Below are 54730 nucleotides of genomic sequence, written 5' to 3'. Positions count from 1 at the left end.
GACAAGGTCAACGAATGAGCGACGGTGAAGGCGGTGACGATCTTGACGACCGGAACGAGCTTGCGCGCCCACAAGACGATTGCAACCAGAAATGCGATGTGATCGTAGCCGAGGAAGATGTGCTCGATGCCTGTCACGAGATAGCGCTGCGCGGTCGAGACCAGCGACGGCGGCGCCGTGGAGAGCGTGACCGTCGTCGTGGCCGAGTCGAGCAAGGCCTGCGTCTCGGACCTGCCCTGCGCGATCAGCACCACCTGCCGCGCGGTCCTGTCTTTCTCCGTCAGCACGGTGGAGCGATAGATGATATCGCCGGCAGCGTCGGCACAGACAAAGCTGTTGCGATAGACGATGCCGTCACCGTCCGCCAGGATCGCTGCATTTCCGGCGGAGCATGCCCTGGCACCTCCTGTAACAGCCAGATGCTTGACCATATAGGCGAGGATCGCGGGCGTGGCCGCTTCGACGGCGGCGGGATCGACCGCGTCCCGTCTCGCATCATAAAGCTTCGTGCCGATCAGGCGATCGACATCACTGCCCTTCAATCCGAGCTCGGTGCTCACCGTGCGATCGGGGCTCAGCGCGACCCGTGCCGTGACCAGGTTGACCTCATGTGCCCCTGCCGGAAGAGCAATGCCGAGCAGCACCGAGAGACCGGCCAGAAGCAGCCGCCTCATGATCCCACTCCATCGCGCTCACGCCAGCACATCCGCCACGACCGCCTTCAGAACATCCCGCACATCGGTGGGCTTCAGCCGGACCTGCAGGCCGCGCTGGCCGCCGTTGAGATAGACGAGATCATGCGCGATCGCGCTCTGCTCGATCACGGTGCCGACCTGCTTGCGCTGCCCGAACGGGCTGATGCCGCCGACCTTGTAGCCGGTGACGCGCTCGGCCTCGGGCGGCTTCATCATCTGCGCCGACTTGCCGCTCGCCGCCGCCGCCAGCTTCTTCATCGAGACCTCCTGGTCGGACGGCACGACCACGCAGACCGGCCTGCCGTCGACAAGCGCCATCAGCGTCTTCAGGACGCGCGCCGGATTCTCGCCGAGCGCGGCCGCCGCCTGGAGCCCGATGCTCTCGGCGTCGGGATCATAGTCGTAGGTGTGCACGGTGAAGGCAACACCGGCGGCCGTGAGTGCGCGGGTGGCGGGGGTGACTTTGGACATGGACGGTATTTACCACCGTCATTGCGAGGAGCGAAGCGACGAAGCAACGACTGTGTGGGACAACCTGGCACCACACAATAACTGTCATCGCCCGGCCTTGACCGGGCGATCCAGTATTCCGCGACGTCTGCGATTGAACCGAAAGGCCGCGGTGTACTGGATTCCCCGCCTTCGCGGGGAATGACACTCGTTTTGTGGCAAGCCTCGTGTGCGATGACGAGGCGCCCTACTCCGCGGCGTCCCGCATCTCGGCGCGCTCGGCCCGCGCTGCGCAGAACTTGAACTCCGGGATCTTGCCGAACGGGTCCAGCGCCGGGTTGGTGAGCAGGTTCGCAGCCGCCTCGGCGTAGCAGAACGGCATGAACACCATGTTCTCCGGCACGTCGCGGTCGGAGCGGACCTTGACCTCGACGGCGCCGCGGCGGGTCTCCAGGCGAATGAAATCGCCGGGCACCAGCCTCTTCTTGCGCATGTCCTTTGGCGACATGAACGCGACCGCCTCCGGCTCGATCTGGTCGAGCACCTGGGCGCGGCGCGTCATCGAGCCGGTGTGCCAGTGCTCCAGCACGCGGCCGGTCGAGAGCACCATCGGATATTCATCGTCGGGAATCTCGTCCGGCGGGATGACCTTGGCCGGCACGATCTTGCCGCGGCCGCTCGCGGTCGGGAAGCCCGTGGTGAAGATGATCTCGTTGCCGGGCTTGTTCGGATCGTCGACCGGATAGGTCACCGCGCCTTCGCGCACCAGCCGCTCCCAGGTGATATTCTTCAGCGACGGCATCAGCTCTGCCATCTCGGTGAAGACGTCGCCGGGACCGGCATAATTCCACGGCAGGCCCATGCGCTTGCCGATCTCCTGGATGATCCAGAGGTCCTGGCGCGCATCGCCGGGCGGCTTGATCACCTGGCGTGCCAGCTGCACGCGGCGGTCGGTGTTGGTGAAGGAGCCGTCCTTCTCGGCGAAGGCGGAGGCCGGCAGGATCACGTCGGCATGGAACGCGGTCTCGGTGACGAAGAGATCCTGCACCACGAGATGATCGAGCATCGCGAGCGCATGGCGCGCGTGCTGGAGATCAGGGTCGGACATCGCCGGGTTCTCGCCTTCGATATACATGCCCTTGATCTCGCCGGCGTGGATCGCGTTCATGATCTCGACCACGGTCAGGCCGCGGACGGGATCGAGATCCTGCTGCCAGAGCTTTTCGAAGCTGCCGCGCAGATCGTCGCGGCCGACCGGCTGGTAGTCCGGCAGGAACATCGGGATCAGGCCGGCATCGGAAGCGCCCTGCACGTTGTTCTGGCCGCGTAGCGGATGCAGGCCGGTGCCGGGCCGGCCGACCTGGCCGGTGATCAGCGCGAGCGCAATCAGGCAGCGTGCATTGTCGGTGCCATGGACGTGCTGGCTGATGCCCATACCCCAGAAGATGATCGACGATTTCGCGCGCGCATAGGTGCGCGCCACCTCGCGCAAGGTCTGGGCCGGGACGCCGCAGATCGGCTCCATCTTCTCCGGCGTGAATTCCTTGATCTTCTCCTTCAGCTCGTCGAAGCCTTCGGTGTAGCCGGCGATGTACTGGTCGTCGGTCAGGCCCTCGGTGATGATCGTGTTGATCATCGCGTTCAGCATGGCGACGTCGGAGCCCGGCTTGAACTGCAGATGCTTGGTCGCGTGACGCGACAGCGTCTGCCGGCGCGGATCCATCACGAACAGCTTCGCGCCGTTCTGCTTGACCGCGTTCTTGATGAAGGTCGCGGCGACCGGATGGTTCACGGTCGGGTTGGCACCGATCACGATGATGACCTCGGCGTCCATCGCGGCCGAGAACGGTGCCGAAACCGCGCCCGAGCTGAGGCCCTCGAACAGCGCCGCCACCGACGAGGCGTGACACAGACGGGTGCAGTGATCGACGTTGTTGGAGCCGAAGCCGGTGCGCACGAGCTTCTGGAACAGATAGGCCTCTTCGTTCGAGCCCTTGGCCGAGCCGAAGCCGGCCAGCGCCTTCACGCCCTTCTCGTCGCGGATCTTGACGAGACCCTTGGCGGCGATGTCGAGCGCCTCCTCCCAGCTCGCCTCGCGGAAATGCGTGAACGGATTGGCCGGGTCGACCTGATCGTTGGCGTCCTTCTTCGCGTTCGGCAGCCGCACCAGCGGCTTCGTCAGGCGGTGCGGATGGTGGATGTAGTCGAAGCCGAAGCGGCCCTTCACACAAAGACGATTATGGTTGGCGGGGCCGTCGCGACCTTCCGCATAGATCACCTTCTCGTCCTTGACTTCGTAAGTGACCTGGCAGCCGACGCCGCAGAACGGGCAGAGCGAATCGACCTTCTTGTCGGCATAGGTGACGCGCGTCTGGTTTTCGTCGAGCATCACGGCCGGCATCAACGCGCCGGTCGGACAGGCCTGCACGCATTCGCCGCAGGCGACGCAGGTGGACTCGCCCATGGGATCGTCGAAGTCGAACACGATCTTGGCGCCGGCATTGCGGTAGGCCATGCCGATGACGTCGTTGACCTGGACCTCGCGGCAGGCGCGCACGCACAGGCCGCACTGGATGCAGGCGTCGAGATTGACGCGCATCGCCGGATGGCTGGCATCGGTGGCCCAGCGCTCGGCGGCGGGAAAGCGGCTCTCGGTGACGCCAGTGATCTCGGCCCAGTGCCAGAACTTCGAATCCGGATCGTGGCTGGTCTCGCGCGCCGGCTGGTCGGCGACGAGCAGCTCCATTACCATCTTCTGCGCAGCTGTCGCGCGGGCGCTCTCGGTCTTCACCTTCATGCCGACCGACGGCGTGCGCTTGCAGGATGCGGCGAGCACGCGCTCGCCCTCGATCTCGACCATGCAGGCGCGGCAATTGCCGTCGGGGCGATAGTCCGGCGCCGGCGAGTAACAGAGATGCGGAATGTCGCGGCCCTGGCGCTTTGCGACCTGCCAGATCGTCTCGCCGGGCTTGGCCTCGACCTGCTTGCCGTCGAGCTCGAACGTAATCTTGGTCATTCGGCCGCTTCCTTGAACTCGTCAGGGAAATATTTGATCACGGAAGACAGCGGATTCGATGCCGCCTGTCCGAGCCCGCAGATCGAGGCATCGCGCATCGCCTGGCTCAATTCTTCCAGCAAGGCACGGTTCCAGACCGGCCTTTGCATCAGCAGCGCCGCCTTCTGGGTACCGACGCGGCACGGCGTGCACTGGCCGCAACTCTCGTCCTCGAAGAACTTCATGAGGTTCAGTGCGGCTGCCCGCACGCTGTCCTTGTGCGACAGGATCACGATCGCAGCCGAGCCGATGAAGCAGCCGTATTTCTCCAGCGTGCCGAAATCGAGCGGAATGTCGTCCATCGATGCCGGCAGAATGCCGCCGGACGCGCCGCCCGGCAGGTACGCGTAGAACTGATGGCCGTCAGCCATGCCGCCGCAATATTCCTCGATCAGCTCGCGCACCGTGATGCCCGCGGGCGCGAGCTTCATGCCGGGATTCTTGACGCGTCCCGAGACCGAGAAGCTGCGCAGGCCGTGACGCTCGTGGCGGCCATGATCCTTCCACCAATCGGCACCCTTCTCGACGATGTCGCGCACCCACCACAGCGTCTCGATATTGTTGATCAGCGTCGGCAGGCCGAACAGGCCAACCTGGAACGGGTAAGGCGGCTTGTGCCGGGGCAGGCCGCGCTTGCCCTCGATGCTCTCCAGCAGCGAGGATTCCTCGCCGCAGATGTAAGCGCCGGCGCCACGCCGCAGATGCAGCGTCGGGCCGCCCGGCGGCAGCTTTGCGATCTCGCGCTGGAGAATCTCGCGCGAGGCCGGATATTCGTCGCGCAGATAGATGTAGACGTCGCTCGCCTGCACCACATGCGCGCCGATCAGCATGCCCTCGATGAAGCGATGCGGATCGGTTTCGAGGTAATAGCGGTCCTTGAACGTGCCGGGCTCGCCCTCGTCGCCATTGATCGCCATCAGCCGCGGTCCGGGCTCGCCGAGCACGGCGCGCCATTTGCGCCCGGTGGGGAAGCCGGCGCCGCCAAGGCCGCGCAGCGAAGCGTCGTCGAGCGCCTTCAGGAGGTCGTCCTTCGACAATTCGCCGGAGCGCAGGCGACCCAGCAGCTTGTAGCCGCCACCGGTGAGGTAGGCATCGTACTCGGTATATTTGGGCAGATGCGCGTGCGTGTCGCCGGCCTTGGCCGCCGCCATGACGTTGGCGATTGTCGCGTGGTCGACGAAATTGTGCCCGACCTCGGCCGCCGGCGCTGTATCGCAGCGGCCGACGCAGGGCGCGCGCACGACCCGGATGCCGGGACCTGACGCGCTCTGCAGATCCTGGAGCAGCTTCTCGCCGCCAAGCATCGCGCAGGTGAGCGAATCGCAGACGCGGATCGTCAGCGGGGGAATGTCGGGCTCGCCTTCCTTCACCACGTCGAAATGCGCGTAGAAGGTCGCGGTCTCGAACACCTCGGCGAAGGCGAGCTTCATCTCGTCGGCGAGCGCGGCCAGATGCGCCGCCGAGATCTGGTGATACTTGTCCTGGATCAGGTGCAGATATTCGATCAACAGATCGCGCCGCCGCGGCCTGTCGCCAAGCAACAGCTCGATCTCGTGCGCGGCCGTGGGATCGACCTGCCGCCCCTTGGGGGTCGCCTTGGCGCGTCGGCGTCCCTCACCGGGATGCTCGAAGGAGCGGACCTTGTGCACGTCCTCGTGGCTCATCAATTCGTCTCGATCTCGTCCTTATCAGGACTCCACTTCTATCCTCTGGCATGCCAGATGCCAAGAAAATTATCATGCTCGCGGAAGTGGTTACGCCGCACGGCTCTACGGAGCCAGCCAGGCCCTGCGTTCTTGAGCAAGGCCGAGCCAAGCCCGAATTGACCGGAAGATCAATAAAGGCGTCTCATGCTGCGATTGCGAAATCCTATCGACGTCGCCTGGGGCGCGGAGGGATCGCAAAGGCCGCTGCGGTGAACATTGCCATTCTTACGGAGCGTCGCTCTTTTCGACCAGGAACACGATGCGCGCCTCGTTGCGCTCGGTGATCTCGACCTTGTCGCCGGTCTCGCGGATCAGATTGGGAATATCGATCACAGAGAGCGGATCGGTGCAGTGAACTTCGAGCTGGTCCCCTGCCTTGAGCGGCTTGAGCGCCTTGCGCGTCTTGAGGGCCGGCAGCGGGCATTTCAACCCGGTGAGATCGAGTGTCGTCCTGGTCATGGCCGCACCATGGCGAGGCGCCGTGGCTGCGTCAACGTCAGGAGGCATCAGATCAGGCTGGCATAGGGCAGGAAGCCCACGTCCTGCCCCGGCTCGACATTCGTGACGTCCTCGCCAAGTTCGACGAGGCCCTCGGTCTCGACCAGCGAGGACAAGAGCCCGGCCCCCTCGCGCGGGAACTTGATCGCCTCGAGCCCGCCGTCCTGCGCGCGCCGCAGCGAGACGCGCACATATTCACGCCGGCCGGCCTTCTTCTTGTAGGTGAACGCCGCGCGCAGCGGGATCGGCAAGAGCGGCTCCGGCAAGGCGCCCGACAGCGCCAACACCGTCGGTCGCACCACGTGGACGAATGTCACGAAGCTCGCGACGGGATTGCCGGGCAGTCCGATCAGCGGCGTGCCATCGATGATACCCATCGCCACGGGACGACCGGGCTTGATCGCCATCCGCCACAGCACGAGCGAGCCGATGCTCTCCACCGCCGCCTTGACGTGATCCTCCTCGCCGGTCGAGACGCCGCCGGTGGTGAGGATCAGGTCATGGTCGCCTGCAACCTGCTTCAGGCCGCGCGCAAGCGACGCTCGCTCGTCGCGCAGAATGCCGAGATCGCTGACCTCGCAGCCGAGCCGCCGCAGCATCGCCATCAGCATGAAGCGGTTGGAATCGAACAATTGCGAAGCGGCGCGCGGAGCGCCCGGCGATGCCAGCTCGTCGCCGGTCGAGAACACCGCGACACGGATGCGCCTGACGACGTCGAGCCCAGTCAGGCCGAACGCGGCGGCAAGCGCGACATGCTGCGGCCGCAAGCGCTGGCCGGCGCGAAGCGCGACCTGACCTTGCGCAATGTCCTCGCCTGCGGGCCGGACATTGGCCCCACGCTTCAGACCTGGCGGCAGCACGATCCTGCCTGAAGCATCAACGCGGACGTCCTCCTGCATGAAGACGGTCTCCGCATCCGGCGGCATCGGCGCGCCGGTGAAGATGCGCGCGGTATGGCCGGGCTTGATCGGCGCTTGCGCAAGGCCGCCGGCCTGAATGCGGCCGTCGAGCGGGAAGGCCTGCTCTGCGCTTGCCGGAAGGTCGGCATTGCGCACGGCGTAACCGTCGACGGCGGAGTTGGTGAACGGCGGCAGCGGCAAAGGCGCGGCCACATCGCGCGCGAGCACGCGCCCGTCGGCATCGGCCAGCGCCACCGTCTCGAGATCGACGATCGCGTTGACGCGCGTCGTGATGAGGCCGACGGCTTCGTCGACCGACATCATCGGGCCGCCAAAGGCAAAGCAATCGTCCGACAGTTGCGCCATGTGTGCCTCGTCAGCGTATCGCGGCGCTTCTTGCCAAAGCTTCCTCGACCGGCATCGCCGCCCGTAGCATCAATGCCGCGACAGAGGCGATATCGTCGAGATGGACAGTCGGCAGCCTCGTGTCAATCGCGACGTCTGTCGCGATCCCGACAATCCCGGGATCGTCCGGAAACAGCAGCGGCTTGCCGTTGGCGGCACGATGCACCTCGATCTTGCGATGCGGCTCGCGCTTGAAGCCCTCGACGACGACGAGATCGACCGCGGAGAGCTTGTCGAGCAGCTCCGGCAGCCGCGGCTCCGCCGCCCCGCGCAGCTCGTGCATCAGCGCCCAACGTTTGGATGAAGCGACCAGAACCTCGGCCGCGCCGGCCTCGCGATGGCGCCAGGAATCCTTGCCGGGCACGTCGACGTCGAACTGGTGATGCGCATGCTTGATCACGGAGACGCGCAGGCCCTGCGCGTTGAAATGCGGGATCAGCCGAGTCAACAGCGTTGTCTTGCCCGCGCCGCTCCAGCCTGCCAGGCCGATGACTTTCATTCCAGCTCTCTTTTCCAGCAACCAGCGGTCGCCGATGGAACCACCATCCCCTCCCCGTCATTGCGAGCGCAGCGAAGCAATCCAGACTGCCGCTGCGGAAAGATTCTGGATTGCTTCGCCCCGCTCGCAATGACAAGCCGAGGCATTTCGCTCTCTCCCCGCCATGCTTATATCGGCTTGACCCGAATGTCATGCTAACCTCGCCGCCATGATGAAGATCGACAAAGTCCCGGTGCCCCTGATCGTCCCCAATCCGGACGACCCGCGCCTGACTCAGAGCGTGACCGGCACCGACCAGACCGGCGCCAGGGTCGAGATCAAGGTGCCGATGGAGCGGCCGCTGACGCTCTATTTGAACGCCCAGGAGATCGTCACCATGATGACGATCGGCGACTATCCGGAATATCTGGCGCTCGGCTATCTGCTGAACCAGAACATGCTGAAATATAACGACGTGGTCACGGAGGTCGAGTACGACGACGACCTCCAGGTGGTCGTCGTGCGCACCTCACACCACACCAATTTCGAGGCCAAGCTGAAAAAGCGCACGCAGACCTCCGGCTGCGCGCAGGGCACCGCCTTCGGCGACCTGCTAGAGGCGGTCGAGAGCGTCGCGCTGCCGAAGGCGGAGCTGCGCACCTCCTGGCTCTACCAGATGACGCAGACCATCAACACCATGCCCTCGCTTTATCTGGAGGCCGGCGCGATCCACGGCTGTGTGCTGTGCAAGGAGGGCACCCCGCTCTGCTACACCGAGGACGTCGGCCGCCACAACGCCGTCGACAAGATCGCGGGCTGGATGTACCGCCACGGCGTCGATGCGTCCGACAAGATCCTCTACACCACGGGGCGCCTCACCTCGGAGATGGTGATCAAGACGGTGCGGATGGGCATTCCGATCCTGGTGTCGCGCTCCGGCTTCACCGCCTGGGGTGTCGATCTCGCACGGCAGGTCGGCCTGACGCTGGTCGGGCGCACCCGCGGAAAGCGCTTCATCTCGCTCGCAGGCGAAGAGCGTATCGTCTACGACCAGAACCTCGCTTATGTCGAAGAGGAATCGGCCAAGCACAAGCGCAAGGGTGAAGGCGGTGACGACTGACATCTCCGCGGCGCGTGTTCCGCCGACTCTCGGCGTGCTGCTCGCCGGTGGGCTCGCGCGGCGCATGGGCGGCGGCGACAAGCCGATGCGCACCATCGGCGGCCGCACCATTCTGGAACGCGTAATCGCGCGCCTGTCGCCCCAGTGCCGCGGGCTGATTCTCAATGCCAACGGCGATCCCGCCCGCTTTGCCGCGTTCGGCTTGCAGGTCGTCGCCGACGACGTGCCCGGCTTCCCCGGTCCCCTCGCCGGCATCCTCGCGGCGCTCGACTGGACCGCGGCGAACCGACCGGAGATTGAATGGGTGCTCAGCGCCGCCGGCGACTGCCCGTTCCTGCCGCGCGACCTCGTCGCGCAGCTGCATGAGGCGCGCGCGCGTGAGAATGCGCAGCTTGCGGTCGCAGCCTCAGGCGAGCAGTCGCATCCGGTGATCGGCCTGTGGCGCGTCGCCTTGCGCGAGGAGCTGCGCCACGCGCTCGTGGACGAAGACCTCCGCAAGATCGACCGCTGGACCGCGCGCTATCCGCTCGCAACGGTGACCTGGCCGACCGAGCCGCTCGATCCGTTCTTCAATGCCAACACGGTCGAGGACATTGCCGAGGCCGAGCGGCTGGCGGCGCTGGATGAGGCATCCTAGCGACTCTATGATTTCGGAAACTCGTTGAGGAGCTGCGTCCAGATGATCGCGAAGGCTATCAGGCCGCAAATGCCGACGGCAGTGGTGAAGCGCGGCAAGCGGCCGATCGCAACCAGCACCCAGGCCGGCAGGAAGAACGCCCCGAAGACCATGCCCAGCGGAAACACCGCGAGCCATTGAAAGCCGCTGCCGTCTCCGGGCGGGACATTCGCGATGTAATGGAAGGTGTAGAGCCAGAACAGCGTGCCGGCTGCCGCGACGAGTGCAGCAAGCTTGCGGAAATTGAGGGGCGTCGAGGCGGTCATGACCTGGCTCATGTTCCTTGGTCGCTGCGGCGCCCCTCCAAGTTCATGACGTCTTGAACCGGACCGGGAACGGGAGCGACCACAGGTCTGGACATTCCCCGGACGAAGCCATGGCCGCCCCCCTCTTGAACACCATCTTCGAATTCGTCGACTTCGTCTTCGACCTCTCCGAGACGATCGATCGCACGAGGCAGCTGAGCAAGCCTGACATCGTCGAGGTGCCGCCGGATCCAAAGCCGCTGCCGCCCGTCGCGCGGCGCGCGCTTGCCGAGGCCGAGGATCGTGAGCGCAAGCGAGAGCAGGCCGCTCAGGCCGCCAGCGGTACCGATCAGGCATCATAGCCGTACGCCTGGCTCGAACGCCGCGTCGTGGCCCCTCGTCTATGCGGGCCGAAAGCCCGCTCGCGCGAGCGACGCGCGTACCTCGTTCGAGCCGAGTGCGTCGAGAAAAGCCTGCACTGCCGGCCGTTGCTTTCGCGCACTCACCAGCGCGAAGTCATAGTGCTCTTCGGCGAGCGGAATGAAATCGAGGCCGGCCGCATGGGCGACCGGCGCGATGGTCATGCCCCAGTCCGCGCGGTACTGCGCGACGGCGGCGGCGACCGCGTTGTGCGAACGGGGCTGGTTCCAATAGCCTTCCGGACGCACGCCGCCGAGCAGGCGATCGATCAGGATGCGCGTGCCGGCGCCCTGGTTGCGGTTGACCATGATGCAGGCGGGGTCGGCGAGCGCTGCGGCAACGGCGTCCTTTGCGCTCAGGCCCTCGAAACGTTCGTCGCCCTTGCGGAAGACAATGCCCTGCATCCGCCGCCAGCCGGCGACGAGTTCGAGTCCTTCGACGAGATAGGGCGTGTTGTAGGTTTCGCTCTTGTCGTCGAACAGATGGATCGGCGCGAGATCGCATTCGCCACGCTTGGCTGCTGCAAGCCCGCCGAGGCTGCCGACCGCGATCGAGCGCACAGCGAGACCGGCATGCGCGAGCTGTGCGGTGACGAGATCGAGGCCGGTGCAATGGCTGCCGACGATGACGAGATCGGGTACGCGCACATGCGGCGTGAACAGCGTGACCTCTGTTTCGGTGCCGGCCGGCATCTGGTCGGCAAGTGCGTCGATGCGCAGAAAGCCGTCCGCCTGAGCAAAGGACGTGATCGCACCAGACCCCTTGCCGGAGGGATAGGCGATGAGGCCCTCCCTGCCCTCGACCAGCGAAACCATGACGAATTCGGTGCGGCCGAGCTCGGAGGCGATGCGCACCGGCACGGTCGCGTTCACCTTGGCATCGGAGCGCGGCGGCAGTCCGGCCATCCGGCGCAGCACCGGCACGATCATGTCGTGGAAGGTGAACATCGCCGAGGTCGGAAAGCCCGGCAGGATCACGACGGGCTTGCCGTCGCACACCGCAAGACACAACGGCTTGCCGGGCTTGAGCGCAACGCCATGGGCGATGATGCCGGGCGCGCCGAGCCGGCCGATGATGCGATGAGACAGATCGCCCGCGCCTTTCGACGTGCCGCCCGACAGCACCAGCATGTCGGCATCCGCAAGCGTGTTGCGCATGGCGGCTTCGAGCCTGGCTTCGTCGTCCGGAACGGCGCCGAGGAAGACGGCCTCGCCACCATTTTCGTCGATCGCGGCGGCGACGATGGCGCCGTTGGTATCGTAGATCTCGGCGGGCCCGAGCACCTCGCCGGGCTGAACCAGCTCATCGCCGGTGGAGATCACGGCAACCCGCGGCCTGCGCACGACACTGACCTCGGCGATGCCGCAAGCCGCCAGCATGCCGATCTCGCGCGAGCCGATGATGGTGCCGGCGCGCAGCAGCGCCTCGCCGCGCGCGATGTCGGAGCCGGCATACGAGACGAATTGCCCTGGCGAGACGGCGCGACGGACATCGATGGCATCCGGGCCGGCCGGCTGGGTGTGCTCGACCATGACCACGGCATCGGCGCCGCGCGGCAACGGACCGCCGGTGGCGATCGCCGTTGCGGTTCCGGCCGCCACCTGCAGCGTCGGCGCGGTCCCGCAATGAACGGTCTCGCCATTCAGCTTAAGGCGCATGGGCGCGCCCTCGCCGGCCGCCGCAAGGTCGGCGGAGCGCACGGCAAAGCCGTCGACATTGGAGCGGTCGAACGGCGGCACGTCGACCGGCGCCGTGATATCTCCGGCGAGGGCAGCGCCCAGCGCGGCTGCGAGCTTGCGCGTTTCGGTGCGAAGCGCGCGCGGGAACAAGGCCGCCTCGAAGCGCGCCAAGGCCTCCTCGCGCGAGAGGATCTTGAGGAACTGCTCCTGCTCGTGTGGGCTGCGGTCAGGTGATTTCGGGATCATCGTCATGCCAGAACCCTTATCACGCCCGCATCAGATACGCATCGATCGACGTACCTGCCGCAAATCCCTCGTCGCTGGCGGAAATGAGCAGCCATGCGTCCGCACGGGCGATGGCCCGAAGCGGCCATTCGCCGACGGCAAGCGGCATCCAGGCACGATGTTCCTCAGCCAGCAAAGCGACCTCCGAGATGCCGACGCTGGAGGCGATTTTTCGCGCGAGCGGCAGCGACACTTTTCGACGCGGCTGACGTGCCGACAAACGCTCCGCGAGCGGCAGCGCGAGTGCAAGCCAAGCTGCAAGCGCTTGATCGGGCGAGCCGGGCAAGACGATGACGGGAACCCGTCCCACTCGTCCGAGCGCCGCGGTGCGTCCCGGCTGGAGCGCAAGGCCGTGCGCCAGCACCTCGCCGCGCCGGGCCAGAGCGGTGATGGCGGCGTCCTGGCGGCCGACGCCGCTACCGCCGATGATCAGCAGAACATCGCAGGAGGACGCATCGAGCGCATCGGCAATCGACGCTTCATCGCGTGCATGCGCCCGATGCGTTTCCACATCCAATCCCGCTGTGCGCGCGATCGCGGCAATCGTCTGCGCCGTGACCGTTCCGCCCGGCACATTGACGATGCGCAGCCGCGGCCGCCTTACGGCGATTTTTTCCACGCCCGCCACACGCGCCAGCAACAGGTCCGCCGCGGCGATGGGATGGCCTGCGGCCCCCACGGCCATGCGCGCGGCAATGTCGCTGCCTGCACGCCTGACGCCCTGCCCCGGCGCGCCCTCTGCGAGCACCTGGGCAAGCGGCCCCGACGTCTCCACGGCGTCGGCATCGAGCACGCAGTCGCATCCCGCCGGCATCGCTTCACCTGCCTCGACCCACGCAGGAGCCATTGCCAGCGGCACAGGCGAGTAAGCGGACGCCCCGACGAGATCGTTGGCGGATAGCGCCCAACCGTCCGCGGCCGCAACGTCGCGCGAAGGATAGGCGGCCAGCAGCGGCGCGCCCGCCGCGATGCAGCCGATTGCGTCCGCCAGCGGCACCTCGACCGGCGCGACGGGATCAACGTCCCGCAGCAGCGCGGCGAGCGCGGTGTCGAGCGGCGTGAGCGAGGGCGGCAGGCGCTGGGTCATGCGCCATGAGGACCATGCATCGCACGGTTTGGCAACCGCCGGCGGTGCCGGCCTCAGCCGCCCGACCTGTCCGAATTGGGGAAGAACAATTGCTGCCCGTCGACCCTGTAGCCGGCAATCGCCGTCTGTCCCTCCGGCGAGGTCAGCCAATCGACGAAGGCCTGCGCGAGGTCCTTCTTCACGTTCGGGAACTTCGCAGGGTTCACCAGCATCACGCCATATTGGTTGAGCAGCCGCCGGTCGCCTTCGACGACGATGTCGAGATCGCCGCGATCCCTGAACGCGATCCAGCTGCCGCGATCCGCCAGCAAATAGGCATTGGCGGCGCGCGCGGCCTCGAGCGATGCGGCCATGCCGGGCCCGGCCTCGCGATACCAGGCGCCCTTGGCGCCGCCAATGTCGATGCCGGCGACGATCCAAAGCGCGAGCTCGGCGGCGTGAATGCCCGACCGATCGCCACGCGTCACGAACGGCGCGCCCTTGGCTTCGATCGCCTTCAGCGCCGTCGCAATGTCCCTGCCCTTCACGCCCGCGGGATCGCTCTTGGGCCCGATCAGCACATAGTCGTTGTACATCACGTCGTAGCGCTTCACGCCGAAGCCGTCAGCGACGAACTTCTCCTCCTGAGGCCGCGCGTGCATCAGCACGAGGTCGACCTCACCCCGCCGCGCCCCTTCGAGCACTTCGTCGGCGCGCCGCGCGATCACGGTGACGTCGATGCCGGTCTTGTCGCGGAAGATCGGCAGAAGATAGTCGAGCAGCCCGGACTCCTGCGTCGCCGTCGTCGAAGCGAGGACGATGCTGCGGTCCTCCGCGGCCGAGGCCGCAACGCCCGCGGCAAGGCCGCAGAGAAGCGCAAGTGCAACGGACAAGCGGCCCATGATCGGGTTCCCTCAGGTTATGACGGGATCATGATGATGATCGATTGCGCCGCACTCGTGACGCGTTTTTGCGCTGCCGGCCGGGAAATTTCGGCAACTTCGTCGAGGCGCACCGCGCGACCGATCTCTTTAGGATCGTTCACCAAAGCAGAAATCGCACATGCGGATGTGTTGCAAAGCAGCGAGATGATCGGGCATGGTCGCCGCGACAAAAATCTGAAATGCAGAATTCCACCTGCGTCGGACGTCAAAAAGAAGCAAGAATTTGCATAGGAATGCAGGATGGAATTCCTGACCACCAGCGAAGCCGCCGACTACCTTCGGCTCGGCGAACGCAAGCTTTACGAACTCGTCACCACCGGTGCGATCCCCTGCAGCAAGGTGACGGGGAAATGGCTGTTCCCACGGCACGAGCTCGACCTCTGGGTCCTGTCGGGCCTTGCGCGTCCGGCCGGCATGTTGATCGCCGAGCCACCGCCGGTCGTCGGCGGCAGCCACGACGAACTGCTCGATTGGAGCCTGCGCGAGTCCGGCTCCGGGCTTGGATCGATGAGCGAGGGCAGCGCGCGCGGGCTCGAGCGCTTGCAGCGCAACGAGGTGATGGCCGCGGCGGTGCACTTCCACGCCCTCGACGCCGCCGACAATCTCGCCAGCGATGCCAGTGTGGAAGCGCTGCGGACAACGCCGGACCTGCATGATGCGGTGCTGATCGCGTTCGTGCGCCGCGAGGAAGGTCTCCTGCTGCCACACGGCAATCCCAAGCAAATGCACAGCCTGACCGACGTGCTCGCAGCCGGGGCCCGGATGGCGATGCGGCAACAGGGCACGGGTGCGCAGATGCTGCTCGACGTGCTGCTCAAGCGCGCGGGCGCCTCGATGCGGGACTTGCGCCGGATCGAGACGCCGGCGCTGACCGGCCCGGATCTTGCCGAGCTGGTTCGCGCCGGCCAGGCCGATTGCGGCATCGCGACGCGCGCGGCGGCGCGCTCGGCCGGTCTCGATTTCGTGCCGCTGGTCTGGGAGAATTTCGACCTTGCGATGCGGCAGCGCAGCTATTTCCGCCCCGCCATGCAGGCCTTGCTCCGCTTCCTGAACGAGCGGCGGCTGCGCCAGCGCGCGGAAGAGCTGACCGGCTACGATCCTTCCCCCGCAGGACTGATCCGCTTCGCAGCCTGACATTGACGCCTGCCCCCCAATAGTTGCAAAAGAAACCAATTCGGCCGGGCCATACCCGGGACGAGCAACACCGGCCAACGCGCCGGATCAGGGGAGGACGAGCGTGAACCCAATCAGATTTGGCGTGCCGGTCGCGGCCGCCTTGCTGGCGGCCCTGCTGTCCGGCACGGCGTCGGCGCAGCTTTCCGACGACGTCGTCAAGATCGGCGTGCTGACCGACATGAACGGCCCGGCCTCGGCGCCGACCGGCCAGGGCTCGGTGACCGCGGCGCAGATGGCGATCGACGATTTCGGCGGCACCGTGCTCGGCAAGCCGATCAGCGTCGTGATCGGCGACCACCAGCTCAAGGCCGACATCGGCGCTTCGCTGGCGCGGCGCTGGTTCGACGTCGAGCAGGTCGACCTAATCGTCGACGTGCCGGTCTCGGCGGTCGGGCTCGCGGTGCAGACCATCGCCAACGAGAAGAAGCGGCTGTTCATCACCCATTCCACCGGCACCGCCGATTTCCATGGCAAGTTCTGCTCGCCTTACGCCATCCAATGGGTGTTCGACACCCGCGCGCTCGCGGTCGGCACCGCCGATGCAGTGGTCAAGCGCGGCGGCGACAGCTGGTTCTTCATCACCGACGATTACGCCTTCGGCCATTCGCTGGAGCGCGATGCGTCCGCCGTCGTCACCGCCAATGGCGGCAAGGTGCTGGGCTCGGTGCGGCCGCCGCTGGCGACGCCCGATCTCTCCTCCTTCGTGCTGCAGGCGCAAGCCTCCAAGGCCAAGATCATCGGCATTGCCGCCGGTCCCCCCAACAACATGAACGAGATCAAGACCGGCGCCGAATTCGGCGTGTTCAAGGGCGGCCAGCAGATGGCGGCGCTGCTGGCGCTGATCACCGATATCCACGGCCTCGGCCTGCAGGCGGCGCAAGGCCTCTTGCTGACCACCTCGTTCTACTGGGACATGGACGACAAGACGCGCGAATGGTCCAAGCGCTATTTCGCCAAGATGAACCGGATGCCGACGATGTGGCAGGCCGGCGTCTATTCCAGCGTGACGCACTATCTCAACGCCATCAAGGAGACCGGCAGCGACGATCCGCTGAAGGTGGCGGCCAAGATGCGCGAGAAGCCGATCGAGGATTTCTTCGCCCGCAACGGCAAGCTTCGCGAGGACAATCTGATGGTGCACGACCTCTGGCTGGTGCAGGTGAAGACGCCGGAGGAGAGCAAATATCCGTGGGACTATTACAAGATCCTCACGACGATTTCCGGCGACAAGGCGTTCGGGCCGCCGGACCCGGCGTGCCCGCTGGTGAAGAAGTGACGATCGCTTAAGCGATCGTCATTCCGGGATGGTCCGAAGGACCAGACCTCAGGTGCGCAATTGCGCACCGGGGAATCTCGAGATTCCGGGTTGGGTGCTGCGCACCGCCCCGGAATGACGGCCGCTTGCGCGGCCGTCACTTCACCACCCCGGTCTCGCGGAAGTATCTCATCACGCCCGGATGGATCAGCTCCGGCCTCGGCGCGGCCGCGACAGTGTTCGCTGCGGTTGTCTCGCAGGCCTGCGCGAGCTTCTTGCAGAACGTCGGCTCGACGCCGTGCAGCGTCTTGGCGAGGCGATAGGCGACGTCGTCAGGCAGATCCTCGCGCGTCAGCACAAAACTCCAGGAGCCGAGCGAGGCGATCGGCTCGGTCTGCTTCGGGTAGGAGCCGGCCGGCACGGTCAGCGGCTTCAGGAACGCATGCTTGGCGCGGATGCGGGCGATCTCGTCCGCACCTGGCGCGATGAAGCGCGCGCCCGATGCGCTCGATGCGACCGCGGCAAAGCCGGGCCAGCCGATGCCGGCGCCCCAGAGCGCGGCGACGCGGCCGTCCTCGACCATCGCGGGGCCGTCGCCGGCGCGGTCGAGATAGACGGCCCTGAAGTCCTCGTCCTGCTTGAGGCCGAGACCATCGAGCACGTAGCGCGCCAGGATCGGCAGGCCGGAGCCTTTCGCCCCGAAAGCAACGGGCTGACCGACGAGGTCGCGGATCGTCTTAAAGGGGCTGTCGGCGCGCACCACGAACAGGCCGGGGCTGGAATAAATCGCCGTGAGGATCTTGAGCCGTACCGGCGCACGGCCGATGCCGGCGAAGGCTTCATAGGCCGGCTCGCCCGCGACCAGCGCGAGGTCGAGCTCGCCCTTCTCCAGAAGCGGAATGTTCTCGTTGCTGCCCTTGGTGTTGCGCGGGGCGATGGTGAGACGCGGATCGGCCGCGTTCATCACCTCGGCAAAGGCGTTGCCATAGAGCGGGAAGCCGCCGCCGGGCGTCGCCGTTCCCAAGCTGATCGTGGTGGTCGGAATGGCCGTGCCTCCGGTCTGGGCGGCAACGGGGCTGGCGAGCAGCGCCGCACCGAGAAGGATCATCGCGAATCTCATGGTCGTCCCTGACGAGCCAGCGTCAACACCGACTTGCGGCGATGTAGGCAGCCGCCCGATTTTGTGGAAGCATGCCCCCAACGACAATAGAACAATGGGAGACGTCATGTCGCGAATTCTGCGTAAGGGTGTTTTCGGGCTCGCAGTTCTTTTGGGTCTTTTCAGCGCCACGCCGCGCGCCTCCGCCGCCTATCCGGACCGTCCCGTGCACTGGCTGATCGGCTTTTCCCCCGGCGGCCCCGTCGACATCGTGGCGCGAATCATGGCGCAGTGGCTGTCGGACAAGCTCGGCCAGCAATTCATCGTCGAGAACCGCACCGGCTCCGGCGGCAACATCGCCGCCGCCGCTGCGATCAACGCCCCGCCCGACGGCTACACGCTGCTGTTCGTCGCGCCCAACAACGCGATCTCGACCTCGCTCTACAAGAAGCTGCCGTTCGACTTTTTGCGTGACACCGTTCCGGTCGCCAGCATCATGCAGCTCACCAACATGCTGGTCGTCTCCAACGCGTTTCCGCCGAAGTCGGTTCAGGAGTTCATCGATTATTGCAAGGCCAATCCCGGCAAGATCACCTATGCGTCTTCCGGCAACGGCACCTCGGTGCACATGTCGGCCGAGCTGTTCAAGGCGACGACGAAGTGCGACATGGTGCACGTGCCGTATCGCGGCTCGGCCGTCGCCTTCCCCGACATCATCTCCAACAAGGTGCAGCTGATCTTCGACAATCTGCCCTCGGCGATGGAGCAGGTGAAGGGCGGCAACGTCCGCGCGCTCGGGGTGACCTCGCCGCAGCGCTGGCCGAGCGTGCCCGACGTGCCCGCGATCGCCGAGACCGTGCCGGGCTTCGAATCGGTCGGCTTCTACGGCATCTCCGCGCCGAAGGGCACGCCGGGCGAAGTGATCGAGATCCTCAACAAGGCCGTCGGCGAAGCGCTGAAGGATCCGAAGCTGGTGGCAAAGCTCACCGAAGTCGGCGGCCTGCCCAAGCCGATGACGCCCGCCGAGTTCGGCAAGCTGGTCGCGAACGAAACCGAGAAATGGCGCAAGGTGGTCGAGTTCGCCGGGGTCTCGGTGGACTAGGCGGCGGCCCGCCTCCGAGCTCGTCCGCACCATGTTTGAGGGGGCCGAAAGGCCCTCTCAGACAAAATTGCAAAAACAACCCCATGCACAGTAGACGATGCCAATGATTTCAAAGGGTTAGCACTCAGCTCGGAAAAGCCCGCGAAAACGCCGTTTGCTCCGTCGGGCAAAACAGGGTTATACAGGCATCATCGGCAAATTTCGGGTATTCGAAAACGACCCATGATGCCGTCACGACGTTCCCCTCCACCAGCCAGCATTGCACCCCCGCTTCAGGCCCTGTAAACGAACCGCGCACCGTTGCCGGCCGCGCCTCGCGGCCGCCTCGCGGCGGGGCCTGTAGCTCAATGGTTAGAGCCGGCCGCTCATAACGGTCTGGTTGCAGGTTCGAGTCCTGCCGGGCCCACCACGCTTCGCCCTGCGGGCTACGCGTGGCGCAGCCACACGGAGAGCGAAGGGCGAAGCATGGTGTCCGGCGTGGCTGGAGCGCAGCGGAAGCAAAGACGGACTGGCGCGGCGAGTTTCGGCTCGGCAGGATAGCGCCATGAACTCCCGGCGAAGCGAACGAAGGCTGTCATGCCGGAGCCCGCAGGCTAAGGCGACTATAAACCGCAGAAGCCACGACATGCGACGTACGGTTCTGACCTAGATATTTGGCAGATCCACGAACAAATCGACAGCAGTCCGCGCTTCCATCTGCTGTTGCGCAAACTTCATTGGGACCGGGTGTCTGAACACCAAATGACCTTCGATCCTCGGGGAAACATCGAGCTTCAGGTAGCTCGCGACGGCGTCCATATGCGCGGATATGATCTCTACACGCCTCAAATGCTTTAGAAGGTCATCGGGCTTCCCGTCCGCCCGCAACTTGCCTCTGAAGTCCGCCAGTTGTTCGGCAATCTCGCCTTCGATCTTCCGGTGCTGAACATCCTTGCATTCCATAATCAGCACACGGCCACTTTGCTTGCGCCATGCGAGGACGTCGACGTCCCCGTAGTTCTGGTCGAAACCTTTCCGGAGTAGTTTTGTAACGGCTACTTCCGTCTCCGCTTGCCAGCCGAGCTCGCGCATGCGCCGAGCGACTTCCTGACCAAACTCATGGCCAATGCGATCGCGCGAACGTCCCGCCCAAACCCGCATCTTTGGCTTCAATTGCCAACGTGGAAAATCCCCGCGATGATAGTTCCCCACCATATATGCAAATCCATCTCTGGCAATTCCGGGTGCGACGATGATTTCCGGGTCGTCCGCGTCATCTACCTCAATCAGAGGTTTACGCAGGATTGTCAGACGACGGCGAAATCGCCACGGAAACCGGTCACGCTCGTCATACCCTTCGGGTACATCGCGCCACGAAGGGCGGCTCTTGAAGGCCAGAAATTCGATCAATTCCTTGGCGACGCCAGAATCGATGCCATCTGCGATCGCCAGAGCCATGAGTTCGCTCTTCTTGATCGAATAAATGGCCCTGCCTTGCTCAATTCCAATGTCGTCGAGCACATCGAAAAATCTGCGCGCGGCATCAGTAGGGGCTCCGCATTCCTCTTCAAGAGCCGACCAGAACTCCTGCGAGAAGGCCTCTTGATTTGTCGGAATGGGAACGGGTAGCTTCAGATTTTTCGCGTACCCTTCGACGGCATGCTCAATCCGCAAATCGCTGCCTGCGCGGGCATATGGGGCCAACACGTCGTCTTGAAAACTTACATTGGCGTGGATGTCTCCTAGGGGCGTGATCCGTATGCGAGGCTCCATCGCTTCCCAATGGATAGCCGCCGACCAGCCACCCAAACCAGATATATTCAAGAGCTTTGCCATCAGCCGGGACATCTCTAGACGCCCCGGTTTGCGCCCCCCGTTCATCGGACACTCGCAGACAGCAAACTCCACCATCAAGCGCGATGCTTGAAAGACCGCGTTCAACTCGAATTCATGTTCTGCCATAGTTTGCAGCGTCGCCTCTTTATCCAAATGGAGCGCGAGGACTGCCGACGCGGTTCGATGCCAGTTATCGCGGTCGCTGATCGCCGCCTCATGATTGTTCAGCGCAAAAAGGATGACCGACCGCCGGTCGAGCCCTTAGATCAGCACAAACCTCGTCTTCGAGGTTCCGAACTATCGCGTTCAGGTATGCCGTACAATTTTCCCGCCCCTGAATATCTCCCCCTTCTTCCTTGGAACGCTTGCGCCATCCAAGACCAAGCTTGAGCCAAGCCGCATCGTCCGGGTCAACTTTGACTGGCTTGGTCCAGACTGAGTCTCGTACAAAGTCACGAAAATGCCGGGCCATGAAGGCATGCGATTGGCGTGCACTCGCGTTTTGAACAATTTGATCGACCGCATTCCGAATCCGCTCTTCGTCGAGATCGGCACCCGACAGCTGCGTGAAACCCTCAACGGACCGCTGAACCAGGGCCCGTTCCGCGACATTTTCCGGATGGTAGATCGCGCTCTCGAATTCTGGTGAAGCAACAACCTGAAGGGTTCGGCCATCTTCTAGAATGGAGAATGAAAGCGCATCAAGAACCGTTTCATAAGGCAAGAATTCTCGCCCACCATTTCCTTCGTGATCGCCGATCTGGCCTGTAAAGTCGACACGCCAAAGTAACGCCCCTTTGGGCAAGTCAGGCAGCATGGCTTCGAGGACGGGCGCAATGCGCCGAATCCACGTTTTCAGCATCATGGCCCGTTGGTACGCCCAGTGCCCCGTCGTGTCAGCGATTGTTGTAAAATGCACCCACCATGACCGGGTGTCTGTCTCAAAGACGCCACGCGGCCAGCGTTCGCCGTCGTATTTTTCCTCTGCCATAAAAAATGGAGCGCGCTCGTCTTCGGCAAAAAGGGCTTGGCCGTCCTTTCGCACATTGATCCATTTGCCCTCGACATCTTGAGCGACGTGGGGATTCCAGTCGACAAGCGCTTCATGGCGCACCGTCCGGAGAGCATTTTGTTGGATCATGACGAACGCATTTCCGCCATTCACGCCAAAGTCGACCGGCAAATCGCCGTGCGGCACAAGATGACCACCGAGGGAGCGCGCCCATCCGACGATGTTCAGTAAGCCGTTGATGTTTTGAAGACCAACACCGAGTTGCTCTAACCGCTCGCGCGAGTCAATCAGCCGCCATAAGGAGAGGACTTTGAACCCTTTAAGCCAACTCAGAGTTACAAGATCTGGCGCACTGATGAATTCCACCCGCCAATTATCGCGATGCTTCATTGGGGCGTGGAATCGGAGCGCCCGTCCGACGCCACAGCCAACGAGCAAAGTTAGACACTCGCGAAACTCCGTTTGCCTTGCGGCCTCATTGTAGGCTTCATCGATCCAGAGTTCGATCTGATCCTCAAGCATTGACGTATTGCCGGGCGGGTATGTCCCCATCAGACCTCGACCCGCGAAATCTTCCAGCGTATCAGCAAAGAACACGAAGTTGATGAACATCCCGCGATCCGCAGCGGTCATTGCGCCCGCAATCAGACCGCCATCGGTTCTTTGAAATTCAATAGGCGCCCCTGACTCCATGCCAAGCAGGGGAGTCTCGGAGAACAGTTGCGCATACTCGTAAGCAAGTGTCGCCGCGAACACATCGAGCAACCGCAGAGCGCTCATCTTCTCGACGACAAAACGGCGGATTGCCACGCTCACCGCTGTTGGAAGCAGCAGGAAAAATTCTCCATTGCGATGCGCAACGGGAAAACGTTCCAGCGTCGAGTGGCCAACCCATTCATTTCTCAGCGCGGAGCGGGTGCCTGGATCAAAACCGAACTCCGCCAGATGCGATAGGGTGATGTTTATCCCAGCAAGATCGCGCTCATTGAACCGCACGAACCGGCGGATGCTGCCTAACGAATTGATGATCTTGCTTGGAAGCGCGTTGTTTTGCGGGACCTCATTGCCCAGCTGGTAACCACTCAGCTTCGCGCGTCCGCATACGGCGTCCGACAACTGCAGCAAGGCATAAACCGGCTCGCGAATGTCGTCGTAAGGCGATCCAGGTGGAATACGCTCCAAGACGTTGATTACCTGCTGGAGATAAAAGCCAGCGGATTCCCACGTGCCCTCCAAGACCCTGAAGTTTCCACGGGGCGAGCGTATCAGGGCAACGAACACAGCCTCAGACGGATCTTCCTGCGAGCCCGTACGCCCCTCTCCAAAATCGGCGAACAGACCCGCGATAATCTTCTCATTCGGCTTGCGACGGCCCTGGGCTAGCGCCAGCGAGACATGCACCAACGCTTCCAACCGAATGCAGTTTGACTGAAGCTCCGGCACCGTAAGCAGCCCGGCGAAACTAGCCGCAAGTCGGAGCGGGTCGATATCACGGATTGCGCTTAGGCTGTTTCGATATTCCTCGATGAGCCGCCCAATCGTTACCGGACCTGTCCGCTCGAACAAGTCGCGCAGAACGCCAGCAATGTCAGGCAATTCATCTGTCAACTGGAACGCCTTGATGCGAGGAAACCCAAGAAGCCTTGCACCGATTACAAGCCATACCTTGTGAAGCTCCAAAGGCGACTCACTTATTTTCATGAGTATAGCAGAGCACAATCTTGGAGCGTGCCTCCACCAGCGGCCTTCGTGAACCAAGCCAAGAAGAGCGAACTTGCCCTGCGACGTCCTTCGGGTCGAGCAGGCGCCCGATCTGGCTGCGCGAGGTCTTCATGCGCTGGGCCAGATTGTTGCGGGAGATGTTCTTCTCCTTCATCGTCTACTCGGTCTGCCAGGTGAGGACTTCCTTGACGGCGATGGCCTCGAACTCGACCCGCTTGCCTTCTCGCCGAGGAAGTCATCGAGCGTAGTGAGCTTGGCAGTGGAGCGAACGGCCTTCTTCTTCCTCGTCACGGTCTTCTTGCCGGCCATGTCGGCCTCCTTCATGTCTCGAACTCACGGCCTCAGCGACGCGCAAGCGCCTAGTCGTCCGGCGGGGTCTTCTTCGTCTTCTTGATCCCGTAAGAACCAGGGAAAGACAGCCTGCGAGCCGGACTCTACGGCGCAAGGGTGCAGCTGCCCATAGCGATCGACCGCTAGCTAGGTGCCGACCTCAACCCCGCTTCAGCCGGCGTTCGCCCTCGCTCGTTCGCGCGCTTCGCGACGGCGCTCTCGACGCTCGCGCCGGCGCTTGGCCCGGTCGGCTGGCTGCGGCAGCGAAGGAAGCGGAGCAATCTCCGATACCGGCTGGGGCGTCTCCTCGACCAGGGCTGCCGTGCTGGCCTCACTTGGTGCCGGGCGGGCTTCCATGAACGCCAAGATGTCTCTTCCCTTGGACGTCAGTCTCCAGCCGCCGCTGATGCGCTCGACCAGTCCTTGCGAAAAGATGTCGAGGTCCGGCACCCGGCTGGCGAGACGCCTCGTCCGGTCGGCCCAATCGCGGCCACTGGTCGCCAGGATGGCCATGTCGCGCTTGAGGTCTTCCATGACGGCAAAGCCGTCCGGATAGCTCACCAGGATCTTCAAAACCGTCACCTGGAAATTCAACGCCCCCGCCCCCGCTCTGGTATCAATCAGCGCCAGAAGATCCCTTCCGTACTTTGCTTCGGTGCGTTCGCGATTCAAAAATGTTAATCCCGACGAAGAAGCGCGCGCGGGCAGGGCTATCGTATTTGAGAGCTTTTCTTGCGGCCATCCTTCGAGACGCCCGCCTGAGGCGGGCTCCTCAGGATGAGGACGGAGTTGGCTGCAGCTTTGAAGGGCACTGAAGCTGATGAGCCTCATCCTGAGGAGGCGCGTCAGCGCCGTCTCGAAGGACGAGGCGTGCGCGCAGACCGCCGCCACAAGCCATATGCGATAGCCCTGGGTGCGCAGGTGAGCGGGGCTGCCGCCCGGGTCGGGCGAACCTAAAGCTTCCGATACGTCACATGCCCCGTCGCGAACGGGATGCCCGCGCGCCCTGCACTCCCGCGCACGATGCAGGCGCGGTCGTCGATCGCATAGAACCAGTCGTCGAAGTTCAGCTTGAACGACTTGCCATCGCCTTGGGGCGTGTCGCGCGTGAAGGTCCAATGGAAGGCGCAACCGGCCTGCTCGCCGGTGGCTTCGCCTTCCAGGCGATTTTCATGGCCGGTGTATTGGCCGTCGCCCAGCTTGTGGATGGTCCAGCGCAGCGTGTCGCTGTGGCCGTCGTCGAAGGTCCAGGTTTCGGTCAGGACGACGGTGTCGGTGTCCGCGTCCAATTCGCCATGAGCCGTGATCGACGCGCGCTTCAGAAGCCCGCCGACGAGGCTTTCCACCACCGCCCATCCTTCCAGGCGGCCGACGAAGAACTGCTCAGGGAGAAACACCGGCGTGGTGCCGGCGAACGCATCGATGGCCATGGCGAAATCCTCCGAAACCGTGACCACTCAAGTCGCCTCTCGGCACCAGGTTCCTCAGCAGGAAACCTGCCTGGGATAACGGTGACAGTGCACACGATTAACTCCGGCTTTCGCGACTTCGAAGCCCGGAATTACGTGCACTCCACCGCGATGCCGCGTCGTCGCCTCCACCGTGCCCGGCGATGAACATGGCGACGGCCGATCGGCAATAGGATTCGATTTCCTTGTCGTCCTCTGCTTTGGCTTGATCGAAGCGCGCGATCATCACGAGATCGGATCCTTTGAAAAGCGCGGCAAACAAGCGGGCGGACTGGAGAGGATCGGGCACGTTCAGAAGCGCCTTCGCGTGCAACTGACGCAACAGGGCCTCGATCTGGGCGATGACGTGGGCGGGGCCGGCTTCGAAATGGAGCTTGCTCAACGCGTTCTGGCTCGTCTTGTCGGCCATGACCATGGCTTCGACACTGCGGACGTCCGGTCTGAGCAGCGTGCGAAGCAGTAATGATCCCACCGCCATGAGCTGATCCTCGACCGGAGCGTCGTCGCCTTCAAGGGCCTGTGGTGCAAACAACTGCTGGCAGCCGGCCGCGATGGCTGCGCCGAACAGCGCCTCCTTGTTCTCGAAGTGCCTGTAGATGCTGAGCTTGGATATCTTCGCCCGCTGCGCGACCTTGTCCAAGGTCGTCGCTTGAAAACCCAATTCCACAAAGAGTTCGCGCGCGGTGTCGACGATCGTTTGGCCAAGTGCCTCGTTGGCCGGCCGGCCGCGCCGGCGCTGGCTATTTTCGGTCACCACAATTCCAGTCCTTGACAGTATCCTAATTCTTGAATTACGATACCATACAGTTTCCTAAATATGCAAGTCATTGGATGGGTTCAACCTGTCCTCCAACGGAGCTTATCCCCATGGATGACGTCATCATCATCGGCGGCAGCTTTGCCGGTCTCGCCGGCGCCCTGCAGCTCGGCCGCGCCCGCCGCAAGGTCACCGTTCTCGACACCGGCCTGCCGCGCAACCGCTTCGCCGGCCATTCGCATGGCCTGCTCGGCCACGATCACAAGCCGCCGCTGGACATCCTGGCCGAGGCGCGGCAGCAGTTGGCGCGCTATCCCACGGTCAGGCTGGTCAGTGCCCGAGCCGACGGCGTCTCCGGCGCCCTCGACGATTTCAACGTCGTCACGTCCGATGGTGAAAGCCTTCGGGCGCGTCGTGTGATCCTGAGCTATGGCGTAGCCGACCAGATGCCTGATGTTCCGGGCTTTGCCGAAGGTTGGGGCACGTCGATCGTGCCCTGCCCCTATTGCGACGGCTTTGAAGTCGCCGGCCGGCATTGGGGCCTCGTCTGGTCCGGCCCGCAGTCGCACAATCAAGCCAGGCTGTTTCTCGACTGGACCGACAAGTTGACGCTCTTCGCCGATGGTCACGACATTGCGCCCGATATGCGGGCCAATCTCGCGCACCGCAACATAACTGTCGTCGACGGCCGGATCACCGAGATCGCCCATCACAAGGGCCGTATCGCCACCGTCAATCTCGATGGCGGCCGCAATGTCGCAGTCGACATCCTCTTCGCCCATCCGCGCAACAAGCCGTCCGCAAGGCTGCATGAAACGCTGGGCCTCGCCACGGTGGATACGCCCTCCGGCATCGCCCTCAAGGTCGACGAGCGCCGCCAAACCAGCATGCCCGGCATCTACGCCGCCGGCGACCTCACAACGCCCTTCCTGCCCTCGGTCACCCAGGCATCATCGCAGGGCGCGATGGCGGGCATCTTCGCCCAGCAGTCGATGGTGGTTTGAGCGCAAGCAGCATCGATCACGCCAGTTTCGATTTCACAACCGACGGGAGCGCCGCCATGGCCGCCATAAAACCATTCAAACCTCTGGACGAGAAATTTCCGTTTGACCGCCAACTCGGTATCGCGGCCGCGCCTCTCGTGCTCATCAACCTCTTCACGGTCGTCGATCCCGCCGACGAAGCGGGCTTCCTGGACGCTTTCAAGGCGGCTGCCGAGATCATAACGAAGCAACCGGGCTTCATTTCCATGCAACTGCACCGAGCGATCGGCGATAGCCCGACTTACCTGAACTATGTGGTATGGGAATCCACCGAAGCGGTCCGCGCCGCCTTCACTGATCCCGAGTTCCTCGCGAAACTTCCGGCATATCCGTCATCGGTCGTAGCCAGCCCGCACCTGTTTCAAAAGGTCGCCGTCCCCGGCTTTTGCACGGCCTGACTCGGGAAATATGGCTCGGGCGCGACGGCGGTATCTCCGCCCAGCACGCGATGCTGGTTTGAGAGAGCGCAGATTGGAGAATGAGCATGGCCGACGAACCCGACAGCGCGGGCGTGCGCTTCCCTCCACCCTTCATCTATCTGGGAGCACTGCTGTTGGGGCTGGCGGCGGAGCGGTTCGTCCCCCTCCGCTCCTTCGGCATCGACTGGCGGTTGCTGGCCGCGACGGGCGCGCTGCTGTTCGTTGCCGGCGCGGCGATGATGCTTGCGGCGGCGGGGCTGTTCCGGCGGCTCGGCACCAACGTTCCGCCGTCGCAGCCGACGACCCTCATCGCAACGACCGGTCCCTATCGGTTGACCCGCAATCCCATGTATCTCGGCATGGCGCTTGTCTATGCCGGCCTTGCGATCGGCTTCGACGGGCCGATCGCCTTCGCCTTGCTCCCGTTGGTGCTGATCGCGATCCAGACGCAGGTGATCGCCCGCGAGGAGCGCTATCTCGAAGCGAAGTTTGGCGACGACTACCGCCGCTACAAGGCCGAGGTTCGCCGATGGCTCTGACTATTGCGCCGCTGCCATCTGCGTGGCCGCCCGTCAGCCAGCTCCCCAACAGATCGCGTCGTTACCCGGAGCAGCTTTCAGTATCTGGAAAGTATCCATCAGTGCAGAGCCGTCGGCTGTCCAACAACAGGGTGCATCAATGGTCTACAGTCTAATTGTCGAAAAAGAGATCCGCAGGAGCTTCGATCATGTCAACAACCAGCGTTGGGATGATGCTGCAAAGGGCCTGACACCAAACGCGTATCACTGGGTTGCCGGAGACCATGCGTTGGGGGGTGAGCGACATGGAAAGCAATCGGTGAAGCAGTGGTTCGAGCGCATGGGCCGTGTTTTCCCGAAGCTTCACATAGATATTGAACAGGTCGAGGTGACGGGTTGGCCATGGAATACCACGGTGTTCGTCAAGTGGAGGGCCAACGCGCGGCTACTCGATGGCCAAAGCTCGTATGTGAACAGGGGCGTCCATGTCTTCAAGTTGCGATGGGGCAAGGTTCATTCGATTGAGGAATACTTCGACTCGCAGGCTGCAGAACGAAGCCTCGCTATCCAGGCTCGCGCCGGTTTGGACGAAGCTGCGGCTGGACCAATCGTGAGCTAACGCCGATCATTCGTGTGATGCCGCCATCCGAACAAGGATATGTCATGGCCGAGCATAATGCCGATCGCGTCGCCGACTGGAATGGCCAAAGCGGGGAGCGCTGGGTCGCGCACCAGGCCCGGCTCGACGCCATAGCGGCGGTGTTCGGCCAGGCCGCGATCGAAGCCGCCGCGCCCGCGGCTCGGCCGCGGTTCGTGCCGCGTTCGCGGGCTGTCCCGCGAACGGTCGGTGATGATCGACAGCGCGACGTGGATCGTCACGGCGCGCAATCCGGCAGGCTGAACGTGACCTTGCTCGGCCAGAGCCGTTACACCGGTCGCATGCAAGGGTCACGACATTCTCAGTGGCCCTGCTTGACCAGCGGGCATTCACTGTCGGCCAGGGGCGCATAAACATCGCCGCTCGAGACTTTTTCGAGCACGTTGTAGTATTCCCACTTCGACTTGACCTCGGACGGCTTCTTCACCTGGACGAGGTAGAAGTCGTGCACGAGCTTTCCGTCTTCGCGCAGCCTGGCCCCGCGTGCGTAGAAGTCGTCAACCGGGGTCGAACGCATGTTCTCGAGCACTGGATCCGTTGCATCGGTGCCGACCTTGGCAACGGCTTTCAGATAATGGCTCACGCCGGAGTACACTGCCGCCTGCGGCGCCGTGGGCATGGCGCCCCGTAGCTTGTAGAAGCGTTCGCCAAAGGCCCGTGTCTCCTCGTTCAAGGCCCAGTACCAGGCCGTGAGCGTCGTCAGGCCCTTGGCGGTTTCCGGGCCCATGGCATGAACGTCGGAGATGAACATCAATTCGGCCACGGGCTTCTGGCTGCCCGCATTCATGCCGAACTCGTTCCACTGCTTCATCAGGGTCACCAATTGCTCGCCGGCATTGGCGAAGGCGATGACCTTGGCTCCAGACGCCTTTGCCTGCAGGATGAAGGAGCTATAATCGGCATTGCCGATCGGGTGATACACGGCGCCGACCGATTTGCCGCCCGTTTGCGCGAGCACCCGCTGCGACTCCGATACCATGTTCTTGCCGAACGCATAATCGGCCGCGATGAAGAACCAGGTGTCGTAGCCTTGCGAGACCAGGGTGCGGATCGGTCCCGATACCAGATTGTAGGAATCGTGAAGCCAGGCCAGCCCGTTGCGAGCGCATTGCTTGCCCGCAAGTTCAGTGGTCGCCACCGCCGAATAGACCGCGATCTTGTTCTTGTCGCGTGCCAGCGACTGGATCGCCAGTCCGACCGCGGAGTTCGAGACGTCGGCAACCATGTCGACGCCGTCGACGTCGAACCATTTCCGGACAATGCCGACGCCGATATCCGGCTTGTTCTGGTGGTCCGCGGCCAAGATCTCGACCTTGATCGACGGCACCATCTTCTGGAAATCCTCCGCCGCCATCCTGGCGGCAGTGACCGAGCCCGGTCCCGACAAGTCCGACAGCGGTCCGGTTTGGTCGTTGATGACGCCGATCCGGACGACGCCGCCGGAGAGTTCGCCCGCGCTCGCAGGGAAACACGATGCGATGAAGGCCCCAGCAATGAGAAGTGTAGCGACGCGGCAGTTCATGCGAGCACCTTTCCAATGACGACGTTGAGGCCTTCCTCTCCCATTGACGAGCGAGCTTAAGCAGCCGCTCTTGATTTGAGTTTTGCAGCCGCCTTTTGCACTGCCGCAGCGCGCTTGCGAAGCCACGGCTCGGCGTCCGCGCGCATGCGCGCAATCAGTTCGGGTGGCGCATTCTGCACGGTGATGTCGAACGGCGGCTGCGGCTGATACTCGAGCATCAGCTGGAGCTTCTTCGCGACATCTTCGCCGCAGAGCTCGGCAGCGACTTGGAAACCGAAATCGATCCCCGCCGTGACGCCGCCGCCGGAAATGCGATTGCGGTCGACCACGACGCGTTCATCGACCGCAATCGCGCCGAAGGCGGCAAGCTGATCGCTCATCAACCAATGGCAGGCCGACTTGTAGCCGTCGACGAGCCCCGCGGCGCCGAGGATCAGGCAGCCGGCGCAGACCGAGGTGATGTAGCGCGCCGATCCACCCCTGTCGCGAACGAAGGCGATCACCTCGTCATCGTCCATGATGTCGACCTGCCCGGGGCCGCCGCCGATGCAGAACACGTCGAGATCCGGGCAGTCGGCGAATGTCGTCGTCGGCAACAGCGGCAGGCCGACGTCGCTGACGACCGGCTCCATCCGCTTCCACAGCAGATGCACCCGGGCGTTCGGCAGACGGGCGAAGACTTCGAAAGGCCCGGTGACATCGAGTTGGGTCATCCCGGGATAGTACAAAATTCCGATCTCGATCCGTTTGCCGGACATGCATCGCTCCTCTCTTCGAACGAACGCATGTTGACAGCGCGGCCGGTTTGCCGAAATGTCATTATACACGCAATTCCTGCCAAGGCTGGCCATGGCTCATTCTGCCGCTCGCCGCGTCGTCTTCGTCCTGTTCGAGGATTGCCTGTTGCTCGATTTCGCCGGGCCGCTGCAGGCCTTCGAGCTTGCCTGCGAAACATTCGCGGCCGAACGGGCCCCCTATGTCTGGCAGATCTGCTCGATGAAGGGTGGCCCGGTCAAAACCTCGTCCGGCCTGGAGGTGATGACAACTCCGCTGTCGGACTGCGCCCGCAAAAAGATCGACACTCTCGTCGTGGGTGGCGGGCCCGGCGTCCACCGCGCGGCGGCCGAGGCCGCATTGCTCGACTGGTTTCGTTCAGCGGCGCCGAATGTCCGGCGTGTCTGCTCCGTTTGCACCGGAACGTTCGTCCTGGCCGCGGCCGGCCTGCTCGATGGACGAAGCGCGGTCACTCATTGGAGCTCCTGCGATCTGTTGCGTGCCCGATACCCCGACGTTTCGGTCCTGGTTGACCCCGTGTTCGTTCACGACCGCGGCATCTGGACGTCCGCCGGCGTGACGGCAGGCATCGATCTCGCACTCACGCTGCTGGAGGATGATTTAGGACACAGCGAAGCCATGCGCGTCGCGCGGCGCATGGTCGTATTTCTCAAGCGGCCCGGCGGGCAGGCCCAGTTCAGCGTGCCGCTGTCGCTGCAATCATCCGAAGACAGGGCGATCGAAAATATCGCGACTTGGATGCAGGACAATCTCCGCCGCGATCTGCGGGTCGAGAGCCTCGCCGAAAGGGCGGGCATGAGCCCGCGCACCTTCGCGCGCGTTTTCCGGCAGAAGACCGGCCGCACTCCCGGCAAGGCGGTGGAAGAGCTGCGCGTCGAGGCCGCCCGCCGGGCGTTGGAAGAATCCACATCGAGCATCAAGGAAATCGCCGCCCGCGCCGGGTTTCAAAGCGAGGAGCATCTGCGGCGTGCCTTTCGCCGCCGCCTCAATGTGCTGCCGCAGGATTATCGCGTCCGTTTCTCGCTGGGGCATCCGCAATAGGGGCGTCGGTGCCGGCGTGTGGCTCAGGGAGAAACGCCAGCGTTCGATGGGGCGCCAACACCTTGCATTCTCCACAGGTTGCCGGAACACGTGGACAAGCCCAGTCCTGCCGTTTGGGAATCCCTGCTCCGTGCTAACCGCCCGGAACGAGCAGGGGCGGCGCGGATTCGTCCCGGCAAGGAGCGATCTCGATGCTGATGACGAGGGAAAGACGGCCCGCGATCCGTACGCTACGCGGATGGGCGATCAATATGCTGCAGGAGGCCGGCGCGATCTGCGAATGCGAGGAGCATGGCTGGGCCAGGGATCGTGCCGACCCGCACGCGCGGAAACGCGCGGTCGAGCTTGCGCGCCAGGATCCGCCGGACGGCGTCTCCGCCGATCAAGCCGTCGCGGAGATCAACGATGTCCTCGATTCGGTCGGTGATACGTGTCCGGAGTGTCCTGACGAGGGCCTTTGAGGCCTGTGGCAAGGACCTTCGCGTGCTTCATGCCGATTTCCGCCGCGCCCCTGCGGCCGGCTTCTTCGCGGACGTCTCCTTGGCTGCGGCCTTCTTGCCGGCGATCGGCATCAGCATTTCCTTCTGGCCGGCCGCCGCCTTCCTCGGCTTCTTCGCCGGCTTGTCTGCCTTCACAGGCACGGCCTGCTTCCCGGCCTCCTTGCCGACACTGCGCCGCAGCGCCTCCATGAGATCGACGACGTTCTCGCCCTTCGGCCGCTCCTTCGGCCGGATCACTTTCCCGGCGCGCTTTTCGTTGATCAGCTCGATCAGCGCGGTCTCGTAATGGTCCTCGAACTTTTCGGGCGCGAAGCGTCCGGCCTTCTGGTTGACGATATGCCGGGCGAGATCGAGCATGTCCTTGGTAACCTTCACGTCCTGGATGTCGTCGAAATATTCGGCCTCGCTGCGCACCTCATAAGGGTAGCGCAGGAGCGTGCCGACCAGGCCCTTGTCCATCGGCTCCAGCGCGACGATGTGCTCGCGGTTGGTCAGCACCACCCGCCCGATCGCGACCTTGTTCATCTCGCGGATGGTCTCGCGGATGACCGCGAAGGCGTCGTGGCCGACCTTGCCGTCGGGGCGGATGTAATAGGGACGGATCAGGTAGCGCGCGTCGATGTCCGATTTGTCGACGAACTCGTCGATCTCGATGGCGCGCGTTGACTCCAGCGCGATCTCCTCGAGCTCTTCCTTGGAGACCTCGATGTACTGGCCCTTCTCGAGCTCATAGGCCTTGACGATGTCCTCGTTCGGCACCTCGTCGCCGGTTTCCGCGTCGACTTTCAGGTACTTGATGCGGTGGCCGGTCTGCCGGTTGAGTTGGTTGAACGAGATCTTCTCGCTCTCGGACGTGGCCGGATAGAGCGCCACGGGACAGGTGACGAGGGACAGTCTCAGGAAGCCTTTCCAATTGGCGCGGGGGGCCATTTACGCAGAACTCCGGTTCGAGGCGACACGGATTCAAGACGAACGGCCGGCCCGGGTTCCGACATCGGGAGCGAGATTCAGGATACCGCCCGCCCGCCGGCTTCGCCGCTCTCCCCGCCGCAAGCGCCTCCCGCGGCCCCATCCAGGGTTTCAGCCGCGTCAGCTTGAGGACGTATTGGCGCTGATGTCGCGGATCAACGCCGGTGGCGCTGGGCAAAGCCAGGCGTTGTCTCATAAATCCTGTTGGGCCCAAACACGGGAGCCGCGCCGCCAGGGCGCTGCAGGCCCATTCTGCCTGCCGGCGTCAGTTCGCAGCCGTTCAACACATCCCGGTCGGGATATTGCGCCTGAAACGAATTTGGATCTTGAATCGCCCACAACGGGCACTGGGCGCTTGCAGAGCTTATCGCGCCAATCGACATGAGCGCTGCAACAACAAAGGTCTTGAATCCAGTCATGGTCTTGCTCCGAACGGCTGTTGTTCTTGTGCGGAGCATTCGCGCTGACTCGAACCGGCTGCTCTGTTGAAGCGCGTTTCCTTCGAGTTTCTTGGTTGAAACTTAGGTGGATACGCGCTCGGGAAAAACCACGCGGTGAACCATCACGACTGCGCGAATGGACACCCGGTATGGCGAACCCCAGCTGCCGGTCGCGGCATGTGATGCCGAGGACGTTACCAGTCGTGCAGGCGTGACCGATTGCGTGGGCGTGGACCGAGGCTCATCTAACTGCTCATCGTAGGTCCATCGGAGAAAGTACCATGCGATCAGGTCTCGTCTTGAGCCTTCTGATTTTCCTCTGTGCACCCATCAGCGCCGCGATGGCAGGCCAGGTCCATCGGCATCATGCGACAGCACATTCTCGTGTCTTGACGACCGGCAGCGCTGCGGCCTGGGCCTATTCACCGGCACGGCGGGACCGCCATCAACCGGCCCCGCACTATGATGATCAACCAGAACCGGGTCACAATCCCTACGCGGGATGGGGTGGTTAACACCCCCCTCGCCGCCGCGTCGCCGCCGACTGGCGCCACGGGAGTCAAAGGCGATTGAGTCTCCAATCCGTGCGCATCCCTCAGGACGCCGCCCGCCTCACCGGCTTGTCCGCCGCCTCCAGCCGCCGCGGCCGCCCCAAGAGATAGCCCTGCATCTCGTCGCAGCCTTCCTGGACGAGGAGCGACATCTGGGTCTCGGTCTCGATGCCTTCGGCGAGGACGGGGACGCCAAGGCCGTGGGCGAGGCCGATCACGGCGCGGACGATGGCGAGGGAACGGTCGCTCTGGCCGAGGGCGGCGACGAAGGAGCGGTCCACCTTGATCCGGTCGAGCGGAAACGCTTCGAGATAGGACAGCGACGAATAGCCCGTTCCGAAATCGTCGAGCGCGATCAGGATGCCGAGCGCCTTGAGCGATTGCATGGTCCGCTTGGCGCCCGGCACGTCCTCGATCAGGACGCCTTCGGTGATTTCGAGCTCGAGTCGCGCGGCCGGCAGCCCGCTGTCCTGCAGCGCCCGGCGCACCTGCACATCGATATTTTCCCGGCGGAACTGGGCCGCGGAGACGTTGACCGCAACCCGCAGCGGCCGATCCCATGACGCCGCCTCCCGGCACGCCTCCATCAGCACCCAATCGTCGATCTGCGCAATCGCGCCGCTCTGCTCCGCGATCGGGATGAACTCTCCCGGAGGAATGACACCACGCACCGGATGCCGCCAGCGCACCAGCGCCTCGTAAGCCATCAGCGTGCCGTCGCGATGATGCTGCGGCTGGTACTCCAGATAGAGCTCGCCTCGCTCCACCGCGACGCGCAGATCGTGCTCCAGCGCACGGCGGTCGCGCAGCTGCTGATCCATCGCGCTGGTGAACAGGCGGATCGCGCCCCTGCCCTCGTGCTTGGCGCGATAGAGCGCGGCATCGGCGTTCGCCAGCAGCGACGCGGCGTCGTCCGCATCGCGCGGATAGAGGGCGACGCCGACACAGAGATCGATCTTGAGCGCATGGCCGTCGACCTCGATCGGGCGCTCGAATTGCGCCCGCATGCGCGTCGCGAGCAGCTCGGCGGTGGCCGGCAACGGCAGCTCATCGATGATGCCGATGAACTCGTCGCCGCCGACGCGCGCCACATAAGCTCCCTGCGCGGCTTCCTGCAGGCGGCGCGAGGCTTCGCGCAGCACGGCATCGCCGACCGCATGACCGAAGCGGTCGTTGATCGCCTTGAAGTGGTCGAGATCGATGCAGAGCACCGCGAAGGCGCCGTCCGTGATCTCCGCGCGTTCGATGGCGTCGCCGAGATGCTCACCCAAAGCGGCCCTGTTGGGCAGCTCGGTGAGCGCGTCGTGGCCGGCGAGATAGCTCACCCTTTGTTGCGCCCGATTGCGCTCGGTGACGTCGAAGGCGACGCAGACATGGGCCGGGCGGCCCTCATAGACCAGCGGCCGGGATTCGATCACGACCTGGATCGCCTCACCGTCGGCGGTCCTGTGCAGTTCGTAATCCCGCTCGGCGTCCAGTCCCTCGCAATATTCGAGCTGATGCTCGAACATCGCGAGCAGGTCCTGGCGGGAATATCCGTAGTGCCGGCACATCGCGCCATTGACGGCGATGAGGTGCCGCCGCTTGGCGTCGACCACCCACATCGGAAGCGGGTTCTCCTCGAACAGCAGGCGGAACGAGGCTTCGCGGCGCTTGAGGTCGGTAATGTCGATGCGGACGCCGATGCTGCCGCCGTCGCTGGTGCGCCGTTCCTCGACGCGGATCCAGCGGTCGCCCGCCAGATGCTGCTCGTGCGAATGATGCGGCAGCGCGTGATGGGCGAGTCGCTCGGCGAGCCACTCCTCCTCGCGCCCCGCAGCGTCCGGGTATTGCCCCGCGGCAAGGCCGGTTCGAAGGATGGTTTCGAACGCCGTGCCGACCGCAAGGGCTTGCCGGCTGGCCCTGTAGAATTCCGCATATTGACGATTCCACAGGACCAGGCGGTCGTCCTTGTCGAAGACGGCAAGTCCTTCGGGGACGACGTCGAGGGCCTCGGTCAGATGGGTATGAGCGGCGCGGGCGGCGGCTTCGGCCCGCTCGGCCGCAGTCTTGGCTTCCGCGAGCGCCACCTCGGTCCGATGGCGCTCGGTGATGTCCTCGTGGGTGGCAACCCATCCCTTGCCCTCCATCGGACGATGCCGGATCCGCACGATCCGGCCGTTGGTCAATTCCACGGTGGTATCCGAATCCGCGGCGATCACCGGAGCGCTGTTGCGCCAGGCCAGATAATCCTGCTTCGACATCTTCGGCGCGCTGCCGGCCGCATAGCGTAGTTCGACGATCTCGTTCAGCTTCATGCCGGGCCGGACCAGCTTCGGATCCAGATCGTAGATCTCGAGATATTGCCTGTTGCAGACGATCAGGCGCTGATCGTCGTCGAAGAAGCAAAGGCCGTGGGACATGTTGTTGAGCGCCCTGTCGAAGCGCTCCGCAAAGGCCGTCGCGGTCTGCTCCGCGGCCCGCGCACGGTCACCCTCCTCGGACAATCGTCCGTGGGTCTCGACCAGCTTCACGAAGGAACGGAAATTGGTGTTGATCATCCGGGCGAGCAGAGCGAGCAACACCAGGAGATTGATGCCGACCGAGACCAGCATCCCCTCGCCCGAGAGCAGGAGGAGCGTTCCGATCGGCACGCCGGCGATCAGCATCGCCAGCAGGGACGACGGCGGAAAGCTGCCGAGGCAGTAGGCTGTCCCGACGCAGCCCATGAAGAGGAGCAAGGCGACAGACGCGCGCAGGCCGGGATCGACGGCCATGAACAGCCCCAGGATCCAGATCACGAAGCCGCAACTGAGCACCACCGTGGCGATGCGGACTCTTGCAAGCTCCCGGTACGCCTCCTCGGCGGTGAAATCGGCCTTCTTCAACCGTAACCACTGCGCCAGCCGAAGCAGGCACGCCGCCATGAGAGCGGCCGGCAAGGCAAACCGCAGCCACGTCGATACCGTGTCGGGGAGCACCAGCCCGATACTGACACTGTTGACCAGAAGCATGGCGTAGAGAACGGGCACCTGCTTGCGCAGAACCCGGAACTGCTCGACCAGCAGCGATCGGCCGAGCGGATCGCTCGTGTCGCCCACGGAGAAGGAATCGCGAAGCCGCGCGAAAAAGCCCATCGGATTTGTCCCAGCCGCCGTGAAGGCTAGGGCTGGAGTGGCGAAGGACCCGTAAAGGCGCTTGGTGTCTTTACACTTAACGGAATGTCGGGCTTAAAGAGGCCGATCGCCTCGGTTCCAGGAATGGACCCCGCCCGCGGGGATGGGCAAAGCGCGCTCACGCCTCCACCCGCCACAGCCTCCACCGCTCCGGCACGCCCTTCAGCCGGTGCACGCCATGATCCCGCAGTGCGATCGCCGCCTGCACCGTCATCAGCTCCTTCACCGCGCTCGACACCAGCACCTCGCCGGCGCGCGCTTTCGCGGCAATGCGGGTGCCGATATGGAAGGCGAGGCCGACCATCTCGCCACCGTTGATGGTGTATTCGCCGGCGTGGAGGCCCACGCGGATTTCGAGGCCGAGCGTGCGCACGGCCTTCTGAATCGAGGTAGCGCAGGCGATGCCGGCGGCAGGCTTCTTGAAGGTTGCCAGCACGCCGTCGCCAGTGGTGACGACCTCCCTGCCGCCGCACGTCTTCAGCTCCTTGCGCACCGCCGCGTAATAATGGCCCATGACCTTGGTCCAGCGCGCATCGCCGAGCTTGGCCGCCTTCGCGGTGGAGCCGACGATGTCGACGATCAGGATGGTGGCGAGCGCCTGCTTGAGCTCGGCCCCGCGTGCGGCCGACGGCCGCCGGTTCGCGATCGTGCCGGTCAGCGGCTCATAGCGATGGCTGCGGCGCCGCGCGATCGCGGCTTTGGTGTAGTCCTGCGCGCGCTGCGCGCTGCCGCAACGAATGGTCTTCTCCTGCGGCAGGCGCGACCAATAGACCTTGCGCGCGGCTCCGGTGCCATGCACCTCCACAGCGCCCCATTTCAGGAAGACCGCCGAGCCGACCCGCCTGACGCACCACGCCTTCGAGGTGTATCCGGAAACGTTGGATTGATGGACACCGATACGGAGGAATTTGGGCATGAAGGCGCGGCCAGAGACCGTTTGGGCGGAGCTTCGGCAAAGCTAGTCGCACAATCCGGCCTTGGCAACCGGACCTCCGGCCTGCTGACTCCGGCAGGACAAGCTCATCCGGGAGCGATGTCCAGATCGATGTGCTATTCTCTTATGGGGCGGCAGAAGAAAACCCGGAGAGAACCCATGGCAACGAGCGTCAAGCAAATGCTGGAAGCTGCGAACGCAGCGGTCCCGAAGATCACCTCGGAGCAGGCGGCCGAGATGATCAACAAGGGCAACACGCTGGTCGTGGACGTTCGCGACGCGCCGGAAGTCGCCGCCAGCGGCAAGATCGCCGGCGCCGTCAACGTCTCGCGCGGGATGCTGGAGTTTCGCGCCGACCCGGAGTCGCCCTATCACGACAAAGCGTTCGACAAGAGCAAGACCGTCATCCTCTATTGCGCATCCGGCGGCAGGTCGGCACTGGCCGGCAAGCTCTTGAAGGATATGGGTTACGAGAACGTCTACAACGTCGGCGGCTTCAAGGACTGGACGGGCGCAGTGGAGAAGTAGCAGGGACAGCGCCCCGGTTCCGCCAACTGCGCTGCCAGGCCCGATTGGCACTTCCGACGACTGGAAGCAACGATCGGCCGCGTTGCGCGTTCTGTCTGCGGACAAACTCGATGAGACGCGCCATGAGCAGGGACAATGAACTAAAGCCCGACGATTTCCCGATCCAGGCCGACAAGGACAAGCTGCGGACGCACAAGGGTGAGACGGTTGCAGAGGCGGAATCGGAGCAAATTGCGGACGAGATCGCTGACCGTCTGAACGAGCAGGCTCACCGGGAAGAGCAAGATCGCTGGTCGGCGTAATTCGGCGGTTCGGCACTGCCCGGAGGAATTGGAACGACCAGGCGTTCCCGCGCATTGGCCCTTCGCCGGGTCTCACCATTCGGCAATGGCGGCCCCGGCTCAAGCCCCGCCCCCGGACCGCCGGGCGGGGGCCGCCTGAGACCGAGCACAGGAGCGGACATGAAATCACTCGTCATCGCAGGGCTCATCGCAGCTCTCGCCTCGTCCCCTTCCGCCTTCGCGCAAAGCGGCGCGGGGCCGTCGAGGACGGGCTCGGGGATCAATTCGACCGGCACGGGCGGCACGACCGGCGCGGGCGCCTCCAGCCTCAATACGTCGTCGGACGCCAACAGCGGCGGCGCCAATGCACCGGCGAAGTCGTCAACGATGAGGCCGGGCGACAACGACCCGGCCAGGCAGACTCAAGGCGGCCAGCAGGCCCTGCCGAACGCCAGCGGAACTAACCGGAAATAGCGCGAGCCGGATAGGCATACAGCTCGATCGGAGCGTTGAAGCCGCGCACCTCGTGCCGGCCGACATGCTCCAGCGCGAACTCCTTCTCGACGAGCTCGGCGAAATCCCGTGACAGCAGCACGTTCCTGCCGAGCGTCTTGGTCAGCGTTTCGAGGCGGGAGGCCATGTTGACGGCCGGACCGATCACGGTGAAGTCGAGCCGCCGGGCCGACCCGATATTGCCGTACATGACGTCGCCGACGTGGACGCCGATGCCATAGTTCAGCGGCGCGCGGCCGGTGGCGCTGTTTCGATCGTTGAGCGCGGCCATCGCCTCTCTGGCCTCGGCCACCGCGTGCAGAAGATTGGCGCAGGCATTCGGCTCATGAAGCGGAAAGATCGCGAGCAGCCCGTCGCCGATGAATTTCAGGATCTCGCCGCCGTGCCGCGCGATCGGCTCCGACATCGCGTCGAAATAGTCGTTGAGCAGGTCGATGACGTCGTCGCGCGGCCAATTGTCGGAGATTTTGGTGAAATCCCTGAGGTCGCAGATCATGATCGCGGCGCGCACCGTCGTGCCGGTGCCCCGCCTGGTGGCGCCGGCCAGGATCAGCTCGCCGGCATGCGAGCCGACATAGGTCTCCAGCAGCGTGCGCGCCAGGCGGTTCTTGATGCGGATCTCGCTGACCAGCGCCAGCACCGGCAACAGCTTCTTCAGGCCGGCGATGTGGCCGTCCTCGAAACCGCCGGGACGATCGGTGGCGAAGGTCACGACGTGGCGCCTGCCGAGCGTGTGGAGCAGCGGCCAGGCCACATAGTCGGTCATGCCCAGCGACCGCATGTCGTCATAGAGGGCGTGCTTGCGACCGAGCGAGGCATCCTGCTCGAGCTTTTCGCGGACCTCGTCGGCACCGTCATGGATCTCATTGGCGGAGCTGCCGATATATTCGGACCGCTCGCGAACGTCGTAGTCGGCGAGCGTGATCTCCGCCTCGCGCTTGCCGTCGGACCACATCATGCGGGCGCCCAGCCATTGCGGGTGATGGATGATCACGTGAAGCGTCGACCGCTTGAGCGGGATGCCCGCCTGCTGCAGGCGGATGCACATCTGCGCAAAGATGTCGTCAATGAAGCGCTCGTCGCGCGTGCCGTTGGTCAGCCAGTCGATGACGCCGTCGGCCTGCGTGGGGGCGTATGTGTCTGTCGCATTCATATCCTGCCCGTCGAGCTACGGTCTTTAGCGAAGCAGATATCGTGTGCCGGCCGGGCGGCGTCAACCTGGCCAGTTGCATGGATTGTGCGCATCGGTCCGAGGGTCTAGACCAGTCGGATCGAGCCCAGCACTGCCAGACCCGCGACGAGCGCAAGCTGCGACGGCTCCGCCAGCTCGAGCTTCAGCGTGCCGCTGCGGGGAATCGCAAATTCCTCATGGTCGATGCGGATGCGGCATTCGCCGCGCGGGGCGTAGACCAGATGCGTGCCGGCGGCAAGGTGCCGGTGATCGCCGGGCTGCTTCAGCGCGAGGAGATCGATCTCGGCCGCACCGCGCCGCGCCATGAGGTTCACGACCTCGACGGGACCGGCCTCGAGCGCGGTCACGATCTCGAGCTCGCCGGTGAAACGCACCGTCGTAAAAGGTTCACGTTCGTCGAATTCCTGCGTCGGCGACTTCAGCACCAGCCCGCGCCCCTCGACCACCATCTGCAAGCGGTCGATGCCGGGCATATGGGAGAAGGGACCGGGCGCAAGAATCGGCGTCGACGCGAAGCGCCAGAGCAGGCTGTCCCAATCCTTCCGCGGCGCATCGGCTCGATGAGCATCCGCGATGTCGGTGAAGATGCCGCCGCCGTTCTTCCACGGCGAGCGGGTGTAGTTTTCAGGATTGAGCAGCGTGGCCTTCATGGAGATCCCTAACGCGATGAGGGTGTGAAGCATCGGCGCGCCCGTCCAGGAACGGCTCGGCCTCCTTGCGCACCGTGTCCAGATGCGTGAACAGCGAGACGTGACCGCCATCGGGGAGCGCCAGCAGCTTCGCCTGGGGAATTGCCCGGCAGACGTTCTCGGCATGGGAGAACGCCACCACATTGTCGGCGCGGCCGTGGACGACGAGAGCAGGCGCCGAGACCGTTCCTGCGGGCAACTGCTCGAGCGCGGCAAATTGAGCGATGTCGTTGACGGTCCCAGGGATCCTGACGGCTAGATGCTCGAACACGCTCGCCTGCAAGGTGCGCAACAAGAGACCCGCCTCGGGATGGCGCAAGGTTCGCTCGCGCATCGCGTCATCGGGAATCGCACGGCGGGCACCGGATTCCGAATTGCGTTCAGCTCGCCACTTCAGGATCCCTGGCAATCCGGGAAGACGCGCAAGGTGGCGCATCATGCGCAGCCGCGCGGCGATCTCCGGCGGCGTTTGCAGTCGACCCGTGCAGGCCGACACCAGCACCAGTGAGCGGCAGCGCGAGGGATGCCGCGCGGCGAACTGCAGCGCCGAGGGTCCGCCGGCCGAAACCGCGACGACCGCCGCGCTGGAAATCCCGAGCGCGTCGAGCAGCTCGCGATAGAGATCAGCCTGCTCGTCGGGCGAGGCGCCGAGCTCCAGGCGCGAGCCGAGATAGCCCGGGCGAGACACGGCCACCACCCGCTTGTCGCGAAGCGTCGAAGTGAGCGCTCGCGCGAGCAGCCACGATTGGTCGTGGCCGCCCATGCCGCCATGAATGGCGAGGATCGCAGGCCCCTCGCCTGCGACCGCGCATTGGATGATCCCGCGGGAGGTCTGCACCGAGACCGGAGCAGGCCCGGCGAGCGGCAATGCCTCCGGATTTGCGGTCATGTCGCGCCTTCCACGCCTTCGGGTGCGCCGGCCTTGAGATGACGCAGAAGCTTCGCGGGACGCTGACGCCTGGGTGAACTGCAGACCCGGGCGGTCCCTTACTATAGGCCCTCGGCGAGCTCAAGGGCTCGGACGGCGGAATGCGCGCGCATGACGCCCGCGGAATCCGCGCGGCTATTTCGACGCCAATGCCGCCACAGGCCGCCAGCTGACGTCGGGCGCAGCTGCAGCGAGCCGACGACAGCGGTCACGCATCAGCTCGGCGGGACGATCGTCGCCGCGCTGCTTCAGCACGGACTCGAAATCGGCCAGCGCGTCGGCAAAGCGGCGGGCGCGATAGGCGGCGAGGCCGCGCTCGTAGTCGGCGATCCAGCCGATGCCGCCAACCGCCATCTCGTTCACCATTCCGATCAGCTCGTGAACGGACAGCCCCTCCTCGCGTCCGTAGACCGCGATGCTGTCCACCTCGCGCGTGACGACAGTGCCGCGCGCCAGACGTTCGGTCGCCGCGCCGATCAGGATCTGCGTGCCGTAGGATTTGTTGGCGCCTTCGAGCCGGCTCGCGACATTCACGGCATCGCCGATCACGGTGTAGTTCAGCCGCAGCTCCGAGCCGATATTGCCGACCAGCATGCGGCCGGAATTGATGCCGATGCGGATCTGGAGCGGCTGACCGAGATCGTCGGCGAGGCCCGACTCGTCGATCGCCCGGCGACAGCCGAGCGCGGCGCGGCAGCATCGCGCGGCGTGATCGCCTTGCGGCTGCGGTGCGCCCCAGAACGCCATCACGGCATCGCCGATGAACTTGTCGATGGTGCCGCCATTGGCGACGATGATCTCCGAGGTGAGGTCGAGATAGCGCGACAGCAGCGGCACGACGCGATCGCCGAGCCGCTCCGACAGTCCGGTGAAGCCGGCGATGTCGATGAACATCACGCTGAGCTCCTGGACGCTGCCGCCGGGCTTCGCCTCGACGCCCTGGCGCAGCAGGCCGCGGACGAGATCGGCCGGGATGAACTTGCGGAATGCGGACAGGCCGGATGCCATCTCGGCGATGGCACCCGACAGGCTCGCGATCTCCTTGAGCCGCGACGGATGGCGGCGGACCTGCTCCAGCGCGAAGGCTTCGACATGGCGCAGCTCGCCGACGACGCGCGACAGCGGCGCGGCGATGACGGACCGCGCCAGCATCGCCGAGGCCAGCGCCGCGAGCACGGCGCCGACGGCGAGACCGAGGATCAGGCGCTGCAATGTCGTCTCGACCGGCCCGAGAAATTCGGCCTCGGGGATCACGGTCGCGAGCGACCAGCCGGGAAACGGCAGCGGCGTCAGCGCGACCTCATAGGCCGCACCGCCCGAGGTGAGCCGGCTTCGCCAGGCCTCCTTGCGGCCGGCTTCCCCCGCCTGGTCGAGCGCTGCGCGCGCCAGCGGCAGCAGCGTGGTATCGCCGCGCGCGGGATGGAGCTCGTCGGCGTCCTTGTCCGGCGCGGCGATGAGTTCACCACTATCATTGACGATGAAGGCTGTGCCCGTGCGTCCAACCTCCAGCTGCGACAGGAAGCGCGCAAGCCTGGTATATTCGATGATGACGGCAAGCACGCCTTGCCGCTCCTGGTAGACGTCGATCGGCCCGGCGAAGGCGATCGACGGGTGCTCGCCGGTCGCATGGTTCATGACCCTGAACCATTGCGGCTCGTCCGCGGCGAGGCCGGCCTTGAACCAGGCCTGATCGGCGACGCGGAAATCGGTCGGCTCGAAGCGGCGGTTGGCAAATTCGATGTCGCCGGGCACCACGTCATATTCGTCGACCCTGCGCTCGCCCGGATGATCCGTCAGCGAGATCTCCATCATCTCCAGGCGCCGGTCGCCGAGCTTGTGCGCGGCGAAGAAGGAGCCGTCGGGCCAGCCGAACGCGACCCAGGAAATCGTCGCCTGCGATTGCAATTGCGAGAGAAAGACGAACTCACGCTTGTCGGCCTCGCGGGTGTCGAGCACGTTCTGGAGGAACAGCGTGCGGATCGCGGTGTGCGCGGCCCGCGCCTCGTCGACGATGGCCGAGACCTCCTTGCGCACCGCCGCCACGATCTGCTCGTTGATGGTCGAGGCGAGCTGCCGGCTGGCGGCCTCCGCCGTGCGCCACCACAGCAAACTGGAGAGCGCCGCAGTCAGCAGGATCGCCGCCAGAACGAGCGCGGACACGGCAAGGCGGATGCTCACCGTCATCCTTGCGATCGCGCGAAGCTGGCGTCCGGGATCGACGTTCATGGTTTTATCCGCCTTTGGCTGGGTGCGACTCCTGTCATCGCTCTACGCAGATGTCCTACCGTCCGTTACCTCTGCCAAGTTTGACAGGACGCATCCAATGCTCTCGCTCTAACGTCTCGATAGCGCCAAGGCATTGGATTGGCCGCCCGCTTGCGCGCTACTCCTCACCCAAGCGCACCGCCCGTGCGCCCGTCCAATCGGTCTCACGGTTTCGTGAGCAGTCCGCCGTAACGCGGGCGGCGCGCGGAGCGAAGGAGACCATGCGCGCATCCCCGCCCAGGCGATGCCACCTCGAACAGGAGAACCTCGATGTCTGCCAAACATGCCGTCACCTCCCTCGTCCTCGCCGGTGCGGTGTCGACCGCGCTCGCGACCCTTGCCTCCGCCGCCCCTCTGAGCAAGGCCGAAGCCGATGCCGCCATCGCCGCCAAGAAAGAGAAGTGCTTCGGCGTCGCACTGAAAGGCCAGAACGATTGCGCGGCGGGACCGGGCACCACCTGCCAGGGCACCTCGACCGTGGACTACCAGGGTAATGCCTGGAAATTCGTCGCGGGCGGCACCTGCACCAGCATCGAGCTGCCGGGCGGCAAGAAGGGTTCGCTGAAGCCGGTGTAACCGCCGGCGCAACGGCAAGCGCAAACGGAGCAGCACGATGAGCACAAGCAAGCCGGCCCCGCCAGCAGCGCTGCCGCTCCGCTTCGCAACGCCGATCGGCGGCGTTGCCGGGACGAGCTTCAAGCCCGAGCACCTCCCGGCAATCCTCGAGGCAAAGAATCGACGCGGCTTCTTCGAGGTCCACGCCGAGAACTACATGGGCGCCGGAGGGCCGCCGCATCGCGCGCTGGAGGCGATCCGCCGCGATCATCCGCTTTCGCTGCACGGCGTCTGCATGTCGATCGGCGGGCCCCGGCCGCTCGACAAGGCGCACCTGGCGCGCTTCCGCGGCCTGGTCGCGCGCTATCAGCCGGCACTGGTCTCCGAGCATCTCGCGTGGTCGACGCACGAGACCAGCTTTTTCAACGATCTGTTGCCGCTGCCCTATACCGCGGCGACGCTGGCTTGCGTCTGCGATCACATCGACCAGGTGCAGGAGGCGATCAGGCGGCCGCTGCTGTTGGAAAACCCGTCGACCTATCTCGCCTTCCGCGAATCCTCCATGCGCGAGACCGACTTCATCCGCGCCGTTGCAGAGCGCACCGGCTGCGGCCTGCTGCTCGACATCAACAACGTGTTCGTCTCCGCGACCAACCATGGATATTCGGCGCTCGACTACCTCGCTGATTTCCCGCTGTCGCGCGTTGCGGAAATTCATCTCGCCGGTCACGCCGAGCAGGCCGACGACGAAGGTGAGCTGCTGTTGATCGACAGCCACGATGGCCCGGTGGCCGACGCCGTCTGGAAGCTCTACGAGATCGTCATCCAACGCCGCGGGCCGGTGCCGACGCTGATCGAATGGGACAGCAAGATTCCGGACTGGCCGGTGTTGCAAGCGGAAGCCGCCGCCGCCCAGGCGATCCTCGACCGCCATCAGTCCGTCATGCCGGCAGGAGAGCGTCATGCCGCCTGAACCCGGTCTGTGCTTTGCCGCATCGTTCGCGCCGGCGCTGCTGGATCCGACGCGCAGCACGCCTGAACTCGTGACCGGCCCGAAAGGGAAGGCCGCTGGCCGGCGCTACGACGTCTACCGCAACAACGTCACCGTCAGCCTGATCGACGCGCTCGCCGCGATCTATCCGGCGGTGCAGCGCATCACCGGCACCGACTTCTTCCGCGCGATGGCGCGCTTGCATGTGCGTAGCAATCCTCCGACATCGCCGCTGCTGTTCGAGTACGGCCGCGATTTCCCGGAGTTCATCGCAGCTTACGAGCATGCGCAAGATATGCCCTGGCTCGCCGACGTCGCCCGTCTCGAGCGGGCCTGGCTCGACGCCTATCACGCCGCCGACGCTATCCCGCTGTCGCCGGCCCGGCTCGCGGCGGTGACACCCGACCGCCTGGCTGGTGTGGTGCTCGTTCCGCACCCCGCCGCGCGATGCCTGCGTTCGGACTACGCCGCCGTGACGATCTTTGCGGCCAACCGCGACGACGCGTCGGTCATGCGGATCGATGCCTCGACGCCGGAAGATGCCCTGATCACGCGAGGCGAATTCGACGTCGCCGTGTGCCGCCTTCCGCCCGGCGGCGCGGTCTTCGCGCACCACCTCATGTCGGGCCGGCCGCTCGGCGAAGCCGCGGCGGCAGCGCTGGAGGCGACAAGCGAATTCGACATTGCCGCGAACATCGCCGGGCTGATCGAAGCCGGCGCCTTCACCTCGCTCTGTTGCGGAGACCCATCATGATCACGGACCAGCCCATGACGCCCGCCAGCGGCCTGCCCTCGCCCGGCGCACTCATCGACAAAGCCAATCATCTGGTGCAGGCGCTCGCAATGCCATCGCTGGTCCAGCTGGTGCTGCGCCTCGCGTTGGCCGTGCCGTTCTGGCGCTCGGGCGTGCTCAAATGGGACGGTTTCCTCAAGCTCAGCGACACGGCCGTGACGCTGTTCAGCGAGGAATTCATGCTGCATCTGCCCGGCGGGCCCTATCACTTCCCGGTCCCGACGGTGATGGCCTTTCTCTCGGGCTGCGGCGAGATCATGTTTCCGATCCTGCTGGTGCTGGGACTGGGCACACGGTTCGCCGCGCTCGGACTGCTGCTGATGACCGTGATCGTCGAGCTCACGGTGCCCGACGGCTGGCCGGTCCACCTGACCTGGGCGGCGATGGCCCTCGGCATCATGGCTTACGGCCCCGGCAACATCTCGCTCGATCATCTGCTCTGCCGCGCCCGATCGTCCCGATGACGGAATGAAGCTCACATCCCGCTCAGGCCGCTATCGACCGCGAGGGTCTGTGCGGTGACGTAGACGCTTTCGTCCGAGAGGAAGAACAGCACGGCATAGGCGATCTCCCAGGCCGTCGCCTGGCGGCCAAAGGGAATGTGGCCCTTGCCGCGGTTGGGGCGCCCGGCGCCGGCTTCGCGGCCGTTGGGGGTATCGACGAGGCCGGGATAGACGAGGTTGGAGCGGATGCCGCGGCGGGCTCCGAGATGGGCGATGTTGCGCATGAGGCCGCCGAGCGCGGCCTTGGATGAATCGTACACCGCCATCTGCGAGCCCGCCTTCAGCGCGGCGATGGAAGAGATGAAGACGATGGCGCCGCCATCGTCGAACCTCGGCATCGCGGCGCGGCAGCACAGCATGGGGCCGCGGACATTGACGTCGTAGATCTTGTTCCACTCCTCGGGGCTGACGGCATCGAGCCCGACCTTGCCGAAGGTGCCGACGTTCAGCACCATGCCGTCGAGCCCGCCCATGGCGTGGTGCGCCTCGTCGATCATGCGGACGATTTCGGCTTCCGAGGTGACGTCGGCCGCGATGGCGAAACCTTCACCGCCTTCGTCCGTGATGCGCTTCACCGTCTGTTCGGCGGAGCTGCGATTGAGATCGGCGACCGCGACCTTGGCGCCCTCGCGGGCGCACAGGATGCTCATGGCACGGCCGTTGCCGATTGGATCGGTCGCTGCGTCGAACACCCGCTGGCCGCCGCCCACGATCAGGATGCGGCGTCCCTTCAGCCGCCTCCTGCCCGGCGCTTCGCCGGATGATTCCGCGCTGGGCGGACGGACATAGCGCTTCGGCTTGCTCTCGCTGTCCGCCATCTCAGCCGCCCGGCTTCTTGGCGCCGTCATAGACCTTCATGCCGGCGGCGGGATCGAGATCGGTTTCGGTCGCTTCGGTCAGGCGCGCCATCATCATGTAGAAGCCGAGCGCGACGATGGCTTCGACGATCTCCTGGTCGCTGAAGTGTTTTCGCACGGCCGCGAAGGTCGCCTCCGCAACGCGGACGTTCTCGACCACCTCGCGGCCGAACTTCAGCAGCGCGCGCTCGGCCTCGCCCAGGCCGGCGGCATCGTAGTCGCTGCGCTCGACGGCATCGATCTGGTCCTGCGTGCAGCCGACGCCGAGCGCGATCGGCACGTGCTGGCGCCATTCATAGGCGCCGCCTTCGAGCTGGGCGGACTGCAGGATCAGAAGCTCGCGGTTGACCGCGCTGAGCTTCTGCTTGTGCAGGATGGAATTGCCGAGCCGCATCGCCGGGATCATGTTGGCCTCGGCGTGGGCCAGCATGCGGAAGATGTTGAGCTTGACCGGCATGCGGTCGAACGAGGCGCGGATGTCGCCGCTCGTCGTCTCCGGATCAATCAGGGGCAGCCTTGCCACGCGTCTCTCCCTTAGCTTTTCGTTTCTTGTTGTCGGCATCGTTGCCCGCCGCGATCAGCGACAGGAAGAAGGCAAGGTAGCGGTCGATCGCCTCGATCACCTTCGGCCGCGGCGACGGCACCGCGCCCATCACGTAATGCTCGAGGCGGATGTAGATCAGACCGGCGGCGAACAGCCGCGCGGTCTCGCGCGGATCGGTGGTCGAGATCAGGCCGGCGAGCGCAAAGCCGCGGAAATAATCCGTCATCAGGCTCTGCTCGCGCGCGTAAAAGTGGTCGGCGAATTTGGCCCGGATGCCGGGCACGCGATTGCGCTCGGCGGTGATGACCTTCTGGAACTGGTGCTCGCGCGGATCGGACCATTGCTCGACGAGGTCGAGCGCGAACTGCCGGCAGAACTCCGCCGGCTGCCGCGCCAGCTGCTTGTAGCGCGGCTCCTCCAGCCGGCTCGCCGAGCTGGCCGGACCGTGCTCGCTGACGATCGCCTCGAGGATCGCCGCCTTGCCGGGGAAATGGTTGTAGAGGCTGCTCTCGCGGATGCCCACCCGGCGCGCGAGCTCGCGCATCGAGGCGCCGCCATAGCCGCTCTGCGCGAACAAATTGAGCGCTTCAGTGAGGATGCGCTCGCGCGTCGTGGGCGCAGCCGCTTGCGCCGTGCTTGTGGGGTGGACAGCCATGATGGCTTGACTAACGAACGATCGTTCGCTAGTCAACCGTACGAACGATCGTTTCGTTTCAACTCCGCTCGATAAGCGGAGAGCAATTGGGGGAAGAACGCCATGGCAAGCCACGCTCGCCTTTTGCCCGCGCAAACCATCGCGGCGCTTCGCATCGTCGCATCATTGCTGCTGATCTTGTCTGCGGCGGCGCCCGCCCGCGCCGAGGATGCTGCCGCCTACCCCACCCGCAAGATCAGGATGCTGCTGCCTTATGCGGCCGGCGGCGGTGGCGACGTGGTCGGCCGGCTGCTTGCGGAGAGGATGGGCAAGACGCTCGGGCAGAGCATCTATATCGAGAACCACACCGGCGCCGCCGGTACGATCGGCACGCAGATGGTCGCGACATCCGCCAATGACGGCTACACCATCACCGTCGGCGGCATGACCACGCATGTGCTGGCGCCCGCGATCTATCCGAAACTGCCCTACGATCCGATCAAGGATTTCACGACGATCGGGCGCGTCGGCGTCTCCGCCATCATGCTGGTGGCGACCAAGGACTTTGCCGCGAACGATATCAAGGGCCTGGTCGCGCTGGCCAAGAAGGGCGAGCCGATCCAGTACGGCAGCTGGGGCGTCGGCTCGACCGGGCAGTTCTGCGCGGAAATCCTGATGCAGCAGACCGGCATCAGGATGGACCACGTGCCGTTCAACGGCATCGCGAAGCTGGCCGGCGATTTGCTCGGCCGCCACATTTCGCTGGCGACGCTCGATGTCGCCACCGCAACGCCGTTGGTGAAGGAGGGCTCGATCAAGGCGCTGGCCGCCTGCGGCGAGCGGTCGCCGAGCCTGCCTGATATCGCCAGCTACAAGGAGCAGGGCGTGCCGTTCGACCGCAGCCTGTCCTGGGCGATGTATGCGCCCGCCGGCGTGGCGCCGCCGATCGCCACGAGGCTGTCGGCGGCCCTGAAGGAGGCCCTTGGCGACGACGTCGTGAAGCAGAAGCTGCTGGCGCTCGGCATCACGCCGCAATTCGTGCCCGGCGAGGAGCAGCGCGACATCAACGCGCGCGACATCACGGCCTGGAAGCAGGTTGCCAAGGACGCCGGCATCGAGGTCAAGTGAGCGACGTGACAGGGAGAGCGCGGACATGAGCCGCATCTTCGGCGCGGTGCGCCAAAATGGATATGTGGTGCGGGACATCCACGCCGCGATGAAGCACTGGATCGAGGTGATGGGCGTCGGACCCTGGTACTACATGGACCGGGTCAAGACCGACTGGTTCCGGCATCGCGGCCGGGACTCCGCCGTCGAGATGAGCATTGCGCTGGCGAATTCCGGCGATCTCCAGATCGAGCTGATTCAGCAGCGCAACGACGCGCCCTCGCTCTACAAGGAATTTCTCGATGCCGGGCACGAAGGCCTCCAGCACATGTCGTATTGGAGCCACGACTATCAGGCGCTCTACGACAAGGCGATCGGGCTCGGCTATCGGATCGGCCATGAGGGCCAGATCGGCGGCGAGAGGGGACGCTTTGCCTATTTCGACACGCAGGCGCATCCGGGCACGGTGATCGAGATCTCCGACATCAGCGGCACCAAGGGCCCGTTCTTCGAAAAGGTCCGCCAGGCCGCGATGAGCTGGGACGGCACGCGGCCGATCCGCGAGGTCGGCGGCGGAAGATCGTAAGGCTCGCTGACCGGTTTTGCCGATGTTCGCTGAGAGCGCACAACGCCGTGCTGAACCGGTCTACTTCACATCCTTGCCGGTGCATCCGTGGTAAGGTTGGGCCTCACGTCCGAACCTTCAGCGAGGCAGGCATGTCCGACACTGACAAGGTTTTCGCCGGCTCCATTCCGAGAATCTATGACGAGTATCTCGTCCCGATGATCTTCGCCGTCTATGCGGAGGACATCGCAAAGCGCGTCGCCGCACGCTTTCCTTCCACGCTGCTCGAGATCGCCGCAGGTACCGGTGCCGTGACGCGTGCCGTAGCGGCGGCGCTGCCGCGCGGCGTTCGATACGTTGCAACGGATCTCAACGAGCCGATGCTCGCGGTCGCAGCACAGCGCCAGGCGAATGACGATCGCATCACCTGGCGCCAAGCGGACGGAATGGCCCTGCCCTTCGGCGATTCCGAGTTCGACGTGGTCTGCTGCCAGTTCGGCGCGATGTTCTTTCCGGACCGCATAAAGGCCTATGGAGAGGTCAAGCGAGTCCTGAGGCCGGACGGCACGTTCGTGTTCAACGTTTGGGATCGCATCGAAGACAATGTGCTGACGCATGAAGCCACGGCCGCGCTCGAAAGGCTGTTTTCCGTTGATCCGCCGCGTTTCATGATCCGGACGCCGCACGGCTATCACGACAAGGCCGTCATCAGCGGCGATCTCGAACAGGCGGGCTTCCGCGACATATCGATCGAAACCCGATCCGAAATCAGCCGTGCGCCTTCAGCTGAATATGTCGCCATTGCGATCTGCCAGGGCACGCCGCTGCGCAGCGAGATCGAGGCACGGGATGCCGGCAAGCTTCAGGCTGCGACCGATATGGTTGCGGAGGCAATCCGGGCCCGCCATGGATCCGGTCCGGTGGAGGGCAAAATCCAGGCGATCGTGATCGAGGCCCGCCTGTAGCTGCGGCCCGGTGGCCGAGGCAGCGCCCCCTACCAGAACCCGCGCTGGATCGGCTGCGCCGGCTGGTAGTACTGGTACTGGCTGCGCCGGCGCGGGTTCGCCGGCTGGACGTAGGGATCGCGGTAGAAGAAGCCGAAGCCGTTGTCCCAGCCGTCGTCGCTGGCGACCATGGCGGGCGCGGTCGGCTTGCGCGTGATGAAGCCGCCTTGCGGCTCGTTGCTCAGCACCGCGACGAACTCGGTCCGGTAATTGGTCTCGCTGCTCAGCGGCTCGTCCGAGATGACGATCGAGGAGCGCGGCAACGCGGTCGGCCCGATGCGGTCCCACACGTCCTGCGGGATGGTGATGCGGTCGAGTGCGTTGCGCGCCTCATCGCCGTTCTCGATCGTGACGACGCTCCAGCGCAGGCCCGTACCGGTCTTCGCCATCGCCGTGAAGATATGCGTGCCGATCGGCTGCTCGGGATTGCGGATCGTGACCGGGACCTCGATACTGGTGTCGAACACCTCGCCGCCGCCATCGGGCGCCGGCTTGTGCGTGTTCCGCCGCACATAGAGCTTCTGCGTCGCGCGGCTGATGTAGACCGAGACCGGCTCGCCCGCGAGCTTGGCGTCGGTCGCGGCCTTGACGGCCTCCGTCTTTCTGGCCGCAGCGGCCTTTGCGGCCTCCTTGGTCGCGGCCACCGCATCGCGCTTCGGCTGCGCGGCGGCCCTGGCGGCCTCGAGCTGCGTCGCCGCGTCGGCAGCCTTGGTTGCTGCCTTCTGCTTCAGCTCCTCGGCCTTGGCGCGGGCCTGATCCGTCTTGGCATTTGCGAGCATTTTGTCGGCGAAGGCGAGTTCGGCATCGGCGCGGGCCTTCTGCTGTTCCAGCTTGCGCAACGCGGCCGGCAGCGCGGCGGCTTCCTTCGCGGCGGCGGACGCAGCCTTCTTGGCCTCGTCGGCCGCCCTTGTGGCCTCCTCCGCCTCGGCGGAGAGCTTGTCGGCCCGGCCGGGTACGGCCGCGATGGCCTCCGGCTTCGGCACGAACAGCGAGGGATGAGAGATATCGGTCGGGACCGTGTCGTGCGGCGAGACGATCACGCGCATGCCGATATAGGTCTTGTCGAACACATTCTCAGCAAAGCCGAACGGCATCCGCACGCAGCCGTGCGAGGCGGCATAGCCGGGCAGCGGTCCGCCATGCAGGGCGATGCCGTTCCAGGTGATGCGTTGCATATGCGGCATCCAGGCATCGTCATACAGGCTCGAGCGATGCTCCCGGTTCTTCTCGAGGATGGCAAAGACGCCAGCCGGCGTCTCGCGTCCCGTGGTGCCGGTCGATACCGGCGCGCGCACGATCCAGCCGTCGGCATCGTAGAAAGTGACCTGCTGGCTCTTGATCGACACGATCGCCATGATCGGATCGCCGGCCTGGCGCGGCGCGACTGCCTCGGCCACCTGGCGCTGCTGCTTGGCCGCGGTCACGGGGACCGCGCCCAAGAATGTGGCAACCGTCGCGAGCGCAATGATCGCGGCCGGCCGGCGACGCCGCATCGCCTCGGTGAATCGCGCCGTCGCCAGTTGAATTTTCATGCCATCCTCGGTCGAGCTACCAGCCTGCTGTTGTCGCTCACGTGCAGATTGGAATCATTGCCTTAAGAAATCGCAGCCGCCTTACGTTCCCTCTGTGGCGGGATTCGGTACGTTCCGGCGACAAATCTCTCATATACGACGCCTCGTTCAGGCGGAAGGCGGCCGTCAGCCGAGGCTGGCCTGAAGCTGGTCTCGGCCACTGCGGCAGAATGTCCGATCAGCCGCCGGGGCGCCCACGGAGGCGCGGCTAGACGCCGAGCGCCTTGCGGTTCAGCGTCCGCACCACACGCAGCGATAAGGTTCGCACGTTCGCAACATTCAGCAGCCACGCCGCGGCGGCATAGGC

56 protein-coding genes, 1 tRNA gene and 1 pseudogene (2 of these 58 only partly in view) are annotated in these 54730 nt (G+C 64.8%); 25 read left to right on the top strand and 33 right to left on the bottom strand.

Going from position 1 to position 54730, the window contains the following annotated elements:
• The 7 genes from AC24YW_RS17570 to mobB all read right to left on the bottom strand — a co-directional run.
• A protein-coding gene (locus AC24YW_RS17570) for a HupE/UreJ family protein (protein ID WP_487483895.1) crosses the window boundary here: on the bottom strand, positions 1–674 show its 5' portion. The gene continues 412 nt to the left of window position 1, outside the view; 674 of the gene's 1086 nt are visible here — the first part of the coding sequence; its start codon is at positions 672–674; the stop codon falls past the left edge of the window.
• A gap of 18 nt (positions 675–692) precedes the next feature.
• Positions 693–1166, bottom strand: coding sequence for a Cys-tRNA(Pro) deacylase (gene ybaK, locus AC24YW_RS17565; protein ID WP_487483894.1), 474 nt, complete (start codon positions 1164–1166; stop codon positions 693–695).
• Positions 1167–1392: 226 nt separating this feature from the next.
• Entirely contained in the window at positions 1393–4161 is a 2769-nt protein-coding gene (fdhF, locus tag AC24YW_RS17560) for a formate dehydrogenase subunit alpha (protein ID WP_487483893.1), read from the bottom strand.
• A complete protein-coding gene (locus AC24YW_RS17555) occupies positions 4158–5864 on the bottom strand; it encodes an NADH-ubiquinone oxidoreductase-F iron-sulfur binding region domain-containing protein (RefSeq protein ID WP_487483892.1) in 1707 nt (568 codons plus the stop codon). The genes fdhF and AC24YW_RS17555 overlap by 4 nt, the downstream gene beginning before the upstream one ends.
• A 267-nt stretch (positions 5865–6131) precedes the next feature.
• A complete protein-coding gene (locus AC24YW_RS17550) occupies positions 6132–6365 on the bottom strand; it encodes a sulfurtransferase TusA family protein (RefSeq protein ID WP_036011410.1) in 234 nt (77 codons plus the stop codon).
• Between the two features lie 47 nt (positions 6366–6412).
• Complete coding sequence (locus AC24YW_RS17545) at positions 6413–7669, bottom strand: molybdopterin molybdotransferase MoeA (protein ID WP_487483891.1); 1257 nt, start codon at positions 7667–7669, stop codon at positions 6413–6415.
• A gap of 10 nt (positions 7670–7679) precedes the next feature.
• Entirely contained in the window at positions 7680–8207 is a 528-nt protein-coding gene (mobB, locus tag AC24YW_RS17540; protein WP_487483890.1) for a molybdopterin-guanine dinucleotide biosynthesis protein B, read from the bottom strand.
• A gap of 208 nt (positions 8208–8415) precedes the next feature.
• Between mobB and AC24YW_RS17535 the strand changes: the two genes are divergently transcribed.
• Complete coding sequence (locus AC24YW_RS17535) at positions 8416–9306, top strand: formate dehydrogenase accessory sulfurtransferase FdhD (protein ID WP_487483889.1); 891 nt, start codon at positions 8416–8418, stop codon at positions 9304–9306.
• On the top strand, positions 9287–9943 hold the full coding sequence (gene mobA, locus AC24YW_RS17530) for a molybdenum cofactor guanylyltransferase MobA (RefSeq protein ID WP_487483888.1): 657 nt from the start codon (positions 9287–9289) through the stop codon (positions 9941–9943). Before AC24YW_RS17535 ends, mobA begins: the two co-directional genes overlap by 20 nt.
• A gap of 5 nt (positions 9944–9948) precedes the next feature.
• Here the strand turns inward: mobA and AC24YW_RS17525 are convergent, their stop codons facing one another.
• On the bottom strand, positions 9949–10260 hold the full coding sequence (locus AC24YW_RS17525) for a hypothetical protein (RefSeq protein WP_487483887.1): 312 nt from the start codon (positions 10258–10260) through the stop codon (positions 9949–9951).
• A gap of 98 nt (positions 10261–10358) precedes the next feature.
• Here AC24YW_RS17525 and AC24YW_RS17520 point away from each other — a divergent pair, with 98 nt between their 5' ends.
• The gene (locus AC24YW_RS17520) at positions 10359–10589 is read left to right on the top strand and encodes a hypothetical protein (protein WP_487483886.1); all 231 of its coding nucleotides are present in this window, start codon (positions 10359–10361) and stop codon (positions 10587–10589) included.
• A gap of 39 nt (positions 10590–10628) precedes the next feature.
• Here AC24YW_RS17520 and AC24YW_RS17515 read toward each other — a convergent pair whose 3' ends face one another.
• The 3 genes from AC24YW_RS17515 to AC24YW_RS17505 are packed head-to-tail and all read right to left on the bottom strand — an operon-like array spanning position 10629 to position 14579.
• Entirely contained in the window at positions 10629–12578 is a 1950-nt protein-coding gene (locus AC24YW_RS17515) for a molybdopterin biosynthesis protein (RefSeq protein ID WP_487483885.1), read from the bottom strand.
• A 13-nt stretch (positions 12579–12591) separates the two neighbouring features.
• The gene (locus AC24YW_RS17510; protein WP_487483884.1) at positions 12592–13698 is read right to left on the bottom strand and encodes a molybdopterin-binding protein; all 1107 of its coding nucleotides are present in this window, start codon (positions 13696–13698) and stop codon (positions 12592–12594) included.
• Positions 13699–13751: 53 nt separating this feature from the next.
• Positions 13752–14579, bottom strand: coding sequence for an ABC transporter substrate-binding protein (locus AC24YW_RS17505; protein WP_487483883.1), 828 nt, complete (start codon positions 14577–14579; stop codon positions 13752–13754).
• A gap of 30 nt (positions 14580–14609) precedes the next feature.
• On the opposite strand from AC24YW_RS17505, the gene AC24YW_RS17500 reads away from it, so the two are divergent.
• The 3 genes from AC24YW_RS17500 to AC24YW_RS17490 all read left to right on the top strand — a co-directional run bounded on the left by AC24YW_RS17500 (position 14610) and on the right by AC24YW_RS17490 (position 17073).
• Positions 14610–14852 carry a hypothetical protein gene (locus AC24YW_RS17500; RefSeq protein ID WP_487483882.1) on the top strand — a complete coding sequence of 81 codons (243 nt, stop codon included), beginning with the start codon at positions 14610–14612 and terminating at the stop codon, positions 14850–14852.
• A 9-nt stretch (positions 14853–14861) separates the two neighbouring features.
• Positions 14862–15755, top strand: a complete 894-nt coding sequence (locus AC24YW_RS17495) for a substrate-binding domain-containing protein (RefSeq protein ID WP_487483881.1) — start codon at positions 14862–14864, stop codon at positions 15753–15755.
• Positions 15756–15858: 103 nt separating this feature from the next.
• A complete protein-coding gene (locus AC24YW_RS17490; RefSeq protein ID WP_487483880.1) occupies positions 15859–17073 on the top strand; it encodes an ABC transporter substrate-binding protein in 1215 nt (404 codons plus the stop codon).
• Between the two features lie 136 nt (positions 17074–17209).
• Here the strand turns inward: AC24YW_RS17490 and AC24YW_RS17485 are convergent, their stop codons facing one another.
• On the bottom strand, positions 17210–18172 hold the full coding sequence (locus AC24YW_RS17485) for a TAXI family TRAP transporter solute-binding subunit (protein WP_487483879.1): 963 nt from the start codon (positions 18170–18172) through the stop codon (positions 17210–17212).
• A 106-nt stretch (positions 18173–18278) separates the two neighbouring features.
• Here AC24YW_RS17485 and AC24YW_RS17480 point away from each other — a divergent pair, with 106 nt between their 5' ends.
• Positions 18279–19253 (top strand): Bug family tripartite tricarboxylate transporter substrate binding protein, encoded by a 975-nt coding sequence (locus AC24YW_RS17480; RefSeq protein WP_487483878.1) that lies wholly within the window; start codon positions 18279–18281, stop codon positions 19251–19253.
• A 333-nt stretch (positions 19254–19586) separates the two neighbouring features.
• Positions 19587–19662, top strand: a tRNA-Ile gene (locus AC24YW_RS17475).
• 236 nt (positions 19663–19898) lie between these two features.
• Here the strand turns inward: AC24YW_RS17475 and AC24YW_RS17470 are convergent.
• The 6 genes from AC24YW_RS17470 to AC24YW_RS17445 all read right to left on the bottom strand — a co-directional run bounded on the left by AC24YW_RS17470 (position 19899) and on the right by AC24YW_RS17445 (position 26355).
• Entirely contained in the window at positions 19899–21275 is a 1377-nt protein-coding gene (locus AC24YW_RS17470) for a hypothetical protein (RefSeq protein ID WP_487484216.1), read from the bottom strand.
• A 7-nt stretch (positions 21276–21282) separates the two neighbouring features.
• Complete coding sequence (locus AC24YW_RS17465) at positions 21283–23760, bottom strand: hypothetical protein (protein ID WP_487483877.1); 2478 nt, start codon at positions 23758–23760, stop codon at positions 21283–21285.
• A 7-nt stretch (positions 23761–23767) separates the two neighbouring features.
• Complete coding sequence (locus tag AC24YW_RS17460) at positions 23768–23956, bottom strand: hypothetical protein (RefSeq protein WP_487483876.1); 189 nt, start codon at positions 23954–23956, stop codon at positions 23768–23770.
• Between the two features lie 347 nt (positions 23957–24303).
• Complete coding sequence (locus AC24YW_RS17455) at positions 24304–24726, bottom strand: hypothetical protein (protein WP_487484215.1); 423 nt, start codon at positions 24724–24726, stop codon at positions 24304–24306.
• Positions 24727–25085: 359 nt separating this feature from the next.
• On the bottom strand, positions 25086–25562 hold the full coding sequence (locus AC24YW_RS17450) for a DUF3833 family protein (RefSeq protein WP_487483875.1): 477 nt from the start codon (positions 25560–25562) through the stop codon (positions 25086–25088).
• Positions 25563–25659: 97 nt separating this feature from the next.
• Positions 25660–26355 carry a TetR/AcrR family transcriptional regulator gene (locus tag AC24YW_RS17445; protein WP_487484214.1) on the bottom strand — a complete coding sequence of 232 codons (696 nt, stop codon included), beginning with the start codon at positions 26353–26355 and terminating at the stop codon, positions 25660–25662.
• Between the two features lie 113 nt (positions 26356–26468).
• On the opposite strand from AC24YW_RS17445, the gene AC24YW_RS17440 reads away from it, so the two are divergent.
• The 5 genes and pseudogenes from AC24YW_RS17440 to AC24YW_RS17420 all read left to right on the top strand — a co-directional run.
• Positions 26469–27362 (top strand): NAD(P)/FAD-dependent oxidoreductase, encoded by an 894-nt coding sequence (locus AC24YW_RS17440; RefSeq protein WP_487483874.1) that lies wholly within the window; start codon positions 26469–26471, stop codon positions 27360–27362.
• 56 nt (positions 27363–27418) lie between these two features.
• On the top strand, positions 27419–27799 hold the full coding sequence (locus AC24YW_RS17435) for an antibiotic biosynthesis monooxygenase family protein (protein WP_097571752.1): 381 nt from the start codon (positions 27419–27421) through the stop codon (positions 27797–27799).
• An 86-nt stretch (positions 27800–27885) separates the two neighbouring features.
• Complete coding sequence (locus AC24YW_RS17430) at positions 27886–28359, top strand: methyltransferase family protein (protein WP_487484213.1); 474 nt, start codon at positions 27886–27888, stop codon at positions 28357–28359.
• 139 nt (positions 28360–28498) lie between these two features.
• A complete protein-coding gene (locus AC24YW_RS17425) occupies positions 28499–28957 on the top strand; it encodes a nuclear transport factor 2 family protein (protein ID WP_271591161.1) in 459 nt (152 codons plus the stop codon).
• Positions 28958–29001: 44 nt separating this feature from the next.
• Positions 29002–29148, top strand: a pseudogene (locus AC24YW_RS17420) (SAM-dependent methyltransferase); the annotation flags it as partial.
• 149 nt (positions 29149–29297) lie between these two features.
• Here the strand turns inward: AC24YW_RS17420 and AC24YW_RS17415 are convergent.
• Positions 29298–30518 carry an ABC transporter substrate-binding protein gene (locus AC24YW_RS17415; RefSeq protein ID WP_487483873.1) on the bottom strand — a complete coding sequence of 407 codons (1221 nt, stop codon included), beginning with the start codon at positions 30516–30518 and terminating at the stop codon, positions 29298–29300.
• 56 nt (positions 30519–30574) lie between these two features.
• Positions 30575–31276, bottom strand: coding sequence for a DJ-1/PfpI family protein (locus AC24YW_RS17410; RefSeq protein ID WP_487483872.1), 702 nt, complete (start codon positions 31274–31276; stop codon positions 30575–30577).
• A 91-nt stretch (positions 31277–31367) separates the two neighbouring features.
• On the opposite strand from AC24YW_RS17410, the gene AC24YW_RS17405 reads away from it, so the two are divergent.
• Together AC24YW_RS17405 and AC24YW_RS17400 are read left to right on the top strand one after the other, a co-directional pair.
• Positions 31368–32354, top strand: a complete 987-nt coding sequence (locus tag AC24YW_RS17405; RefSeq protein ID WP_487483871.1) for a GlxA family transcriptional regulator — start codon at positions 31368–31370, stop codon at positions 32352–32354.
• A gap of 191 nt (positions 32355–32545) precedes the next feature.
• Positions 32546–32815 (top strand): hypothetical protein, encoded by a 270-nt coding sequence (locus AC24YW_RS17400; protein WP_487483870.1) that lies wholly within the window; start codon positions 32546–32548, stop codon positions 32813–32815.
• A gap of 27 nt (positions 32816–32842) precedes the next feature.
• Here AC24YW_RS17400 and ku read toward each other — a convergent pair whose 3' ends face one another.
• From ku to AC24YW_RS17380, 4 genes are all read right to left on the bottom strand, one after another.
• Complete coding sequence (gene ku, locus AC24YW_RS17395; RefSeq protein ID WP_487483869.1) at positions 32843–33784, bottom strand: non-homologous end joining protein Ku; 942 nt, start codon at positions 33782–33784, stop codon at positions 32843–32845.
• Between the two features lie 194 nt (positions 33785–33978).
• Positions 33979–34242 carry a hypothetical protein gene (locus AC24YW_RS17390; RefSeq protein ID WP_487483868.1) on the bottom strand — a complete coding sequence of 88 codons (264 nt, stop codon included), beginning with the start codon at positions 34240–34242 and terminating at the stop codon, positions 33979–33981.
• A 616-nt stretch (positions 34243–34858) separates the two neighbouring features.
• The gene (locus AC24YW_RS17385; protein ID WP_487483867.1) at positions 34859–37930 is read right to left on the bottom strand and encodes an EAL domain-containing protein; all 3072 of its coding nucleotides are present in this window, start codon (positions 37928–37930) and stop codon (positions 34859–34861) included.
• A 157-nt stretch (positions 37931–38087) separates the two neighbouring features.
• Entirely contained in the window at positions 38088–38885 is a 798-nt protein-coding gene (locus AC24YW_RS17380) for an adenylate/guanylate cyclase domain-containing protein (protein WP_487483866.1), read from the bottom strand.
• Positions 38886–39062: 177 nt separating this feature from the next.
• Here AC24YW_RS17380 and AC24YW_RS17375 point away from each other — a divergent pair, with 177 nt between their 5' ends.
• The 3 genes from AC24YW_RS17375 to AC24YW_RS17365 all read left to right on the top strand — a co-directional run bounded on the left by AC24YW_RS17375 (position 39063) and on the right by AC24YW_RS17365 (position 40186).
• Positions 39063–39431 (top strand): rhodanese-like domain-containing protein, encoded by a 369-nt coding sequence (locus tag AC24YW_RS17375; RefSeq protein WP_487483865.1) that lies wholly within the window; start codon positions 39063–39065, stop codon positions 39429–39431.
• A 122-nt stretch (positions 39432–39553) separates the two neighbouring features.
• On the top strand, positions 39554–39733 hold the full coding sequence (locus AC24YW_RS17370; protein ID WP_487483864.1) for a hypothetical protein: 180 nt from the start codon (positions 39554–39556) through the stop codon (positions 39731–39733).
• Between the two features lie 159 nt (positions 39734–39892).
• Complete coding sequence (locus AC24YW_RS17365) at positions 39893–40186, top strand: hypothetical protein (RefSeq protein WP_487483863.1); 294 nt, start codon at positions 39893–39895, stop codon at positions 40184–40186.
• On the opposite strand, the gene AC24YW_RS17360 is transcribed toward AC24YW_RS17365, so the two are convergent.
• From AC24YW_RS17360 to AC24YW_RS17345, 4 genes are all read right to left on the bottom strand, one after another.
• Positions 40173–41378, bottom strand: a complete 1206-nt coding sequence (locus AC24YW_RS17360) for an adenylate/guanylate cyclase domain-containing protein (RefSeq protein ID WP_487483862.1) — start codon at positions 41376–41378, stop codon at positions 40173–40175. The two genes, AC24YW_RS17365 and AC24YW_RS17360, sit on opposite strands and share 14 nt — an antisense overlap.
• Positions 41379–41482: 104 nt before the next feature.
• Positions 41483–42067 (bottom strand): HutD/Ves family protein, encoded by a 585-nt coding sequence (locus tag AC24YW_RS17355; protein ID WP_487483861.1) that lies wholly within the window; start codon positions 42065–42067, stop codon positions 41483–41485.
• Positions 42042–42995: an alpha/beta fold hydrolase gene (locus tag AC24YW_RS17350; RefSeq protein WP_487483860.1), complete on the bottom strand. Its 954-nt coding sequence runs from the start codon at positions 42993–42995 to the stop codon at positions 42042–42044. Before AC24YW_RS17350 ends, AC24YW_RS17355 begins: the two co-directional genes overlap by 26 nt.
• A 174-nt stretch (positions 42996–43169) precedes the next feature.
• Complete coding sequence (locus AC24YW_RS17345; protein WP_487483859.1) at positions 43170–45260, bottom strand: adenylate/guanylate cyclase domain-containing protein; 2091 nt, start codon at positions 45258–45260, stop codon at positions 43170–43172.
• A 309-nt stretch (positions 45261–45569) separates the two neighbouring features.
• Between AC24YW_RS17345 and AC24YW_RS17340 the strand changes: the two genes are divergently transcribed.
• Genes AC24YW_RS17340 through AC24YW_RS17325 form a run of 4 tightly spaced genes read left to right on the top strand, consistent with a single transcriptional unit; the run spans position 45570 to position 48102 of the window.
• On the top strand, positions 45570–45875 hold the full coding sequence (locus AC24YW_RS17340) for a BufA1 family periplasmic bufferin-type metallophore (RefSeq protein ID WP_487483858.1): 306 nt from the start codon (positions 45570–45572) through the stop codon (positions 45873–45875).
• A gap of 37 nt (positions 45876–45912) precedes the next feature.
• Positions 45913–46827 carry an MNIO family bufferin maturase gene (gene bufB / locus AC24YW_RS17335; protein WP_487483857.1) on the top strand — a complete coding sequence of 305 codons (915 nt, stop codon included), beginning with the start codon at positions 45913–45915 and terminating at the stop codon, positions 46825–46827.
• On the top strand, positions 46817–47599 hold the full coding sequence (locus AC24YW_RS17330) for an HvfC/BufC N-terminal domain-containing protein (RefSeq protein WP_487483856.1): 783 nt from the start codon (positions 46817–46819) through the stop codon (positions 47597–47599). The genes bufB and AC24YW_RS17330 overlap by 11 nt, the downstream gene beginning before the upstream one ends.
• Positions 47596–48102: a DoxX family protein gene (locus tag AC24YW_RS17325; RefSeq protein WP_487483855.1), complete on the top strand. Its 507-nt coding sequence runs from the start codon at positions 47596–47598 to the stop codon at positions 48100–48102. The genes AC24YW_RS17330 and AC24YW_RS17325 overlap by 4 nt, the downstream gene beginning before the upstream one ends.
• An 11-nt stretch (positions 48103–48113) precedes the next feature.
• Here AC24YW_RS17325 and AC24YW_RS17320 read toward each other — a convergent pair whose 3' ends face one another.
• Genes AC24YW_RS17320 through AC24YW_RS17310 form a run of 3 tightly spaced genes read right to left on the bottom strand, consistent with a single transcriptional unit; the run spans position 48114 to position 50197 of the window.
• Entirely contained in the window at positions 48114–48959 is an 846-nt protein-coding gene (locus tag AC24YW_RS17320; RefSeq protein ID WP_487483854.1) for an SDR family NAD(P)-dependent oxidoreductase, read from the bottom strand.
• Position 48960: 1 nt separating this feature from the next.
• Positions 48961–49521 carry a carboxymuconolactone decarboxylase family protein gene (locus AC24YW_RS17315; RefSeq protein ID WP_487483853.1) on the bottom strand — a complete coding sequence of 187 codons (561 nt, stop codon included), beginning with the start codon at positions 49519–49521 and terminating at the stop codon, positions 48961–48963.
• Positions 49499–50197, bottom strand: coding sequence for a TetR/AcrR family transcriptional regulator (locus tag AC24YW_RS17310; protein ID WP_487483852.1), 699 nt, complete (start codon positions 50195–50197; stop codon positions 49499–49501). The genes AC24YW_RS17315 and AC24YW_RS17310 overlap by 23 nt, the downstream gene beginning before the upstream one ends.
• Before the next feature lie 102 nt (positions 50198–50299).
• Between AC24YW_RS17310 and AC24YW_RS17305 the strand changes: the two genes are divergently transcribed.
• The 3 genes from AC24YW_RS17305 to AC24YW_RS17295 all read left to right on the top strand — a co-directional run bounded on the left by AC24YW_RS17305 (position 50300) and on the right by AC24YW_RS17295 (position 52813).
• Positions 50300–51304, top strand: coding sequence for a Bug family tripartite tricarboxylate transporter substrate binding protein (locus AC24YW_RS17305; protein ID WP_487483851.1), 1005 nt, complete (start codon positions 50300–50302; stop codon positions 51302–51304).
• Between the two features lie 25 nt (positions 51305–51329).
• Positions 51330–51869 carry a VOC family protein gene (locus tag AC24YW_RS17300; RefSeq protein WP_487483850.1) on the top strand — a complete coding sequence of 180 codons (540 nt, stop codon included), beginning with the start codon at positions 51330–51332 and terminating at the stop codon, positions 51867–51869.
• A gap of 131 nt (positions 51870–52000) precedes the next feature.
• A complete protein-coding gene (locus AC24YW_RS17295; protein ID WP_487483849.1) occupies positions 52001–52813 on the top strand; it encodes a class I SAM-dependent methyltransferase in 813 nt (270 codons plus the stop codon).
• A 29-nt stretch (positions 52814–52842) separates the two neighbouring features.
• Here the strand turns inward: AC24YW_RS17295 and AC24YW_RS17290 are convergent, their stop codons facing one another.
• Together AC24YW_RS17290 and AC24YW_RS17285 are read right to left on the bottom strand one after the other, a co-directional pair.
• Entirely contained in the window at positions 52843–54384 is a 1542-nt protein-coding gene (locus AC24YW_RS17290) for a L,D-transpeptidase family protein (RefSeq protein WP_487483848.1), read from the bottom strand.
• A gap of 247 nt (positions 54385–54631) precedes the next feature.
• On the bottom strand, positions 54632–54730 hold the end of the coding sequence (locus tag AC24YW_RS17285) for a lipopolysaccharide biosynthesis protein (protein ID WP_487483847.1). The gene runs 1338 nt beyond the window's last position; 99 of the gene's 1437 nt are visible here — the last part of the coding sequence; the start codon falls outside the window, past its right edge; its stop codon occupies positions 54632–54634.

This window comes from Bradyrhizobium sp. USDA3516 (genome assembly GCF_057651995.1).
Note: the sequence above shows the minus strand (reverse complement) of the source record. Positions and strands in the feature narration are given on the sequence as shown.

What these genes read in the sequence shown, in the direction of transcription:
- ybaK (WP_487483894.1), bottom strand. Translation starts at nt 1,166, where the DNA reads ATGTCCAAAGTCACCCCCGCCACCCGCGCACTCACGGCCGCCGGTGTT.
- fdhF (WP_487483893.1), bottom strand. Translation starts at nt 4,161, where the DNA reads ATGACCAAGATTACGTTCGAGCTCGACGGCAAGCAGGTCGAGGCCAAG.
- AC24YW_RS17555 (WP_487483892.1), bottom strand. Translation starts at nt 5,864, where the DNA reads ATGAGCCACGAGGACGTGCACAAGGTCCGCTCCTTCGAGCATCCCGGT.
- AC24YW_RS17550 (WP_036011410.1), bottom strand. Translation starts at nt 6,365, where the DNA reads ATGACCAGGACGACACTCGATCTCACCGGGTTGAAATGCCCGCTGCCG.
- AC24YW_RS17545 (WP_487483891.1), bottom strand. Translation starts at nt 7,669, where the DNA reads ATGGCGCAACTGTCGGACGATTGCTTTGCCTTTGGCGGCCCGATGATG.
- mobB (WP_487483890.1), bottom strand. Translation starts at nt 8,207, where the DNA reads ATGAAAGTCATCGGCCTGGCAGGCTGGAGCGGCGCGGGCAAGACAACG.
- AC24YW_RS17535 (WP_487483889.1), top strand. Translation starts at nt 8,416, where the DNA reads ATGATGAAGATCGACAAAGTCCCGGTGCCCCTGATCGTCCCCAATCCG.
- AC24YW_RS17525 (WP_487483887.1), bottom strand. Translation starts at nt 10,260, where the DNA reads ATGAGCCAGGTCATGACCGCCTCGACGCCCCTCAATTTCCGCAAGCTT.
- AC24YW_RS17520 (WP_487483886.1), top strand. Translation starts at nt 10,359, where the DNA reads ATGGCCGCCCCCCTCTTGAACACCATCTTCGAATTCGTCGACTTCGTC.
- AC24YW_RS17515 (WP_487483885.1), bottom strand. Translation starts at nt 12,578, where the DNA reads ATGACGATGATCCCGAAATCACCTGACCGCAGCCCACACGAGCAGGAG.
- AC24YW_RS17510 (WP_487483884.1), bottom strand. Translation starts at nt 13,698, where the DNA reads ATGACCCAGCGCCTGCCGCCCTCGCTCACGCCGCTCGACACCGCGCTC.
- AC24YW_RS17505 (WP_487483883.1), bottom strand. Translation starts at nt 14,579, where the DNA reads ATGGGCCGCTTGTCCGTTGCACTTGCGCTTCTCTGCGGCCTTGCCGCG.
- AC24YW_RS17500 (WP_487483882.1), top strand. Translation starts at nt 14,610, where the DNA reads ATGATGATGATCGATTGCGCCGCACTCGTGACGCGTTTTTGCGCTGCC.
- AC24YW_RS17495 (WP_487483881.1), top strand. Translation starts at nt 14,862, where the DNA reads ATGGAATTCCTGACCACCAGCGAAGCCGCCGACTACCTTCGGCTCGGC.
- AC24YW_RS17485 (WP_487483879.1), bottom strand. Translation starts at nt 18,172, where the DNA reads ATGAGATTCGCGATGATCCTTCTCGGTGCGGCGCTGCTCGCCAGCCCC.
- AC24YW_RS17480 (WP_487483878.1), top strand. Translation starts at nt 18,279, where the DNA reads ATGTCGCGAATTCTGCGTAAGGGTGTTTTCGGGCTCGCAGTTCTTTTG.
- AC24YW_RS17460 (WP_487483876.1), bottom strand. Translation starts at nt 23,956, where the DNA reads ATGAAGGAGAAGAACATCTCCCGCAACAATCTGGCCCAGCGCATGAAG.
- AC24YW_RS17450 (WP_487483875.1), bottom strand. Translation starts at nt 25,562, where the DNA reads ATGGCCATCGATGCGTTCGCCGGCACCACGCCGGTGTTTCTCCCTGAG.
- AC24YW_RS17440 (WP_487483874.1), top strand. Translation starts at nt 26,469, where the DNA reads ATGGATGACGTCATCATCATCGGCGGCAGCTTTGCCGGTCTCGCCGGC.
- AC24YW_RS17435 (WP_097571752.1), top strand. Translation starts at nt 27,419, where the DNA reads ATGGCCGCCATAAAACCATTCAAACCTCTGGACGAGAAATTTCCGTTT.
- AC24YW_RS17430 (WP_487484213.1), top strand. Translation starts at nt 27,886, where the DNA reads ATGGCCGACGAACCCGACAGCGCGGGCGTGCGCTTCCCTCCACCCTTC.
- AC24YW_RS17425 (WP_271591161.1), top strand. Translation starts at nt 28,499, where the DNA reads ATGGTCTACAGTCTAATTGTCGAAAAAGAGATCCGCAGGAGCTTCGAT.
- AC24YW_RS17415 (WP_487483873.1), bottom strand. Translation starts at nt 30,518, where the DNA reads ATGAACTGCCGCGTCGCTACACTTCTCATTGCTGGGGCCTTCATCGCA.
- AC24YW_RS17410 (WP_487483872.1), bottom strand. Translation starts at nt 31,276, where the DNA reads ATGTCCGGCAAACGGATCGAGATCGGAATTTTGTACTATCCCGGGATG.
- AC24YW_RS17405 (WP_487483871.1), top strand. Translation starts at nt 31,368, where the DNA reads ATGGCTCATTCTGCCGCTCGCCGCGTCGTCTTCGTCCTGTTCGAGGAT.
- AC24YW_RS17400 (WP_487483870.1), top strand. Translation starts at nt 32,546, where the DNA reads ATGCTGATGACGAGGGAAAGACGGCCCGCGATCCGTACGCTACGCGGA.
- ku (WP_487483869.1), bottom strand. Translation starts at nt 33,784, where the DNA reads ATGGCCCCCCGCGCCAATTGGAAAGGCTTCCTGAGACTGTCCCTCGTC.
- AC24YW_RS17390 (WP_487483868.1), bottom strand. Translation starts at nt 34,242, where the DNA reads ATGACTGGATTCAAGACCTTTGTTGTTGCAGCGCTCATGTCGATTGGC.
- AC24YW_RS17385 (WP_487483867.1), bottom strand. Translation starts at nt 37,930, where the DNA reads ATGGGCTTTTTCGCGCGGCTTCGCGATTCCTTCTCCGTGGGCGACACG.
- AC24YW_RS17380 (WP_487483866.1), bottom strand. Translation starts at nt 38,885, where the DNA reads ATGCCCAAATTCCTCCGTATCGGTGTCCATCAATCCAACGTTTCCGGA.
- AC24YW_RS17375 (WP_487483865.1), top strand. Translation starts at nt 39,063, where the DNA reads ATGGCAACGAGCGTCAAGCAAATGCTGGAAGCTGCGAACGCAGCGGTC.
- AC24YW_RS17370 (WP_487483864.1), top strand. Translation starts at nt 39,554, where the DNA reads ATGAGCAGGGACAATGAACTAAAGCCCGACGATTTCCCGATCCAGGCC.
- AC24YW_RS17365 (WP_487483863.1), top strand. Translation starts at nt 39,893, where the DNA reads ATGAAATCACTCGTCATCGCAGGGCTCATCGCAGCTCTCGCCTCGTCC.
- AC24YW_RS17360 (WP_487483862.1), bottom strand. Translation starts at nt 41,378, where the DNA reads ATGAATGCGACAGACACATACGCCCCCACGCAGGCCGACGGCGTCATC.
- AC24YW_RS17355 (WP_487483861.1), bottom strand. Translation starts at nt 42,067, where the DNA reads ATGAAGGCCACGCTGCTCAATCCTGAAAACTACACCCGCTCGCCGTGG.
- AC24YW_RS17350 (WP_487483860.1), bottom strand. Translation starts at nt 42,995, where the DNA reads ATGACCGCAAATCCGGAGGCATTGCCGCTCGCCGGGCCTGCTCCGGTC.
- AC24YW_RS17345 (WP_487483859.1), bottom strand. Translation starts at nt 45,260, where the DNA reads ATGAACGTCGATCCCGGACGCCAGCTTCGCGCGATCGCAAGGATGACG.
- AC24YW_RS17340 (WP_487483858.1), top strand. Translation starts at nt 45,570, where the DNA reads ATGTCTGCCAAACATGCCGTCACCTCCCTCGTCCTCGCCGGTGCGGTG.
- bufB (WP_487483857.1), top strand. Translation starts at nt 45,913, where the DNA reads ATGAGCACAAGCAAGCCGGCCCCGCCAGCAGCGCTGCCGCTCCGCTTC.
- AC24YW_RS17330 (WP_487483856.1), top strand. Translation starts at nt 46,817, where the DNA reads ATGCCGCCTGAACCCGGTCTGTGCTTTGCCGCATCGTTCGCGCCGGCG.
- AC24YW_RS17325 (WP_487483855.1), top strand. Translation starts at nt 47,596, where the DNA reads ATGATCACGGACCAGCCCATGACGCCCGCCAGCGGCCTGCCCTCGCCC.
- AC24YW_RS17320 (WP_487483854.1), bottom strand. Translation starts at nt 48,959, where the DNA reads ATGGCGGACAGCGAGAGCAAGCCGAAGCGCTATGTCCGTCCGCCCAGC.
- AC24YW_RS17310 (WP_487483852.1), bottom strand. Translation starts at nt 50,197, where the DNA reads ATGGCTGTCCACCCCACAAGCACGGCGCAAGCGGCTGCGCCCACGACG.
- AC24YW_RS17305 (WP_487483851.1), top strand. Translation starts at nt 50,300, where the DNA reads ATGGCAAGCCACGCTCGCCTTTTGCCCGCGCAAACCATCGCGGCGCTT.
- AC24YW_RS17300 (WP_487483850.1), top strand. Translation starts at nt 51,330, where the DNA reads ATGAGCCGCATCTTCGGCGCGGTGCGCCAAAATGGATATGTGGTGCGG.
- AC24YW_RS17295 (WP_487483849.1), top strand. Translation starts at nt 52,001, where the DNA reads ATGTCCGACACTGACAAGGTTTTCGCCGGCTCCATTCCGAGAATCTAT.
- AC24YW_RS17290 (WP_487483848.1), bottom strand. Translation starts at nt 54,384, where the DNA reads ATGAAAATTCAACTGGCGACGGCGCGATTCACCGAGGCGATGCGGCGT.